This window comes from Sorangium sp. So ce367 (assembly GCF_051520455.1).
In the GTDB taxonomy this organism is placed as follows: Bacteria; Myxococcota_A; Polyangia; order Polyangiales; family Polyangiaceae; genus Sorangium; species Sorangium cellulosum_B.
The window spans coordinates 1557133-1614803 of record NZ_CP150334.1; the positions used below are offsets into that span (position 1 = coordinate 1557133).

General features: G+C 72.2%; 46 protein-coding genes and 1 tRNA gene (2 of these 47 only partly in view). 23 read left to right on the forward strand and 24 right to left on the reverse strand.

Annotated elements, in window-relative coordinates:
- Window positions 1-543, forward strand: the 3' portion of a protein-coding gene (locus WME97_RS05905; protein WP_437550106.1) for a hypothetical protein. 312 nt of this gene lie to the left of the window's left edge; only the last 543 of its 855 coding nucleotides appear in the window; its start codon lies off the left edge, out of view; its stop codon occupies window positions 541-543.
- 184 nt (window positions 544-727) lie between these two features.
- Here the strand turns inward: WME97_RS05905 and WME97_RS05910 are convergent, their stop codons facing one another.
- The 10 genes from WME97_RS05910 to WME97_RS05955 all read right to left on the reverse strand — a co-directional run bounded on the left by WME97_RS05910 (window position 728) and on the right by WME97_RS05955 (window position 7991).
- The gene (locus WME97_RS05910; RefSeq protein WP_012233706.1) at window positions 728-991 is read right to left on the reverse strand and encodes a NifU family protein; all 264 of its coding nucleotides are present in this window, start codon (window positions 989-991) and stop codon (window positions 728-730) included.
- 135 nt (window positions 992-1126) lie between these two features.
- Window positions 1127-1963 (reverse strand): hypothetical protein, encoded by an 837-nt coding sequence (locus tag WME97_RS05915; protein WP_437550108.1) that lies wholly within the window; start codon window positions 1961-1963, stop codon window positions 1127-1129.
- 98 nt (window positions 1964-2061) lie between these two features.
- Complete coding sequence (locus tag WME97_RS05920) at window positions 2062-3381, reverse strand: hypothetical protein (protein ID WP_437550110.1); 1320 nt, start codon at window positions 3379-3381, stop codon at window positions 2062-2064.
- Window positions 3378-4160: a hypothetical protein gene (locus WME97_RS05925; protein WP_437550112.1), complete on the reverse strand. Its 783-nt coding sequence runs from the start codon at window positions 4158-4160 to the stop codon at window positions 3378-3380. The genes WME97_RS05920 and WME97_RS05925 overlap by 4 nt, the downstream gene beginning before the upstream one ends.
- Before the next feature lie 91 nt (window positions 4161-4251).
- Window positions 4252-4734: a serine/threonine protein kinase gene (locus WME97_RS05930; protein WP_437550114.1), complete on the reverse strand. Its 483-nt coding sequence runs from the start codon at window positions 4732-4734 to the stop codon at window positions 4252-4254.
- Window positions 4735-4748: 14 nt separating this feature from the next.
- Window positions 4749-5657, reverse strand: a complete 909-nt coding sequence (locus WME97_RS05935; protein ID WP_437550116.1) for a DUF4349 domain-containing protein — start codon at window positions 5655-5657, stop codon at window positions 4749-4751.
- Window positions 5658-5741: 84 nt separating this feature from the next.
- Window positions 5742-6293 carry a CDP-alcohol phosphatidyltransferase family protein gene (locus WME97_RS05940; RefSeq protein ID WP_437550118.1) on the reverse strand — a complete coding sequence of 184 codons (552 nt, stop codon included), beginning with the start codon at window positions 6291-6293 and terminating at the stop codon, window positions 5742-5744.
- A 157-nt stretch (window positions 6294-6450) separates the two neighbouring features.
- Window positions 6451-6885 (reverse strand): universal stress protein, encoded by a 435-nt coding sequence (locus WME97_RS05945; RefSeq protein ID WP_437550120.1) that lies wholly within the window; start codon window positions 6883-6885, stop codon window positions 6451-6453.
- A 292-nt stretch (window positions 6886-7177) separates the two neighbouring features.
- Entirely contained in the window at window positions 7178-7627 is a 450-nt protein-coding gene (locus WME97_RS05950; RefSeq protein WP_437550122.1) for a hypothetical protein, read from the reverse strand.
- A 7-nt stretch (window positions 7628-7634) separates the two neighbouring features.
- Window positions 7635-7991 (reverse strand): DUF4398 domain-containing protein, encoded by a 357-nt coding sequence (locus WME97_RS05955; RefSeq protein WP_437550124.1) that lies wholly within the window; start codon window positions 7989-7991, stop codon window positions 7635-7637.
- A gap of 818 nt (window positions 7992-8809) precedes the next feature.
- Between WME97_RS05955 and WME97_RS05960 the strand changes: the two genes are divergently transcribed.
- The 5 genes from WME97_RS05960 (at window position 8810) to WME97_RS05980 (ending at window position 15918) form a co-directional block, all read left to right on the forward strand.
- On the forward strand, window positions 8810-9691 hold the full coding sequence (locus tag WME97_RS05960) for a hypothetical protein (RefSeq protein ID WP_437550126.1): 882 nt from the start codon (window positions 8810-8812) through the stop codon (window positions 9689-9691).
- Between the two features lie 209 nt (window positions 9692-9900).
- Window positions 9901-11694 (forward strand): serine/threonine protein kinase, encoded by a 1794-nt coding sequence (locus WME97_RS05965; RefSeq protein WP_437550128.1) that lies wholly within the window; start codon window positions 9901-9903, stop codon window positions 11692-11694.
- A 111-nt stretch (window positions 11695-11805) separates the two neighbouring features.
- Complete coding sequence (locus tag WME97_RS05970) at window positions 11806-12798, forward strand: DUF362 domain-containing protein (RefSeq protein ID WP_437550130.1); 993 nt, start codon at window positions 11806-11808, stop codon at window positions 12796-12798.
- Between the two features lie 5 nt (window positions 12799-12803).
- Window positions 12804-14720: a 4Fe-4S binding protein gene (locus WME97_RS05975; protein WP_437550132.1), complete on the forward strand. Its 1917-nt coding sequence runs from the start codon at window positions 12804-12806 to the stop codon at window positions 14718-14720.
- 49 nt (window positions 14721-14769) lie between these two features.
- On the forward strand, window positions 14770-15918 hold the full coding sequence (locus WME97_RS05980) for a hypothetical protein (RefSeq protein WP_437550134.1): 1149 nt from the start codon (window positions 14770-14772) through the stop codon (window positions 15916-15918).
- Between the two features lie 55 nt (window positions 15919-15973).
- On the opposite strand, the gene WME97_RS05985 is transcribed toward WME97_RS05980, so the two are convergent.
- Window positions 15974-17611, reverse strand: a complete 1638-nt coding sequence (locus tag WME97_RS05985) for an ABC transporter permease (RefSeq protein WP_437550136.1) — start codon at window positions 17609-17611, stop codon at window positions 15974-15976.
- Between the two features lie 207 nt (window positions 17612-17818).
- On the opposite strand from WME97_RS05985, the gene WME97_RS05990 reads away from it, so the two are divergent.
- The 4 genes from WME97_RS05990 (at window position 17819) to WME97_RS06005 (ending at window position 23275) form a co-directional block, all read left to right on the forward strand.
- On the forward strand, window positions 17819-19717 hold the full coding sequence (locus WME97_RS05990; RefSeq protein WP_437550138.1) for a protein kinase domain-containing protein: 1899 nt from the start codon (window positions 17819-17821) through the stop codon (window positions 19715-19717).
- A gap of 52 nt (window positions 19718-19769) precedes the next feature.
- The gene (locus tag WME97_RS05995) at window positions 19770-21152 is read left to right on the forward strand and encodes a CCA tRNA nucleotidyltransferase (RefSeq protein WP_437550139.1); all 1383 of its coding nucleotides are present in this window, start codon (window positions 19770-19772) and stop codon (window positions 21150-21152) included.
- Between the two features lie 358 nt (window positions 21153-21510).
- Window positions 21511-22896, forward strand: coding sequence for a hypothetical protein (locus WME97_RS06000; protein ID WP_437550141.1), 1386 nt, complete (start codon window positions 21511-21513; stop codon window positions 22894-22896).
- A 130-nt stretch (window positions 22897-23026) separates the two neighbouring features.
- Window positions 23027-23275, forward strand: coding sequence for a hypothetical protein (locus WME97_RS06005; RefSeq protein ID WP_437550143.1), 249 nt, complete (start codon window positions 23027-23029; stop codon window positions 23273-23275).
- Here WME97_RS06005 and WME97_RS06010 read toward each other — a convergent pair.
- The 4 genes from WME97_RS06010 to WME97_RS06025 form a co-directional block, all read right to left on the reverse strand.
- Window positions 23266-24543 (reverse strand): guanine deaminase, encoded by a 1278-nt coding sequence (locus tag WME97_RS06010; protein ID WP_437550145.1) that lies wholly within the window; start codon window positions 24541-24543, stop codon window positions 23266-23268. The two genes, WME97_RS06005 and WME97_RS06010, sit on opposite strands and share 10 nt — an antisense overlap.
- Window positions 24540-25148: an SH3 domain-containing protein gene (locus WME97_RS06015; RefSeq protein WP_437550147.1), complete on the reverse strand. Its 609-nt coding sequence runs from the start codon at window positions 25146-25148 to the stop codon at window positions 24540-24542. Before WME97_RS06015 ends, WME97_RS06010 begins: the two co-directional genes overlap by 4 nt.
- A gap of 100 nt (window positions 25149-25248) precedes the next feature.
- Complete coding sequence (locus tag WME97_RS06020; RefSeq protein WP_437550149.1) at window positions 25249-26340, reverse strand: formylglycine-generating enzyme family protein; 1092 nt, start codon at window positions 26338-26340, stop codon at window positions 25249-25251.
- Window positions 26341-26358: 18 nt separating this feature from the next.
- Complete coding sequence (locus tag WME97_RS06025; protein ID WP_437550151.1) at window positions 26359-28812, reverse strand: sulfatase-like hydrolase/transferase; 2454 nt, start codon at window positions 28810-28812, stop codon at window positions 26359-26361.
- 309 nt (window positions 28813-29121) lie between these two features.
- On the opposite strand from WME97_RS06025, the gene WME97_RS06030 reads away from it, so the two are divergent.
- Window positions 29122-29709: a Uma2 family endonuclease gene (locus WME97_RS06030; protein ID WP_437550153.1), complete on the forward strand. Its 588-nt coding sequence runs from the start codon at window positions 29122-29124 to the stop codon at window positions 29707-29709.
- A 72-nt stretch (window positions 29710-29781) separates the two neighbouring features.
- On the opposite strand, the gene WME97_RS06035 is transcribed toward WME97_RS06030, so the two are convergent.
- Complete coding sequence (locus WME97_RS06035; protein ID WP_437550154.1) at window positions 29782-30990, reverse strand: FAD-dependent monooxygenase; 1209 nt, start codon at window positions 30988-30990, stop codon at window positions 29782-29784.
- Window positions 30991-31347: 357 nt separating this feature from the next.
- Here WME97_RS06035 and WME97_RS06040 point away from each other — a divergent pair, with 357 nt between their 5' ends.
- Together WME97_RS06040 and WME97_RS06045 are read left to right on the forward strand one after the other, a co-directional pair.
- Window positions 31348-33375, forward strand: coding sequence for a redoxin domain-containing protein (locus WME97_RS06040; RefSeq protein WP_437550156.1), 2028 nt, complete (start codon window positions 31348-31350; stop codon window positions 33373-33375).
- Complete coding sequence (locus tag WME97_RS06045; protein WP_437550158.1) at window positions 33372-34268, forward strand: hypothetical protein; 897 nt, start codon at window positions 33372-33374, stop codon at window positions 34266-34268. The genes WME97_RS06040 and WME97_RS06045 overlap by 4 nt, the downstream gene beginning before the upstream one ends.
- Window positions 34269-34289: 21 nt before the next feature.
- Here the strand turns inward: WME97_RS06045 and tsaA are convergent, their stop codons facing one another.
- Window positions 34290-34712 carry a tRNA (N6-threonylcarbamoyladenosine(37)-N6)-methyltransferase TrmO gene (tsaA, locus tag WME97_RS06050; protein WP_437550160.1) on the reverse strand — a complete coding sequence of 141 codons (423 nt, stop codon included), beginning with the start codon at window positions 34710-34712 and terminating at the stop codon, window positions 34290-34292.
- 213 nt (window positions 34713-34925) lie between these two features.
- Between tsaA and WME97_RS06055 the strand changes: the two genes are divergently transcribed.
- The 6 genes from WME97_RS06055 (at window position 34926) to trpA (ending at window position 40161) form a co-directional block, all read left to right on the forward strand.
- Window positions 34926-35150, forward strand: a complete 225-nt coding sequence (locus WME97_RS06055) for a hypothetical protein (RefSeq protein WP_437550162.1) — start codon at window positions 34926-34928, stop codon at window positions 35148-35150.
- A 105-nt stretch (window positions 35151-35255) separates the two neighbouring features.
- Window positions 35256-35411, forward strand: coding sequence for a hypothetical protein (locus WME97_RS06060; protein ID WP_437550163.1), 156 nt, complete (start codon window positions 35256-35258; stop codon window positions 35409-35411).
- 167 nt (window positions 35412-35578) lie between these two features.
- Window positions 35579-36622 carry an anthranilate phosphoribosyltransferase gene (gene trpD, locus WME97_RS06065; RefSeq protein WP_437555326.1) on the forward strand — a complete coding sequence of 348 codons (1044 nt, stop codon included), beginning with the start codon at window positions 35579-35581 and terminating at the stop codon, window positions 36620-36622.
- Window positions 36615-38090, forward strand: coding sequence for a bifunctional indole-3-glycerol-phosphate synthase TrpC/phosphoribosylanthranilate isomerase TrpF (gene trpCF / locus WME97_RS06070; protein ID WP_437550165.1), 1476 nt, complete (start codon window positions 36615-36617; stop codon window positions 38088-38090). The genes trpD and trpCF overlap by 8 nt, the downstream gene beginning before the upstream one ends.
- Window positions 38091-38146: 56 nt before the next feature.
- Window positions 38147-39340, forward strand: a complete 1194-nt coding sequence (gene trpB / locus WME97_RS06075; RefSeq protein WP_437550167.1) for a tryptophan synthase subunit beta — start codon at window positions 38147-38149, stop codon at window positions 39338-39340.
- Window positions 39337-40161, forward strand: coding sequence for a tryptophan synthase subunit alpha (gene trpA, locus WME97_RS06080; RefSeq protein WP_437550169.1), 825 nt, complete (start codon window positions 39337-39339; stop codon window positions 40159-40161). Before trpB ends, trpA begins: the two co-directional genes overlap by 4 nt.
- Before the next feature lie 106 nt (window positions 40162-40267).
- Here trpA and WME97_RS06085 read toward each other — a convergent pair whose 3' ends face one another.
- A complete protein-coding gene (locus WME97_RS06085) occupies window positions 40268-41260 on the reverse strand; it encodes a hypothetical protein (protein WP_437550171.1) in 993 nt (330 codons plus the stop codon).
- Window positions 41261-41326: 66 nt separating this feature from the next.
- Window positions 41327-44764, reverse strand: coding sequence for a POTRA domain-containing protein (locus WME97_RS06090; protein ID WP_437550172.1), 3438 nt, complete (start codon window positions 44762-44764; stop codon window positions 41327-41329).
- Between the two features lie 182 nt (window positions 44765-44946).
- Here WME97_RS06090 and WME97_RS06095 point away from each other — a divergent pair, with 182 nt between their 5' ends.
- On the forward strand, window positions 44947-45750 hold the full coding sequence (locus WME97_RS06095) for a phosphate/phosphite/phosphonate ABC transporter substrate-binding protein (protein ID WP_437550174.1): 804 nt from the start codon (window positions 44947-44949) through the stop codon (window positions 45748-45750).
- A 57-nt stretch (window positions 45751-45807) separates the two neighbouring features.
- Here WME97_RS06095 and WME97_RS06100 read toward each other — a convergent pair whose 3' ends face one another.
- The 3 genes from WME97_RS06100 to WME97_RS06110 all read right to left on the reverse strand — a co-directional run bounded on the left by WME97_RS06100 (window position 45808) and on the right by WME97_RS06110 (window position 54026).
- On the reverse strand, window positions 45808-50298 hold the full coding sequence (locus WME97_RS06100) for a translocation/assembly module TamB domain-containing protein (RefSeq protein WP_437550176.1): 4491 nt from the start codon (window positions 50296-50298) through the stop codon (window positions 45808-45810).
- Window positions 50299-50451: 153 nt separating this feature from the next.
- Window positions 50452-52125, reverse strand: coding sequence for an energy-dependent translational throttle protein EttA (gene ettA, locus WME97_RS06105; protein WP_437550177.1), 1674 nt, complete (start codon window positions 52123-52125; stop codon window positions 50452-50454).
- A 323-nt stretch (window positions 52126-52448) separates the two neighbouring features.
- Window positions 52449-54026, reverse strand: a complete 1578-nt coding sequence (locus WME97_RS06110; RefSeq protein WP_437550179.1) for a lipopolysaccharide biosynthesis protein — start codon at window positions 54024-54026, stop codon at window positions 52449-52451.
- Window positions 54027-54173: 147 nt separating this feature from the next.
- Here WME97_RS06110 and WME97_RS06115 point away from each other — a divergent pair.
- Both WME97_RS06115 and WME97_RS06120 read left to right on the forward strand, forming a co-directional pair.
- A tRNA-Asn gene (locus WME97_RS06115) sits at window positions 54174-54249 on the forward strand.
- 462 nt (window positions 54250-54711) lie between these two features.
- Entirely contained in the window at window positions 54712-55842 is a 1131-nt protein-coding gene (locus WME97_RS06120) for a PDDEXK nuclease domain-containing protein (protein ID WP_437555328.1), read from the forward strand.
- Between the two features lie 93 nt (window positions 55843-55935).
- Here the strand turns inward: WME97_RS06120 and WME97_RS06125 are convergent, their stop codons facing one another.
- Window positions 55936-56628, reverse strand: a complete 693-nt coding sequence (locus tag WME97_RS06125; protein ID WP_437550181.1) for an O-methyltransferase — start codon at window positions 56626-56628, stop codon at window positions 55936-55938.
- Between the two features lie 317 nt (window positions 56629-56945).
- Here WME97_RS06125 and WME97_RS06130 point away from each other — a divergent pair, with 317 nt between their 5' ends.
- A complete protein-coding gene (locus WME97_RS06130) occupies window positions 56946-57305 on the forward strand; it encodes a LysR substrate-binding domain-containing protein (protein ID WP_437550183.1) in 360 nt (119 codons plus the stop codon).
- A 45-nt stretch (window positions 57306-57350) separates the two neighbouring features.
- On the opposite strand, the gene WME97_RS06135 is transcribed toward WME97_RS06130, so the two are convergent.
- Window positions 57351-57671: the 3' portion of a DUF421 domain-containing protein gene (locus WME97_RS06135; RefSeq protein WP_437550184.1), read on the reverse strand. It continues 174 nt past the right edge of the window; the window shows 321 of its 495 coding nt (coding positions 175-495); its start codon lies beyond the right edge, outside the window — the gene reads right to left on this strand; the stop codon is at window positions 57351-57353.

Here is a 57671-nt window from a genome sequence, read left to right on the forward strand (position 1 = left end):
GAGGAGAAGAGCGCGTTCCGCCGCAGCCGCATCGACTTCGGCGGGTTGCCGACCGGCATCGACGCGACGCCGCTCAAGGGCGAGTACACCTACCTCAACAAGGAATCGATGATGACGCTGACCCGCGAGAGCGGGAAGCGGTACTTCTTCTTCATCCAGGACAAGCTCTGGAAGATCATCGACGAGCACCCGCTGGGCGAGAAGGCCGCCCGGGGGAAGGACTATGCGTCCGCCGTGGTCAAGCTCGCGACGGCGTTCGGGGTGCCTGGCCGCGTGACGCCCCCTGCTCCGGACAAGGGCCGCTATGTCAACGAGGTCGACTGGAAGGACGCGGCCACGCACTTCCGTGCGATCGAGCGGAACGACTCCGAGATCGCGTTCGCCTACGAGGACCTGGTCACGCTGGGCAGCCTCGATTCGCTCCGCCCCAACAAACCGGTCGACGCGAACGCCATCGACCCCGCCGTCGCCTCTGCCGTCCGCAAGGAAGAGCCCCCTCCCGGCCCGCCCCCCTCCGCCGACAAGCCCGGGAAGAAGAAGTAGCCCTTCTCCCACCGCGTCCCGGTAGCCCAGCCGAGGCGGCCCCTCCCCGTCCCGGTAGCCCAGCTGAGGCGGCCACCCGCACAGGAGACGGGTCCAGATCGGCGTTTTCGGCGCGCAAGCGCACTCCAGTGCGCTGAGCACCGAAAACGTCGAGATGGGCCCGTCTCCGCAGCGGGCGGCTGCCTCACGCTAGCGAGGCGCCGTCGGGGACACGCATGCCGTTCGTCACGATGACCCGCGCGGACGGCGCGACGGCGAGCACCGCTGGCTCGATCACCGCGCGCGCGGTGAGCATGGCCCCGGGGCAGCCCGAGCACGCGCCGGCGAGGTGGAGCGTCAGGTGATCGGGCTCGACGGCCACGATGTAGAGCTCACCGCCGTCGGCTCGGACGAGCGGCGCGATCACCTCGCGGCAAACCTTGAGAAGCTGATCGATGGAAGCCGGCATGGGGGTGAGCTCGGCAGCGCGAGCCAGTCGCCACAGCCTAGCACGGTAGCGCTCGATAAGGAGATCTCCCCAGGCCCGCCGCCCGCCGTCACAGCACCCGGGCCGTAGCCAGGGGGACCGCCCCGGAGAGCGCGCTCAGAGCGTCGAGACGAGCGCGGCGACGCCGGCGTCCGCGGCGAGCTCCGGAACGCGCTGCCCCGCAGCGCCGAAGGTGCGGCCGGCGATCTCCACCGTGCCGCTCCAGGGGCCCGAGGCCGTCTTCGCCGGCAGGTCCAGCTTCTCGAGCGCCTCGGTGTTGACGTCGGGCGTCACCGGTCCGCCGTACGCCTTCGCGCCCTTCCACGCGAAGACGTAGAGCAGCGGCGTCGACTTCAGCCCGTCCCGCTTGGCGATCTCGGCGATGTCGCGCTTGGCCGCCTCCTGCAGCCGGTACGCGTAGGCGCGGAACGACCAGCCCGTGACGAAGAGGCCCTGGAGCTCGCCGCCGCTCCGTGTGACCGGGTGCACGGCGACCCACTGGAGATCAGGGCCGTTCCTGACCCCGCGCATCTCCTGCATCTCCCCGAACGCCTCGACGACGCCGCTGCCCGGGGTCAGCACCTTCCTGAGCTCGGGGAATGAGGCCAGGACGGACCTGTTGGCGAGCATGTCCGGATCGGCCTCGCTGCGCAGCACCGTGCCGCTCGGATCGGCGAAAGAGAAGAAGGTGCTCTTCGCGAACCCGAGCTCCTTCACCGAGGCGCGCGCTCCCGCGATCGCCTTCTGGAGCCCGAGCAGGTTCGCGCCCGGGTCGGTGTCCACCAGCGCCGCGAGCTTCTGCGAGCCCGCGGGGAGGCCCGTCCGCACCTGGCCAACGTCCTCCGCGACGACCGGCGCGAGCTTGGCGCAGAGCTCCGCCGCATGCTTCTGGGAGGTCTTGCCGTCCTCCTGACACGCGCTCCCGAGGGCGGCGGCCAGCGCACAGGCGAGCACGGCAGGCTTGCTTTCGCTTCGGGCGAAGGTGGAAGAGCGCATCATCGAGAACGACTCTCCGAGGCGAGCGGAGTTCCGACGGCCGGGACCATCACGCCTCACAGGGTTTCCGGGGTTACAAAAATGATCTCGACCCGGGCGTTGCGGGCGCGCTCGCTGCCCCCCGGATCGACGACCGGGGACGCGGATCCCGCGAGGAACGGCGCGATGGACGGGCCCGCGGGCGCCCCCGCGGCGGTCGCACCTTGCGCAGGACCGAGGGCGCGGACGACGGCATCGGCCCGTGCCGCCCACGCGGGCTCTTCGCTGGCGCGGATCTCCCGGTCCGTGTGCACGACCACGGCCACGGGAAAGGAGGGGTGCGCCGTGGCGACCAGCGCGAGGTCGCGGAGGCGCGCCTCGCCGGCCTTCGTGAGGGCGTTGCCGGCAAAGAGCCCGCGGAGCGTGACCACGATGCCGCGATCGTCGCGGACGGGCGACCAGGTCCCTGCGGCCGAGAGCTCTGCGAGGAGCCCGTCACCAGCGCCAGGCGCGCGGGTCACCGGCGTGGCGGCGCGGCGCGCGGCCGTCAGCGCGGCGAGGCAGCCCGCCCGGGCGCGGGAAGCCTGATCGATGGGCGCCGGGATGGCGCGGGTGGAGCCGCTCGCCTCGGCGAGCTCCGCGTCGAGCTTCTTGATCGCGGCGGTCGCCCCCTCGAGCTGCGTCGCGAGCTCGGCGCTGCCGGGCTGCGCACCGGCGGGGCTTGCGGCCGTGGGCTGCGGCTGCGCGCCGACCGGGCTTGCGGCCGCGGGCTGCGCGCCGGCGGGGCTTGCGGCCGTGGGCTGGGGCCCGGTGGGGCTGGCGCCTGCGGGCTGCGAGCTGTCCTGCGGCGCCGGTGCGATCAGGAGGCGCGCCGCGCCGCACAGCAAGCGGGCCTGGAGCGCGAGCGAGCGCGCGGCGGCGAGGCGCGCCTTCTCGCGATCCGCATCGGCCTTGCCCGATGGGACCACGGGCTGCGCGTCCCGGGCGACCTTGGTCCGCATGTCGAGCGCGTCGACCTCGGCCGCGACGCGCGACTGCTCGGCCTCGAGACCCGCGAGCGACGCCTCGCCCGCGGAGCGCTGCGCCTTCGCCTCGGTCCCGGCCGCCTCGGCCCGAGCAACCCGCGACAGCGCGTGCGCGTGCGCGTGCGCCGCGATGGCCTGCTCGCCCAGGATCTGCGCCCCGGATCGATCTTCGCTCTCGAGCGCGGCGAGCGCGTCGCCGCGCAGCTTCTCCGCCCGCGCGAACGCGCCCGGCGCGTGCCGCTTCGACTCGGCGGCGACCGCCCCCGCGCGGACGTGATCGAGCTCATCGAGCACCGCTGGCCGTGGGATCGGCGCGCACGCGCCGAGGAGCACCCCCGCGACGGCGACCCCTGCGAGGCGACGCGCGCTCAAGGCGTGCCCTCCTGACCCACCGGAGCCGTCGCCTTGCCGGCGCCGCCCTTGGGCCCGGCGCCTGGCGCCGCGGTGGGCGCTTGTTCGGCCCCTCGCGCCCCCCGCGTCGCCTCCTTGGGCGCCGCCCCTCTCTTGCCGGCTTCTATCCGCTGCGCCTCGACGTTCGCCGCTGCCCTGGTCGCCTCGCGCGCCTCGGCCTCGATCCGCTCGAGCTCCGCCGCGGCGCGGCCTCGCCGCGCCTGCGTCTCTTCGAGCAGCGCGCGCGCCCGCTCGAGCTTCGTCTCGACCTCGCGCGCGCGCTTCGCGGCCTCCACGGCCGCCGCCTCCGCCGCGGCGGCGCGCAGCAGCGTCCTCGCCGCCTCCGCCCACTCGAGGGCCACCGCGTCGAGCCGCCGCGCGTTCGTCGCGTCGCCCGCCGCGCGCGCGCCGTGCGCGCGGCGGAGCGCGCGCTTCGCGTGCGCCATCGGCTCGGCCACGACCTTCGCGGCGCTCGGCGAAGGCCCGCTCGCCGCCGCCCCGACAGCGGTCTGCTCGCCGCCGGCGGCCTTCTCGCCGGCGACGGCTGCGGGCGGGGGCGCGACGCGGCCCTCGATCTCGCGGAGGATCTGCGTCGCCTTGGCGCCGTCGCCGGGGGGCGGCGCGGGCAACGTGGCGAGCGGCTTCTCTCCTCCGCCGTGCGCCAGGGCGTCGGCGCTGCCGAGCGTGGCCGCGAGGGCGAGGAGCAGCGCCTGGCTCGACCGGCGCTGCCGCGCGTCACAGGGAAGGGGGCGGGAACGCACGTCCGCCAGGTAGCAAACAGGGCTTCCGCGAGCAAGCGCAGCGGCGCAGCGGCTGTAGGGGCGCGCGCGCGGCCGACGCGGGCGGCGCGCGTCACTCCGGGAGGAAGTTGCGGATGGCCCAGTCGATCTGCTGCTGGTGCCGCTCGACCAGCGCCTTCGCGCCGCCCGCCTCGTGGAGGAAGACACGATCGTCGTTGACGAAGACGGTGAGGTAATAAAGGTGCGCTTCCTTCCCCTCGTCGTGCCCGAAGCGCAGCTGAACGCCCGGCAGGCCGTTCCGGGCCTTCACGTCGGCCTTGCCGAGCAGCGCGTAGCCGCCGCCCTCGCGCAGCCGCTTCTCGATCACGCGGGACCAGAAGGCGAGGTCGCCCTTCGGATCGTTCTCGAACGCGCGGATCCCGATCACCAGCCCCTCGGCGGTGGTCGCGCGGTACTCGTCCTCGCCATAGCGGTCTTCGAGATCGACGAACCCCGGCGGGGTCGCGGGGGTGAAGGGCCGGCCGCAGGCGAGCAGCGCCGCCGCGCCGGTGAGCGTGGCGACGAGGGCGAAGGCGTGGCGAAGGGAGTGGTTCATCGGAGGCGCCCGGTTCACAGGTTGAGGAGCCGCGAGAGGCCGAGCTCGTTGAGCCAGTCGATGGGGAGCCGCGGTCCCGACGGGGCGAGGGTCTCCGTCGAGCGCGGCTGGAAGGACACGGTGAGGGTCGAGAACGCGATCCGATCGCGCAGGAACTTGAGCCGTCCCTCGAGGCGCTCGAGCTCGCTGGACACGCGCGCGAGCTCGCGCTCCAGCTGGATCGACTCCTCGACCTTCGCGGCCTTCTCGAGCAGCTTCTCCAGGCGATCCCGGACCGCCCGCGCGTTCCGGATGCGGATCGCGAGGTCGAAGAACTCCTCGGTGACGTCCTGGGCGACGACGTTGCGCTGGAGGATGTCGCCGAGCTCCGCCAGGCGCTTCAGCGCCTCGTCGAACCGGGCGGCGGGGACGCGGATCGTGATCGTCCGATCGTCGCGGCGGGCGAGGAAGCCGCCGAGATCCCGCGCGAGCGCCTCGACCTTGCCGAGCGACGCGCCCACCTCGAACACCGCCATCCCGATCTCCGCCGTGTAGACGAGGAGGGGCGCGCGCGCCGCGCTCACCTCGCCGGCGGCCTGGGGCGCGGCCTGCGGTGCGGCGCCGGAGGAGGTCGGCGCTGGCTGCGGCGTGGCGGCGGTCGGCGCCGGTCTCGCCGTCGGGGGCTGAGCGCCGCCGCCGGGGGCCGGCGGCGGCGCAGCCTTGGCGAAATCCGCCGCCACCGACACCTCGGCATCGTACGACTCCTCGCGCACCGACTCGCCGGCCGTCTGCATGACTCGAGGAGGCATCCCTGCCATCGGGGCCGGCGCCGCGCCGTACGCCGGCGAGCTGGAGGCGTCGCGCGCGGCCGACGGGGCGGAGCTGCAGGCGGCAGGGCCGGCGAGCGAGGCAAGGAGAGCCCAGACGGGCAGCGTTCTTCGCATGGTTCCTCGGAGCATGGAGCCGGTGGCAGGCGCTCAACGCGCCGCCTGGGCCGACCTTACACCAGGAGCGCCCCCAGGCGGCACCTACGCCGCTCCGGGCACGCGGCGGAGCTGGCGCGCCCAGTACGAGACGCCCGCGGCCGCGCCCGCGATCGCCGACGCGGCGAGCATCGCGGGCAGCGCCGAGGGGAGCGCGATCGCGGTGAAGACCGCCGCGAACTGCACCACCGTCGCGAGCTTGCCAGGGATGTTGGCGCTCGCCGTCGACAGGCGCGCGCCCTGGAAGCGGCGGCTCACCGCGATCCAGAGCGCGAGCGGCAGCTCGAGGAGCTCGCGGGCCAGCAGCGCCGGGATGCCCCAGAGGGGGAGCGCGCCGCTCTCGAGGAGCGTGCCCACCACCGCGAGCGCGAACACCTTGTCCGCGATCGGGTCGACGATCGCCCCGGTGGGCGTCACCTGACCGGAGCGGCGGGCCAGCCAGCCGTCCAGCACGTCCGTCAGGCCTGCGCAGCAGAGGACGGCGAGGGCGAGCGCAGGCCGCGTGGCGACGATCGGGAACAGGGCCGCCAGCGGCAGCCGGGCCAGGCTCACGAGGTTCGGCGGAAGCGCGAGATCGCGCGGACACAGGGGCGACATGCGAGGAACTCCACGCGTCGCATGCGACGCAGAAGCCGGGGCCCTGACCCACGTCGAGCGCGGCCGAGCCCGCCCTAACCCAGTCGAGCGCGGCCCTGCCCGCCGCGCCCCGGCCGGCAGCCGCGCTGGCCCGCCCACCGCGAGGCGCCGCGGAGGATCAGCTGGCCACGCGCACCGTGAGCACGGGGACGTTGCTCTTCCGGATCACCTGCTCGGCGACGCTCCCGAGGAAGAGGTGCGTGAGCCCCCGGCGGCCGTGCGTGCCCATGACGATCATCGCCGCCCCCTGCTCGTCGGCGGCGGCGAGGATCTCGGTCGCAGGGTCGCCCTCGCGCAGCGCCGTCGAAAGTCCCCCTGTCTGCGCCGAGAGATGCTGGACCGCGCGCGACGCGGCGGCGCTCACCTCGGCGTGGAACCCGGGCATCAGCGCCGGCTCGAGCCCGGGGTACGTGTAGACCGGGAGCTGGTAGACGTGCAGCAGCACGACCTGGTGCCCGAGCCTCGCGCCGAGATCCTTCGCGAGCTCGATCGCCTTCATCGAGGCCGCCTCGAAGTCGACGGGCACCAGTATCACGTTCGCGCCTTCCTTCATCGCGCTCTCCTCGCACGCGGGACCGGGTGTCCCGTCGAACTTCGAACTTCGACCGACGCTGACCTCCGGGACGCCTTCGATGCCGGCGGAGGCGCGTCGCGCGCATCTTGGATCCAAAAATCGGCCACTCCCAGGAGAAACTGCTCGATGGAAGCCGCGCCGACGCCCTGGGCGGTACGCGGCGCGCGGGGGCGCTCGGGCCGATCCGCACGGATCCCGGCGGCAAATCAGGCGTCGCGCGGGCGCGCGGCGGTGAGCGCGACGCCGCGGCAGCGCAGGAGCGCTGCCGCGATCACCTGGCGGACTGCTGGGGCCGCGTGCGCGCGCCGTCGAGCGCGACGCCGCGACCGACATCGTCGGCAGGGTCGGGCGCCGCGGGCTCAGGCTCGCCGCCGGGGCGCGCGCGCGGCGCCGCGGCGCGCTGGCTCTGCCGCGCGCGCTCGAGCGCGCTCTGGTTCGCGCGCACGAGCGAGGAGAGCAGCGAGCACTGCGCCCTCCGCCGCGCGACGTAGGCCGCGTCGCGCGCGATCGTCGAGCGCGGGCGCTCGCGCTCCACGCGCTCGGCGATCGCGAGCGCCTCCTCCGCCTGCCTCAGCTCGGCGACCGCGAGCGGCGAGAGCGGGTTGTCCTGCGCCTGCACGACGGCGGCGCGCGCCGTCAGCAGCTCGGGCGGCGGCGCGGCCGCGCGCGTCGCGCAGCCCGCGAGCGCGAGCGCCATGGCGAGCGGGGCTCCGGCGCGCACGCGGGCCTTACTCCTTCCCCTCGGCGAGCGCGCTCGCCTGGTCCAGCGTGCGGCCCGCGGCGTCGCGCAGGCCCGCTTCCCTCACGACGAGCGCGGCGAGCTCCGCGTCGACCTCGGCCCGCCGCAGCAGCCAGCGCGCGCCCTCCACGTCGCCCACCGAGATCCGCCGCCGCGCCCGCGCGAGCTCGCTCCTCGCCAGCGCGAGGTGCATGGCCGCGCGCCGGTCGGCGCTCGCGCCCTCCCGCTCGGCCGCGCGGATCGCCGCCCGGGAGCGGGCGAGCTCGGGCGGCGACGCCGGCGGCCTGAACGCGGCGCATCCGGCGAGCTCCAGACAGGCGATCACGAGCGCGGTTCTGGCGAGCATTTGCGTGGATTCCCGATCTCGCGGCGCCGGTGGCACCGTCGCTCCCGGCGGCGCGCCTGGGATCGCGCTGTGCATCGGGCAGGCCAGCCTGGCCGGCGCGATCCGTGCGCGCGGGCTGCTCGCTGCCCGCGGACGAGCCGGGCCGATCTGGCCCATGACCCCGAGCGCCGTGCTCCTCGCCGATGGCAGGGTCCTGGTCGTCCGCTGCTGGTCCCCATTGCGCAATGGATTGCGCTGTTGCGCATCCGATGACGGCGCCTGAGCTTCCGCATGCGACCTCTTGTCGCGAGCGACGCCCCGGGATCGACAGCCCTCGTTGCAATGATCCACAAGGACCATCCGAGCGAGCCGGCTGCGATGGCCATGCGGCCGTTCGTCGAGCTGCGCCAGGGACATGGAAATGATGGGCAGGGACAGGGAACAGGCCGACTGGGACAAGCGGCAGCGTCGATCCCGAGCGGCGGTGTTCTCGCCAGGGACACGGAGAGCGTCGCCAGGGACACGGAGAGCATCGACAGGGACACGGAGATAGCTGCCAGGGACACGTCCTGAAGCGCCAGGGACACCCCGGAGGGTCTTCGCGTGTCCCTGGCGCCGTGTCGTCCAGGCACGGGACGTGGATCCCTGTCGCCCTGCCGCGAAGCTTCCGCATCTCGCGCGCTTCATGACCCGCTCTCGGCGGCTCGTGGTGCGAGAGGGCGGGAGTCTCGGGCTCAGGTCCTTGTGGAGGGGAGTCCGAGCCAGGGCTCTCCGGAATGGATGCCCGGGATTGCGGCTCCGGACGGGGGGTCCGGCGCCGCAACCCAGGGGAGGTCGAGATGGCGAAGAAGACGAGCGATATCGAGCGGTGGTCGGACGTCGTCCAGCAGATGAGCGCCGGCAATCTCCCGGCGATCACGGTGCCCTTGCACGTGCTCTTCGGGGAGGCGGTCGACGTGGCGAGGTTCTGCGACAAGCACTGGAAGACACAGGTCGACGCCCAGAAGCGGGTGACCCGCCTGGGCCTCGAGTCGGCGGTCCCGAAGGACGGCAAGAAGGGGGACGCCGCGCGCCTCGGGCCGAGGACGGCAGAAGAGATCCTCTCGCTGCAGCGCGCCACGCAGGAGGCACAGACGCGGTATCTCCTGACCGTCGAGAAGAACGAGAGCCCCCGCGAGCGCGGGAAGTTCCTGCTGGGGGAGATCTCGGCGACGCTGCGCTTCTATTTCGACGACGGCGTGGACGACGCGAAGGACGAGATGCTGGCCCGCATCGACGCGGCGCACGCGGAGGATCCCGACACGGCCGACGCCCTGGCGAGCGCGCTGGACGACTACGCGCTGCTCGGGGAGAAGCACCGCGACGCTCTCGACGGGCTCGGTGGCTTCGACGCGGCCCACCTCGACGAGGCGCGCGCCGTGGCGGCCGAGCTGCGGAGCCGGCCGGCGCAGGCGGAGGCGATCTCCAGGCAGGCGCAGGACGCGCTGCTGCTCCGCAACAAGCTGGCGACGCTGCTCGTCGAGCGCATGGGCCTCGTCCGGAACGCGGCGCGCTTCGTGTTCCGTGGCCAGCCCGAGATCGTGCGCGAGGTGACGAGCGCGTACGAGCGCCGCAAGCGCGCGGCGGCCCGGCGGGCCAAGGCGACGGCGGCCCCCTCGCCGGCAACGCCAGCGCCGGCGGCGCCTTCGCCAGCGGCGCCGGCGATGCCGCTGGAGGGCTGAGCGGCAGGCGAGGGGCTCGCCTCGCCGCGGCAAGCGATCCAGAGCGCGAGGCCGGGGCACAATCCACACACCGGCGGCGCAACGGCGCGAACGGATGAGCCCCCCGGCGCCTCCGCCAGCCCCCCTCGAATAAACGCCCCGCGCCGGCCGTCTTCTGTCCGCCGGCTTCTTTCTCAGCGCTCGCTGCTTCCGCTACTCTGGCAATCGCTGTGCCGCCCGTCGACCCCAACCTCCGCACCACGATCGTCCACGCGTTCGCCGTCACGGTGGCGGATCCGTCCAGCCTGGTGCGCACCACGTCGCGCGGCGGGAGCGACGACCCCGCGAGGAGCAGCAGCCGCGGCCCCTCGATCCTCCCCGAGGTCGGCCAGATCGTCGGCGGGCTCTACCGCCTGGGGCGCCTGCTTGGGCAGGGCATGTTCGGCAAGGTGTACGTCGCCCAGCGGATCGACGTCCCCGAGCACCAGGTCGCCCTCAAGCTCATGCCCCGCTCGCTGTACGCGATGCGGAACGTCGAGCGAGAGCTCGTCATGCTCGCGACCGTCGGGCACCCGCACGTCGTCCAGCTGAAGGACCACGGCATGAACGCCGACTACGTGTGGCTCACCATGCCGGTCTACGAGGGCGAGACCCTCGCCCAGCGCCTCGAGCGCAGCCCCCTCGCCCTGCGCGAGGCGCACGACATCTTCCTCGCCGTCGCGCGCGGGCTCGAGGCGCTCCACGCCGCCGGGCTCCGGCACCAGGACGTCAAGCCCGACAACATCTTCCTCGCCAGGTTCGCCGGCCGCGTCCACCCCATCCTGCTCGACCTGGGCGTGGCCGCGGAGCGAGAGGCCTCCTTCTGCGCCGGCACCGCGCTCTACGCCTCGCCCGAGCAGCTCCGGGCGCTGAACGGGTTCCCCGGCGCCGTGCCGCTCTCCGAGAAGATGGACACGTACGGGCTCGCCACGACCCTGCTCTACTCGCTCGTGAACCCCAGGGACTTCCCGGGCGAGTCCGCGCAGAGCCGCACCGAGCTCGCCGAGTCGCACGACGTCCGCGCCGACAAGCCGCTCGCCGACAACGCGCTGCCAGACCTCACCGGGCGCCCGCGCGAGATGTTCCAGGCCGCGCTCAGGCGATGGCTCGCGATCGATCCGAACGAGCGCCCGACGATGACCCAGCTCGCCGAGGAGCTCGACGTGCTGCTCGAGCCGGAGCGCGAGGCGGAGCGCGAGGCGGAGCGGCTGCGGATCAAGCAGAAGACGTCCTACCTGCGCGCGCGGATCGCGGCCGGCGCGCTGACCCTCGTGGGCTGCGCGGTCGTGCTGCTCGGCTTCTCGAAGCGCGAGACCCTGCGGCTCGCGAACGAGCTCGAGCAGGCCCGCCAGCGGGGCGCCGAGTCGTTCGACAAGCTCGACACCTGCGTCGCCAGCCACCAGATCGCCCAGTCCGAGGCGATCGCGTGCCGCGGCGCCCGCGATCAGGATCGCGCGGATTTCAACGCGACGCTGGCCACCCTCCAGAAGAGCGGCTCCACGTCGGAGGCCGAGCACGCCCGCGAGATCCAGGTGCTGCACGCGACCCAGGCCGCGCGCCTCAAGACCTGCGAGGACAGCGCAGCGGCCGCGCAGAAGGCGACCATGGACGAGCGCGCGCGGCTCGCCGAGGTCGAGACGGCGCGCGCCGCCGTCACCGCCGAGCGCGACGAGGCCAGGGCGCTCGCCGACCAGCGCTCCGCTGAGCTCGCCAACGCGGCGCAGCAGCGGGCCGCGTGCGACGCGGAGCGCGCCAGCTGTTTTGCAGAGCGCGATCGCCTGAAGGCCGACCCGTACGAGCCGGACGAGCCCGCCACCCCGCCGCCCTCGCCGCCTGCGCACGCGCCGCCCGCCGCGAGCGGCGCGCCGCCGCAGGCGCCGCAGGCGCCGCAGCCGGCGAGCACGGGGGCTTCCCCCGCCGCAGGCGCTCCGGCGACGCCAGCGGCCCCGGCGACCCCGGCGACGTCCACTGCGGCTCCTCCTTGAGCGCCGTTGCTGGAAGCGCCGGGAGGCGGCGCACGTCGGTTCCGCCAGGCCACCTCTGCTTGTGGCGACCGCCCGGGGAGGCTATCCGTAGGTCCAGGGAAGGCGAGGGCCATGGGTGACATTTCTCGACGTGAAATGCTGCGTCGGCTGAGCGCGGCGGGCCTCGTCCTCGGGGGCGCGGGCGGGCTCGCGGCGGCCCGGTGGGATCGCGGCGGCAGCGCCGCCATCGCCGCCGAGCGCCAGCAGACGCGGGACTACCGGCTCCGCGACGCGCCCGCAGGGGTGCCGGAGCTCGTCGTCGCCCGCGCCGGCGCCGAGGCGCTCGCCGCGGGCGCCCCGGACCCGGCCGCCCTGGTCCGGAAGGCGGTCGACGCGCTCGGCGGGATGCGCCGCTTCATCTCGCGCGGCGACGTCGTGGTCGTGAAGCCGAACATCGGCTGGGATCGCACGCCGATCCACGCGGCCAACACGAACCCCAAGGTCGTGGCCGAGGTGGTGCGCCTCGCCTACGACGCCGGCGCCAAGACCGTCATCGTGACGGACGCCTCGTGCAACGAGCCGAACCGCTGCTTCCAGCGCTCCGGCATCTGGAAGGCCGCCTACGACGTCGGCGGGGAGGTCGTCATCCCCGCGGCGCACCGCTTCCGCGGCATGCGCCTGAAGGGCGAGGTGCTCGACGACTGGCCCGTCTATACGCCGCTCGTCAACGCGGACAAGGTCATCAACGTCCCCATCGCGAAGCACCACAACCTGTCCAAGTACACCGGCGCGATGAAGAACTGGTACGGGGCGCTCGGCGGCCGGCGCAACCGCCTCCACCAGAACATCGACGTGTCGATCGCCGATCTCGCGACGTTCATCCAGCCCACGCTCACCATCGTGGACGCCGTCCGCGTCCTCATGCGCAACGGGCCGCAGGGCGGGAACGTCGCCGACGCGAAGGACATGCACACCGTGATCGCGACGACCGACCAGGTCGCCGCCGACGCGTACGGCTGCCAGCTCATCGGCCGCAAGCCGGAGGAGATCCCGTACCTGAAGATGGGCCACGAGCGTGGCCTGGGCACGATGCACTGGCAGAACCTGCGGCTCGCCGAGGTGTAGTACTCATGGCAAACCTCGATCCGACGCCGGCCGCGCCGGCGCACCGTGAACCGGCGGCAGGAGCCGTCGTGGAGCCCGCGAAGGCGAGCGCGGCGCCGCCCTCCGCGCCGAGCGCGACGCCGCCTGCCGCCTCCGCGAAGGAGGCCCCCTGGGGCGCGCTGTTGCGCACGTTGCGCAAGGCCGGCGCGATCGTCCGGCCCGCCCCGAAGCGCCGGTCCGGCTCGGGGCTGCCGGCGCGCAAGGTGATCCAGGTGCTCGTCTGGGTGCGCCGCGCCGTGCAGGCCGGCTGCCTCGGGCTGTTCCTCTACTTCCTGTTCCAGACGGGCTTCCGCGGCTCGTTCGCCTCCGCCGAGGCGCGCGTGCGCCTGCCGCTCCCCGTCGAGGGCTTCCTCCTCGCCGACCCGTTCGTCGGCGCGATGACCCTGCTCTCGACGCACACCGTCTACCGCGGCCTGCTCTGGTCGCTCGGGATCCTCGCGCTGACGCTCGTCTTCGGGCGCGTCTTCTGCGGCTGGATCTGCCCCTTCGGCACCCTCCACCATTTCTTCGGGTGGATCTTCCCGTCGCGCTACGGCAAGGGCGGCAAGCGCGTCGAGGCGAACAAGACGTACACGCGGCAGCGGGTGAAGTACTACCTGATGTACGCCTTCCTCGCGGCGAGCGCGACCGGCAGCGTGATCGGCGGGCTGTTCGATCCGATCTGCGTGGCGGTCCGGGCCATCGGCCTCGCCGTCATCCCGGCCGCGCAGTACGTCGCCGCCGTGGTGACCGGCTCCGCGGCCACGACCGGGAGCCGGCCGGTGCAGCTCGCCGCGGATCACGCGCAGGATTTCCTGGCCGCGAGCGTGTGGCAGACGAAGCAGTTCTACTTCCACCACACGTGGTTCGTCGGGATCCTGTTCGTCGCGATCCTCTTCATGAACCGGTTCATCCCGCGGTTCTGGTGCCGCGTGCTCTGCCCGCTCGGCGCGTTCCTCGGCGTGTTCGCGCGCTTCGCGCTCTTCGGGATGCAGAAGGATCACGCGAAGTGCACCGACTGCAACCTGTGCCTCGTGCACTGCCAGGGCGCCGACTCGCCCCAGGGCGGGGTGAAGTGGCGGCAGGACGAGTGCCACATGTGCCTCAACTGCGAGAGCGCCTGCCCCGAGGACGTCATCAAGTTCCGCTTCCTGCCGAACCGGAAGAGCGCCCTCGTGACGCCCGACACGGGCCGCCGCACCGCCCTCGCGACCGCCGCCGCCGGCGCGGTGATCATCCCGACGGCGCGCATCGCCGACGTGCTCGACGCGAACTACGACCACCGCGTGATCCGGCCGCCGGGCTCGGTCGAGGAGCGCGAGTTCCTGGAGCGCTGCATCCGGTGCGCGGAGTGCATGAAGGTCTGCCCCAACAACGCGATCCACCCCGCGTTCTTCGAGGCGGGCATCGAGGGGCTCTGGACGCCGATCGTCATCCCGCGCATCGGGTACTGCGAGCACTCCTGCGTCCTCTGCGGCGACGTCTGCCCGACCGGCGCGATCCAGAAGATCACCGAGGAGCAGAAGATGGGCATCGGCCAGAAGCCGATCTCGATCGGCACCGCGTTCTACGATCAAGGGCGCTGCCTGCCGTGGTCGATGAGCGTGCCGTGCATCGTCTGCGAGGAGTTCTGCCCGACGTCGCCCAAGGCGATCTGGGTCGAGGAGGTCGACATCCCGAAGCGCGAGCCGGTGGCGGCCGAGCACGGCAAGGAGCCGCCGATGAAGATGGTCCACGTGCAGCGTCCGCACGTCGATCCGTCGCTGTGCATCGGCTGCGGCGCGTGCGAGAAGGTGTGTCCGGTGCAGGACAAGCCCGCGGTCTACGTGACCAGCGTCGGCGAGACCCGCTCGAAGACGAACGTCATCCTTCTCGAGGACACGGACTACAACAAGGCGTCTTGACCGCGCACGCCGGCTCCGCGCGGCGGGACCACGACAGGAGGCAGCTCGGGTGCGCACGCTTCGCTTCTACGGAACCTTCTCGCTCGCCGCGCAGCTGGCGCTCGCGGCGCTCGCCGGCTGCGGCGAGCGGTTCACGGCGGCCGGCGCGAGCGCCACGTCCACGTCATCGAGCGGCGGCGAGGGCGGCGCCGGCGGCGACGGGGGCGGGGGCAGCGGGGGAGGCGGGGGCTCGGCCTCGTCGTCCGCCGCGTCGGGCGGGGGCGGCGAGGGCGGCTGCGGCGCGTGCAAGGGCGGGGAGTTCTGCACGGCCAGCGAGACGTGCGTCTCCTGCGCGGCCCGCGGCGGCGTGCTGTCGTTCGGCGCGCTCTCGGAGGTCGAGGTGGCGGGGGCGATGCCCGCGTTCCCGCGCGTGCGCGCGGAGACCGGAGAGGGCGAGGCGACGCTCCGGCTCGTCTACACGGCGAAGTTCGGATCAGACGACACGAAGATCGCCACGGCCACCGGGCGGCCCTGGACGGCCGGCGAGGTCGTCTCCAGCTTCCTCGTCGACGCCGAAGGCCAGGAGTCGGGCCCGCTCCTCCTGCCCCTGGACGCGCCCTCGCCGCATGACGGCTTCCCTGCGGGCTCGCTGCTCTTCGACCGCCTCCCCCCCGCGCCGGGCAGCCTCCCGCTGCTGCACGTCGCGGATGGGCTGGGCGCGACCCAGGCGGACACGCTCCCCGCGCTCAACCCGGACGGGGGGAGCCGCTCGGTGGCGGTCGCCCACGGGCAGCGGCCCTCCTACCGGTACTGGTTCATGAACACGCACCAGGACGGCGGCGGGAACACGAGCCGGCTCGTCACGAAGCGCGCAGAGGACGCGGAGGTGCAGGTGCTCGACATCCACCTGCCAGGCGACTGCCCCGCGCAGGGAGACGACCTCGCCCCGTGGGTGACGCCCGACGGCCGCCTGCTCTTCTTCCAGGCGCCCTACAGCGCGCGCGGCGAGTGCGAGGAGGCGTCGGTGCTGCGGAGCTTCTACGTGGCGCTCGGGGACGACGGGCTGCCCGTGGACGATCAGCCGGCGAGGATGCTGCTGCCCAACCTGGACCCGAGCGTCGCCGTCATGACGCCGTCGCTGTCCCCGGACGAGTGCACGCTCTACCTGGCGTCCGACAAAAACGGGCAGCAGAAGCTCTACGCCGCCTCTCGGCGGTAGGCCGCGCGGCGAGCATGCCCACCTCGGGCCTGCAGCCGCGCGGGGAGGCAGGGGCTCACTGCGCGCGGAAGCCCTCGGCGGGGCGGAGGCGCGCGGCGTAGAGGCTGGGCACGATCGTGGCGGCGAGGCAGATGAGGATGGCGATGCAGCCCGTGATGATGAACTCCTGCGGGCGCGCCTGGACGGGGAGGCGGGAGATGAAATAGACCTTCGGGTCGAGCGGGAAGCCGTACACCAGGAGCCCCTTGCACACCGCCACGCCGAGCAAGAGGCCCAGCGTGGTGCCCGCGACGCCGATGATCCCGCCCTGGTAGAGGAAGATGCGCAGGACGGCGCCGTCCGTCGCGCCCATCGCCTTGAGGACCGCGATCTCCTTCTTCTTGTCGAGCACAACCATGATGAGCGTCGCGATCACCGTGAACGCGGCGACCACGATGATGAGCGCCAGCACCGCGCTCATGCCGATCTGCTGGATGCGCAGCGCCGTGAAGAGCCCGTGGTTCAGCTCCTCCCAGTCCATCGTGTAATAGAGCCCGCTGCCGAGGAGCTTGCTGATCTCGCGCGCGATGCCGCTCGCGCTGTCGATGTCGTCGACCTTCATCTCGACGCCGGTCACCGTGTCGCCCTGGTCGTAGAACGCCTGCGTCTCGTAGAGATCGGCGTACGCCAGCTTGGTGTCGTACTGCTCGAAGCCGGCCTCGAAGATCGCGATGACCCGGAATCGCTTGGCGACCGGCGGCTTGATGGCGCCGTTCGCGAACGAGAAGCCGATCGTGGGCGAGGTGACAGTGACGCACTGGCCGAGGTCGAGCGACAGGTTCTTCGCCAGCGCGGCGCCGATCACGATGCCCGGCATCCTGGCGATCTGCTCCTTGTCGGCGCAGGGGTCCGGATCGACCTCGGGCGGCAGCTCGTCGTCGTCCGGGAGAACGCTGCCATAGCCGCCCTGCGGCTCGATCGCGCCCCGCGGGGCGCCCTCGTCGAGCGCGACCTCCGCCTCCTCGGCCCCGGCGCCGGGCGCGCCTTCCGCCTCGGCCGCGCGCGCCGTCGGGGGCGCGAGCGCGGCGTCGCGCGCGGCCGCGGCGCGCTCGTCCTCGAGGATCCGGGCCTCGTAGGCCTTCAGCAGATCGATCTCGGCGCCCGCGTCCGGCGCGAGCGCGCCCCGCGCGCCAGCGTCCGGCTCCAGGAGGGGGACCTCGGGCAACGACGGCACGGCGCGCTCGGCGGGCTTCGAGCCAGGGCGCCGCAGCCCGGCGAGATCGCCGCCCGGGAGGATGTGACGGGGCAGGTCGAGCACGGCCGTGGAGGCGCCCTCGGCCCCCACGCCGAGGCTCCTGGCCGGGTCGACCCCCTTGACCAGGACGCCGGTCGCCGTCGCGTCGCCGTGCGTCAGCATCATGGGGTTGATGCTGAACGGCGCGACGCCGACGACGCCGGGAACCTTGGAGACCTGCTCCATGATCGAGCGGTACTCACGGAAGTCCGTCGAGTACTTGATCACCAGGACGTGCGCGTTGACGCCCAGGACCTTCTCGCGGAACTCCGCCTGAAAGCCCCCGGTCACGCTCATCACGGTCGCGAGCGCCGCGACCCCGAGCGCGACCCCGAGGATCGCGAACGTGGTGCCGACCGAGATGAACGCCCGCTTCTTGGAGCCGAGATATCGCAGCGCGACCTCGATAGGGTAGCTCATCGCGGTGCCCTCCTAGCAGAACGCGGCGCGCGCGGCACGCTGGGCCGCCATCGTCGGCGGTGGGCCGACACGCCGTCGACGCGCGCTCGCCGCGCCCTTTCGCGCGCGGGGTCCGCATGATCTCGCTTCCCGGACCGAACGCCTGCTAGAATCCAACCCTGTCGCAGCTGCCGGCATGTGGCGTGCACTTCTGCCCGCGAGCCTTTCATGAGCGCCACCAAAAACGAGCACCACACCGCGCGCAGCAGGGTCTTCAACGCCGAGGAAGGCGCGCTCGAGGAGCCGCCCCCGTCACGCCCCAAGAGCGCGGCGGGCGGTCCCCGCTCGTCCGGTGTCGCGGCCGCGTTCGCGCCGTCTTCCATCGAGCCGAGCAGCGCCGACGACGACGTGCCGGTGGAGGTCGAGCTCCGCCCTTCGTCGAGGCCCTCCAGGGCAGGGTGGGTCGAGGGGCCCGCGAGCGAGGTGCCGCCGAGCTTCCGGGCGCCGCCGCCGCTGCGCCAGATGGCCCCGCGGTTCGGGCGGCAGAGCGATCCCGACAATGACGAGATCAGCGGGCGAACGAGCCCGGTGCCGATCAGCGAGGGGGAGCCTTCCCTGGAGATCCCGCCGCCGGACGAGGTCGAGCCGCGCGAGCGGCGGCCGCCGGGCGCCAAGGATCCTTACATCGGGACGACCTTCGATCACCGGTACAAGATCGAGCGGCTGCTCGGCGAGGGCGGGATGGGGTTCGTCTACCTCGCCCGCCACAAGGTCATCGACAAGCGCGTCGCGGTGAAGGTGCTCCGCGCGGAGCTCGCCAGGGACCGCGAGATCTTCGAGCGCTTCGTGCAGGAGGCCCGCTCCGCGTCGAGCATCGGCAACCCGCACATCGTGGACATCTCCGATTTCGGCGACCTGCCGGACGGCTCCACGTACTTCGTCATGGAGTACCTGGAAGGCGTGAGCCTGGCGCAGCTCATCGACTCGCCGAACGAGCTGCCGATGGATCGCATCTGTCACATCGCGCTGCAGCTGTCCGCGGGGCTCGCCGCCGCGCACGACGCCGGCATCATCCACCGCGATCTCAAGCCGGACAACGTCTTCGTGGTCGCCCGCGGCAGCGATCCGAACTTCGTGAAGATCCTCGACTTCGGGATCGCGAAGGTGTCGACGAGCACGACGACCAAGCTGACGCGCGCCGGCGCGGTGTTCGGGACGCCGCACTACATGTCCCCGGAGCAGGCCGCGGGGGCGCCCATCGATCACCGGACCGACATCTACTCGCTCGGCGTGATGCTCTACGAGCTCGTGAGCCGCCAGCTCCCGTTCAACGCCGACAACTTCATGGGGATCCTGACGCAGCACATGTACAAGGCGCCGGTCCCCATCCGCGCGCTCGTCGGCGGCCCCGACTGCCCGCCCGGGCTCGAGGCGGTGATCCTGAAGTGCCTCTCCAAGAAGCCGGAGTCGCGCTACCAGACCATGAGCGATCTCCACGCCGACCTCGAGCAGGTGAGGTGCGGGGGCGTGCCGGGCGCGGTTGCGGAGATGATGGCGCGCTCGGGCGGCTTCAACGTGCCGCACGATTACTTCAAGACCTCGAAGGTGATCGTCCCCGCGACGCCGCCGTCGCCCCCGCGCTCGCCCTGGCCCCGCTACGTGTGGGTCGCCGGGGCGGCGGCCGCGGTGGGGATCGTGACGGCGATCTTCGTGATCGGCGCGAGCGGGTCGGCCAGGGACAACGCCCAGAAGGCGCAGAAGCCGCCGGTCGAGGCGCCCGCCAAGCCGGCGCCCCCCGAGCCGCCGCCGGTCCAGAAGACGGTGGTGGCGCTGGCCGCGGTGCCGGAGACGGCGGTCGGCTACCGCAACGGCGTGGAGCTGAAGCTGCCGGCGAGCATCGACGTGGAGCAGGGGCAGACGGTCACGATCGACATCCGGGCCGAGGGGTACCAGCCCAGCACGGTGGTGCTCGACGGCACCGAGCCGAGCAAGCTCGTGAAGCTCGAGGCCGACGAGAAGAGCGGTCCGAAGGCGAGGCCCGGGACGGGACGGCCGCCGGCGGTGCCGACGACCCGGACCCCCAAGAACCCGGATGTCCGGGACCCCTGGGCTCACCCGAAGAAGTGAGCGTGCGCTCGGCGGGGGCCCTGCTCGCCGTGCCCCGTGATAAGCCGCAGGCGTGACCCGGATCGATCACCTCATCGAGGCCGTCCCCGAGGACGTGCTCGGCATCTGTCGCCGCCTCCGCGAGCGCGGCAAGCGCGGCTGGATCGTGGGCGGCTGCGTGCGCGACCTGCTCCGCGGGCAGGACGCCAAGGACTGGGACGTCGCGACCGACGCGCGGCCGGAGGAGGTCGTGGCCGCGTTCCGGAAGGTGATCCCGACCGGGATCCAGCACGGGACGGTGACCGTCCTCGTGCGCGGCGTGCCGTACGAGGTCACGACCCTGCGCGGCGACGGGACCTACAGCGACGGCAGGCGGCCGGACCGGGTCGAGTTCGTGGACGACATCACCGCCGATCTCGCGCGGCGGGACTTCACCATGAACGCCATCGCGATCGATCCGGTGGACGGGCACCTCATCGATCCGTTCGGCGGGAGGAGCGATCTCGAGGCGAAGGTCATCCGAGCGGTCGGGGATCCGGGCGAGCGGTTCGCCGAGGACGGGCTGCGGGTGCTGCGCGCGGCGCGCTTCGCCGCGACGCTGGAGGGCACGCTGGACCCCGAGACCGAGCGCGCGATGGGCACCGCGCGGTCGCACCAGACGTTCCGCTGCGTGAGCGCGGAGCGGGTGCGCGACGAGTGGCTGAAGGCGATGCGCGCGCGCCGCCCGAGCGTGGCGTTCGAGATCATGCGCCGGACGGAGCTGCTGGCGATCACCTGTCCGGAGATGATCGAGTCGGTCGGGTGCGAGCAGAACCGATGGCACGCCTACGACGTGTGGGGGCACGCGATGGCCTGCCTCGACGCGTGCAAGCCCGAGCCGATCCTCCGCGTGGCGGCGCTGATGCACGACATCGGGAAGCCGAGGACGCGCGAGTTCTCCGACAAGACGAAGGACTACACGTTCTACGAGCACGAGCGGGTCGGGGCCGAGATGGCCGACCCGATCCTCACGCGGCTCCGCTTCTCGAACGACGAGCGGGCGCGGATCGTGGCGCTCATCCGACACCACCTGATCTGCTACGACGACACCTGGACGGACGCAGCGGTGCGCCGCTGGCTCCGCCGGGTGACCCCGGCGCTGGCGCCGGATCTCTACGAGATCGGCTTCGCCGACGCGCTCGGCAAGGGGCGCGAGGCGACCGAGGACATCGCCACGATCGGGCGGCTCCGGGAGCGCGTGGACGCGCTGCTCGCCGCGGGCGCGGCGCTCTCGGCCAAGGATCTCGCCGTGAACGGCAATCGATTGATGAAGGAGCTCGGCATTCCGCCGAGCCGGCTCGTCGGCGAGCTCCTGGAGCGCCTCGTCGAGCTCGTCACCGAAGAGCCCGAGGCGAACACGCCCGAGCGCCTGCTCGCGGCGGCGCGCGAACTCGTCGCCTCGAAGAGCGCAGTCTAGCCCCTCCCCATCGCAAAGTTGCGACTCCCGCCGCCGAGCGGCCGAGGGGAGCCGTCAGGATGGCTGTGCGCCGCGCTCGCTGTGTGTACCCGAGGGTGGTCTCGCCGGGCTGCCCTGGGGCCGCCGCGTCGTGCGGCGCTCCGGTTCACCCGCCCTCGGCCATGTCCTCGCTCCTTTGGTGAGCCTGTCCCAGAGGGCGAGTCGACCGGTCGTGGACAAGGTACCTGGACCGACAACGGTGGTCGGTTGTCTACCTCATGTCGGTCTGGATTATTTCATGACGATCGCGTCCACTGGGACGTGAGTCTGGTAACCTCGGTCGCTGCGCATTGTCGCGTTCCCCAATTTGGAGGTCATTTTGAAGCTCTCGACGAAGACGCTTGTTGGGCTGGTTGGTCTGGGTTTGCTTGCGGCGGCGGCAGCCATCGGTGGGTGCTCCGGCGGGGGTGGTGAGGCGAACCCCGGCAACAGCGGCTCTGGAAGCGGCAGCGGCGGCAGCGGCAGCAGCGGCGAGACGTCCGGGAGCGGGCTCGGGGACGGCGGTGAGTTCGATGTCGACGCAGGGGCCGGGGACAAGGACGCGTCGCTCAACGGCGATACGGCGTGCGTCGCGACCCGATTGCAGGCCGATTACGAGCAGCGCCCGGCCGACATCATCTTCATCATCGACAACTCGGAGAGCATGAAGGACGAGATCAACAGCGTCCAGCGGAACATCAACCAGAACTTCGCCTCGATCATCGCGGCGAGCAAGATCGATTTCCGCGTCATCATGCTATCGAGGCACGGCAGCTCGGACCTGGAGCAATCGGTCTGCATCGAGGCGCCGCTCGGCAGCGGGAGCTGTTCGCCGGTCCCGTCGATCCCGAACACCAATCCACCGCACTTCTACCAGTACAACCTGGATATCAGCAGCCTCGACTCGCTCTGCATGGCGATCGACACGCTGAAGGGCGCGATCCAGCCCAGGGGAGAGACCGCGTCACCCGGGTGGTCGCAGTGGCTGCGGGAGGACTCGCTCAAGGTGTTCGTCGAGATCACCGATGACGGCGTCGACTGCACGACGAAGTCGCTCGGCGCGAGCAAGACGGCCGTCGACGAGGGGGCTGACATCAAACTTTACGACCTCGACGACGATCTGCCCGAGAACGAGAACGTCGCCGGCGGCACCCTCTCGGCAGAGACCTTCGACGCCGCCCTCATGGCGGTCGCGCCGGAGTTCTTCGGCTCGAAGGACGCGCGCAACTACAAGTTCTTCAGCTTCGTGGGCATCAAGGAGAACGACCCAATCACCGCCCCCTGGCCGCCGGAGGCGCCAGCCACCTGGGAGCAGTGCCGGCCAGACTCGGTCGATCCCGGGACGACCTATCAGGTCCTCAGCGTCATGACCGGCGGGCTGAGGTACCCGATCCAGCAGCACGCCACCTATGATGCGGTGTTCCAGGCCATCGCAGACAGCGTGATCTCGGGCGCCAAGCTGTCGTGCGAGATCGAGGTGCCCAAGGCGCCGGATGGACACTCGATCGACCTGAAGACGGTGCAGATCGAGTTCACGCCGAGCGACGGCGGGCAGAAGAAGACCTTCTCCCAGGTGAAGAGCCTCGAGGAGTGCGCCGGGGCGACCTCGTCCTTCTACATCGAGGAGGGGCAGATCAAGCTGTGCGAGGACACGTGCGCCATGGCGGCGCAGGACAACACCGCGGGCATGGAGCTGCTCTACGGCTGTTCGGTCAACCCGAACTGAGCGAGGAGGCGCTCCCGGGCGCGACACCCCGGGAGCGCCGCCATTGCGGGGCGTCCGGCCGAACGAGCCCTCTCTTTGGAGGGATCGCGGGAGCCAGGCGCCCGCACCTGCTACCCTGCGCGAGAGGCAGATGCGGGTCGATGTGGCGTGCCGTGCCGGCCACGGCGGGAGCGAAGAGCCCGAGACGGTCACCCTGGGGGAGCGCCGCGTGCGGGTGACGGAGATCCTCGACCGGTGGCCCGGGGGCGATCACCACTACTTCAAGGTGCGCGGGGACGACGGCGCACGGTACATCCTGCGGCGAGACTTCGAGATCCTCGTCTGGGAGCTCGAGGTCTATGAGGCCGCCGAGGACGAGAGGGGGAGCGGTCAGGGGTAGACTGGCCGGCCGCGCACGAACGCGCGCTGGACGGTCGCGACGGTCGCGTCGGACGCGAAGACGAGGTGGTTCAGCGTCTCGGCCTCGCCGAGCACGTGCTCGGGGAAACGCACGGCGATGAAGTCCGCCTCCTTGCCGACGTCGAGGCTGCCGACGACGCGGCCCAGGCCGATGGCGTCGGCGGTGCCCTGCGTGGCCATGACGAAGAGATCCGCCGGGGTCAGGCGGTCGCCGAGGCAGAGGGCGTTGTCGAAGGCGCTCGACATGCTGCGGCGCATGTCGAAGCTGCGGCCAGCGCCGACGTCGCTGCCCAGCCCGACCAGGACCCCGCGCGCGCGCGGGTCGGAGAGGCGCATGCGGCCGCTGCCCAGGAAGAAGTTCGAGTCGGGGCAGTGGACGACCGAGGAGCCCGTCTCCGCGAGGCGGTCCCACTCGCGCGGCGAGAGGTGAATCGCATGCGCGAGCAGGGCGCGCCCGGTGAGCAGGCCGACGCGGTCGTAGACGTCGACGTAGTCGCGCGCCCAGGGGTGCGCGCGCAAGGTGGCCTCGCCCTCGGCCGGGTTCTCGGCGACGTGCGTTTGCACGAGGAGGCCGTGATCGCGGGCGAGCCGCGCGGCCGCCTCCATCAAGGGACGGGAGCAGCTCGGGGCGAAGCGGGGGGTGATCGCGAACTCGAGGAGGCCGCCGCCCTCGCCGTGCCAGCGCTGCACGAGATCGCGGGCGGCGGGGATGGCCTCGTCGCGAGGGACGCGGAGCGCCTCCGGGCAGCTCTGGTCCATGAGCGTGAGGCCGGCGATGCCGCGCAAGCCGGCGGCCAGCAGGGCGCGGAACAGCCGGTCGGTCGCGCCGGCGCACGAGCTGGAGAAGACGACGCAGGTGGTCGTGCCCGACGCGAGCAGCCGGTTTGTGAACTCGCCCGCGACGAGCGTGGCATAGGCCTCGTCGCGGAAGCGGGCCTCCTCGGGGAAGACCGACCGATCGAGCCAGTCGAGCAGCGGGCCGCTGGCGCTGCCGATGATGCGCGTCTGCGGGAAATGGACGTGCGCGTCGATGAAGCCCGGCATCAACACCGCAGGCCGCAGGTCCAGCACCGGCCCGCGGAACGCGCCCGGGGCGAACGGCGCTGCCTGGGCGATCCGACCGTCGCCGCCGACCACGAGCAGCGCGTCGTCGATGAATCGGACCTGAGCGCCGTCCGGCGACGCGGGGATCGGGGTGAGCAGACGAGCGCGGTAGGCGCGCGGCGAGCCCGGCGAGCGCGCGCTCATCGGATGGCGATCTCGCTCCGGCGGGCCCAGCCCATGAGCAGCTCGCCCCCGCCGTTCTTCATGACGAGGGCCCACGCGCCCGACTCGCGCACGATCATCACGATCTCGCCCGCGGCGATGGCGCCGACCCGGGTGCCGTCCGCCCGCGGCTCGTCGAGCAGCGTGATGCCGCGCGAGGCGATGCCCGCCTGGAGGCGCGCAGGCCCGCCCGGGTCCTCCTCGTCGTCGAAGGCAGGGCCGTCGTCGTGAGGGGATGGCCCCTCGTCGGAGCCTGGATCGTCGTCGAACGGGAAACGAGGGTGGACCTGTGCGCGCCGGTCCGCCGGGGAACGCCCGTCGAGGAGGTGCGCGAAGCGGCCAGCGCTCTGCGCCGGCGAGCGATCGCCGGCGACCGCCCGGAACACGACGGGCGCCGTCGGGAGCAGCACGACGGCGGTGGCGGTGAGGAGCACGAGCCCGGTCAGCCGATCGAGCTGGCGCGCGCGCGGCGGGGCTGGCGCGGCGCCCGGCGGCTCCGCCCGCGCAGCGAGGCGCGTGCCGGCGTGCTCGGCGCGCACGTCGCGGGGGCCAAGCGAGGCGCCCTGTCCGGCGGGGGGGTGGTCCATCAGCGCAGAGGATACGCGCTGCGGCGAGCGCGGTCGACTGCGCGGCGGCGTGAGCTCCGATGACGCGCGCCGCGCGCTTGTCTGCACGCCTGCGAGCGCGTCAGCGGAGCTCGCGCGGCAGCGGGGCGGCGGCAGGATCGCCGGAGACGGCGCGCTCCGCGGGGACGCCGATCGTGGCGCCGTGGTCCGCGCAGCAGCGGAAGCCCTGCTGGTAGAACATGTGGTTCTCGTCGTGCGAGCGGGTCGAGGGGCGGCAGCGCGTGCGGACAGGACCCCAGTAGCCACCCTTCAGGATGGAGGGGCGCTCGCCCTCACGGACGGAACGGGTCCACTCATCGATGTTGCCGGTCATGTCGTAGACGCCGAAGGGGCTCCGGCAGCGGGGCTGGACGCCCGACGCCATGCCCTGCCAGAGCCGGTCCATCTCGGCCATGGCCGCGGGGCCGCCCCGGGGGCGCAGCGCGGTCTCGATGTACGGGCGCCAACCCTGATCGACGACGCACGCTTCAGGCTCGCGGACGTAACCGTAGGGGTAGGGGCGCGCCTCCTCGCCCTCGCAGGCGAAGGTCCACTCGGCCTCGTCGCAGAGGCGCTTGCCCTCCTCGGCGCAGAGCTCGTTCGCCTCGTAGAACGAGACGAGGATGAACGGATAGACGCCCTTCTGGTTGGGGTACTCGTAGCGATCCATGCAGAAGTGCATCGGCTTGGTGTCGAGATCCTTCGACATCGAGAGCCACTTCTCGCGATCGAACTCCGCGCACCGCTCGGGGTAGTCCCTGCTGATCCAGTGCTTGCAGGTGGTCCGCTGCATCTCGTCGATGGATCGCAGGTCGCCCTGGGCCTTCGGGGCGGGGTCGAGCTTCATGAGGCCGGAGACCTCGACCATGCCCGTCGGGCAGGTGCCGCGGGTGCCCTCGATCTGGTCGGTGGCCTCGCGCGACTCGGCGGGCGACGAGGCGATCTGCCAGTGACGATCGCGCACGAGGCGCCACTCGAACCGGAGGCGCCGCGGCAGCGAGCCGGTGATGGCGCCCGCGCCGAGCGTGAGCGGCACGGACGGCGCCTGCGCGAGCCGCACGACGAGCAGCGCGAGCGAGGCGAGGCCCAGCGCGAAGCCGACGGCGACGGCGGCGCGCAGCGCCCTCGCGCGGGGGGGCGCGGGCTTCCGCGTCGAAGGGGCGAGTCGGTGCATGATCCCTCGCAGTAAACTCTACTGCGAGGGAGACTCGAAGGCAGACAACTTTTCGCGGAGCCGCCCGAGGTCGGCCTCGAAGCGCCGCTCGCCGGACAGGTCGCGGGTCTCCCGGGGATCGCTCCCGAGATCGAACAGGAGCAGCCGGTCGCGCTTCTTCCGCTCGATCACGAGGAGCTTGAGCTGCCCGTCGACGACCGCGGCGCGGCGGGCGGTGCGCGCGAACACCGGCCCTCGGGGAGCGCGCTCGGCGCCGGTGGCGATCGCGGCCAGGGAGGCGCCTTCGACGGCCGTCGCCTCCGCGCCGCCGACGTCGAGGACGGTGGGCGCGATGTCGACCGTGCTCACGGGATGCGGGTAACGGCCCGGCGCGGCGCCGGGGAGGGCGATGACGAGGGGGACGCGGATCGCCTCCTCGTAGAGCTCGACGCCGTGCCCCACGGGGCCGTGCTCGCCGAGCCCCTCGCCCTGCGAGCCGTGGACGATGACCGCCGTGCGGCCGGCGCGGGGGCCCCTCGCCACGGCGTCGAGCAGGGCGCCGAGCTGCCGGTCGACGTAGGCGATCTCGCCGTCGTAGGCGGCGGTCCTGCCGGCGCCGAAGCGGATGCCGGGGTGGGCGACGTAGCGCTCGTGGGCGTCGAAGAGGTGGAGCCAGAGGAAGATCGGCTGGGTGCGCTGGGCAACCCCCTCGAGGAGCGCGATGGCCTTCTCGACCGCGAGGTGGCCTGTCGCCTCGCGCTCCGGGTGGGCGTCGCCGTAGACGGTCTCGAAGCGGTCGAACCCTTGATCGAAGCCGCGCTCCTGGCTGATCCACGTGAACGAGCTGACCGCGGCGGTGAGGTAGCCGGCGCGCTTCATGCGCTCCGCGAGGGTGTCGTTCTCGGGCAGCAGCGTGGGCCACTCGCGGCGGTCGCGCGCCGCTCGGTTGAGGCGGCGGCCGGTGACGAGCGGCGAGATGGCCCGCTGCGTCTCGCTCGAGGCGGCGTAGGCGCGCTCGAACAGCACGCCGCGGGCCGCGAGCTCGGCGAGCCGCGGGCTGGTGTCGCGGCCATAGCCGTAGGCCGACGTGTGGTCGGCGCGGACCGTGTCGAGCGTGACGAGGAGGACGTCGGGGCGCGTCGGCGCGGCGGCGGGCGCGGGCGTGGTCCCGGCGGGGGAGATGGTCTTCGTCAGGACGGCCGGGATGACCGCGCTGCCCTCGTCGCGCGCGGCGGGCGTGGAGGCGGCGCGCACGGGCGCGGCCGTCGTGGCGCCGACAGGAGCGGCCGGCGGAGCGCCGGCAGCGGCGGCAGGCGGGGCGCCGGAAGCGGCGGCAGGCGGGGCGCCGGCGGCCGCGGTCGTCAGCGCGCCGGCAGGCGAGCCCGCGACGGCCCTGGCGGGCAGGGAGGCGGCGCCCTCGTGGGCCCCGTCGCTGCAGTCCTGATCGATGCCGTCGCCCGGCGTTTCCGGTGCGCCGTGATACCGGGTGGGATCGCCCTCGTCGCAGTCGAGGCCGCCGAAGTGCGAGCCCATCCCGTCGCCGTCGCGGTCGGTCCACTGCTCGAGCGCGCTGAAGAGCGTGGCCGCGAGCCCGCCGCCGGCGCGCACGGCCTGGCCGAGCGGGGGGAACGACTCGATCCGGGCGGTCGCGGTCATGAGGACCAGGGCGGCGAGGGGGACGCCCGCGACGCCGGCGATGCGGCCGACGGCCGCGCTGAGGTCGACGCTCGAGACGAGCGCGGTCGCCACGAGCGCGATGGCGCCGTCGACGATGGCGGCGCGCACGGCGGCCCCGGCGTCGCCGGTCGTGCTGGCCGCGTGGGCGGCGAGCGGAGCGAAGGCGGCGACGAGGGGCACGACGCCGATGGCCGTGCCGGCGACGGCGAGGAGCCACGGCTTCACGCCGCGGGCGGCGAGGCGATCGCCGAGCGCGACGAGGCGCTGGGTGACGAGCGCCGCTGCCACGACGCCGGCGAGGCCGAGGACGCCGAAGGTCGCGCCGGCGAGGCCTCGGTGGTGCGTCGTCGCCTTGAGGAGGGCGGCGAGCGCGGCGAGCACCGGGAAGGCGACGCCGATCCAGAGCGCGACGCGGAGGACGGCGAGCCGCTCGCCGCCCGTGCCGACGATGCCGCGGAAGCCGCGGCCGGCCGCGCGCGAGAGGATGAGCGCGAGCGTGACGAGCGGGAGCAGGACGGCGGTCCCGACGAGGAGCCCGTCGAGGAAGGACGCGCCGGCGCGGGCGGTGCGGAGCGCGGTCGGCACGGCGGAGAGCGAGGCGACGCCGAGGCCGAGCACGCAGGCCTCGCCGAGGCGGGTCGTCCAGGCGCTGCGGCGCGGCGGGGGAGGGGCGGCCGACCGCCCCGGCGGGGGGACGGACCGCCCCGGCGGCGCGCTCTGCCGGGCGGGCGGGCCGCTCGGCGATCGCGGCGGGACGCTGTCATGAGAGCCGGCGGCGCTCGGCGGCGGCGGGGGACCTGGTTCGGCGGTGATCATGGGCACACAGGGGGGGAGGGCCGCGTGGGCGCCTCGCGAGGGCCTGTCGCGCCTGGCCGCGAGGTCGTGCGCCCTGGAGAACGGGGCCTACCATCGGTGTACCGGGCCGCAAAGTATCCTGCGGGAGCGGACGAGCCGGGGGCGCCGGCGACCGGCAACCCGTAAGCGACGCGCTCGGAGTCGAGGCTGCGCCACGCGAAGCCGGCAAGAAGCCGGCAAGACGGCTGCACGGATGCGCCGGGGGCCCGCGCGGCGTCTGGTACGTGCCCGCTGGCGGGCTCCGCTCGGGTACGGCACGATGGTGGCGCCGTGTCGCTCCCCGCGCGCAAGCTCGCCACGATCGCGGACCTGCTGGCCGTCCCCGAGGCGCAGCGCTTCCACGAGATCATCGACGGCGAGCTCGTCCCGAAGGCGATGCCTTCGCCGAAGCACGGCGGCGCCCAGGCATCGCTCGCCGGGATCGTGTTCCGCCCCTACAACCGGCGGCCCGGCGGTCGTTGGCCAGGAGGGTGGTGGTTCGCCACCGAGGTCGAGGTGCAGCTCGAGGAGCACGAGGTCTACCGTCCCGACGTGGCGGGCTGGCGGCGTGAGCGCCTCCCCGAGTTGCCCGAGAAGACGCCGATCGTCGTGCGGCCCGACTGGGTTTGCGAGGTGCTAAGCCCCTCGAACACGCGCAATGACCTCGTGAAGAAGATGCGCACCTACCACCGGTGCAAGGTGCCGCATTACTGGATCGTGGATCCGATGAACGAAGTGCTCTCCGTGCATCGCTGGATGGATGACGGGTATCTGAACGTGCTCACGGCAGAGCGGGGCGAGCGCGTCAAGGCAGAGCCGTTCGACGCGATCACGTGGTCCGTCGGGGCGCTCTTCGGAGACGATCCTGACGAGGAGTAGAGCGGCGTCTCGCCAAGACGGGGCAGCGCGCCGTCGCGCAGGAGCGCCCTCGACGGCGCGTCCCCGGGCTCGTCAGGCCTGAGGCCGCGCCGACGGGGCGCCCGGACGCCCGCTCATCGGCAGTCCGCTGGACCAGCCCCTCGCCATGCCCTGCACCATGGCCTCGTAGTCGGTCGCCTTGCTCCTGCGATCCCTCGCCTCGCAGAGCGCAGGATCGGTCGCGAACAGCGAGCGCGCGAGGTCGCGGGCGCCCGCGTTGATCGCGGCGTTCTTGGCGTGGCGGCGCTTCGTGAAGGCGGTGAACGCCTCCTCGAGGGAGGCCGCGCTGCCCAGGCAGTCGGCCAGGTGCCACGCGTCTTCGAGGGCCTGACTGGCGCCTTGGCCCGACGTGGGCAGCGCCGCGTGCGCGGCGTCGCCGATCAGCAAGACGTTGCCTCGATGCCACGTGTCGATGGGATCGTGATCGTGGACGTAGATCTTGTTCATGCGCTCGATGGGCGTCTCCTCTATCAATCGCGGTATCGGGCTCGGCCACCCGCGGAAGAGGGCGCGGAGCTCGGCCCGGTGATCTGCTGGCTCCTTGCCGCGAGCTTCAGGGCAGGCCGCGGCGCCGGCCCAGTACGCCTTCGATCGAGATACGGGCACGACGCCGAAGCGCACGCCGACACCCCAGCAGTCCATCACCTCGATCTGCGATTCCGAGAACACCGCGCGATCGCTCTCGAACGTGCCAAGCCAGTTGACGAAGCCCTGATATCTCGGGCGATTGTCGCCGTGCACGAACGCCCTCGCGACCGATCGCATCCGCCCGTCCGCTCCGAGGATCACGTCCGCAGCGACGGTCGCTCCGTTCGCGAAGTGAACGCTCGCCGAGCCGGTGGCCGAGGGCTCGATGCGATCGGCGGCGTGCCCGTACCGCACGTGGACACCCAGCTCGGTGACGCGCGACAGCAGCGCCGCCTGGAGCTCTCTCCTCAGCACCGAGAGGCTCGGGGACCCCATGAGCTGGTCCAGCTTCCGGATGTCCAGCGCGCCGAGCTCCTCCCCGGTCCACGAGACCCTCCGCATCCGGGTCGGGCGCCCCGCCAGCCTGGCGACCGAGTCCAGGAGCCCGAGCTCCTGGAGCACGAAGGAGGCGTTTGGCCAGCAGACGATCCCCGCGCCGATGTCCGTCGGCGCGGCGTGTCGCTCGAAGACCTCGACCTCGAACCCCCGTCCGGCGAGGGCGATCGCCGCGCTCAACCCGGCGATCCCGCCTCCAAGAACCGCACTCCTCAACATGAACCTTCCCGTGCTCTCTCGTGGCCTCCCTGCGACCACGACCCTACCGGGCGTTCCCTACCACATGCCCCGCGCGCCGCACGCGGCGCCGTTCCGAGGCCTGCGTCCTCGGTGACGCGTCATGTTCGGTCGCCCAGGCCTCGAGCCGCGGAGGGGGCCCCATCCGAGTCGCCGCCTCCGACCTGGACCCCACCTGGTCCGGGCGGCGCAACGGCGGACACCGTCGGAGATGTGCGCCGGCGCCGCCGCGACCCCGGTTCTCCTTGCTCTGGCCCCCCCGGCGACTTGTATCGTCGCAAAGACGCTGCCCTTGCTTCATCAGCCGCCCTGTCCTTCATCCCCTCCAAGGAGCTCTTCATGACGCTGCTGCGACGTCGCGCTTCCGCCTCGGCGCTGATCTTGCTCGCCTTGTCCGCCTGCGGAGACGACGATGCGGTGAGCGAGACCGGGCTGTCGTGCGGTCCAGGCACGAAGGCCGCCGACGGCGTGTGTGTGCCTTCGGCGACGAGCCCCGGTGTCGTCTGTGGCGAGGGCACCGAGGACGTCGACGGCGCGTGCGTGCCTTCGGCGACGAGCCCCGGTGTCGTCTGCGGCGAGGGCACCGAGGACGTCGGCGGGGAATGCGTCCCGACCGCGCTCCAGCCCGGGCATTTTCTGAGCCCGCTTGTGCAGCTCCAGAGCTTGCACGAAGTCGGGAGCCACACGGATGAGGTCCGCGTCCGCGACGATGACTTGCTCCTCAATTGCAGCTACACATTCAACGTCATCGATGCGGAGGACCCCGCCGACATGGAGGTGCTCGCGGGGGGGCTCAAGCACACAATCCCCGGCGATACCCGCACGCCCGGCTGCAAGCACCTCGCGTGGGACGATGATCTCGTCTTCACCACGCACCTCGGCAACATCCGGAACCCGGCGTTCCTGAGCGGCTGGGACATCAGCGATCCCGAGGCCCCGGTGCAGCTCCCTGTCCTGCAGGAGGTGGGGATCAGCTACGAGGGAGTCGACGTCGCGAACCACAACATCTTCGTGGGGCTGCACGGAGATGGCCTCGGCGTCTACCGCTACGACAGCGCGGTCGGGTTCACGCGGGTCGGCAGCCTGGGTGGATTCACGAATGCGTGGGGGGTCGCGGCGCGCGACAACCATGTCTTCGTCGCCGACGGCGTGGACGGGCTCGTCACGGTCGACGCGACGGATCCGACGGCGCCGGTGGAGCTCGGGCGCGTGGCGACCGGCGGCCAGGCGAAGGGCGTCGTCGTGGACGGCGACTTCGCGTATGTGGCGGCGGGCTCTGCGGGCGTCGCCGTCGTCGACATCTCCGACCTCGCGCGCCCGGTCGTTGTCGGGCGCGCCGAGATGCCCGGGACCCCGCTCCGCCTGGCCTACTCCGAGCGCCGCCTCTTCGTCGCCGCGTGGAACGACGTGCGCGTGTACGACGTGTCCACGCCCGCCGCCCCGACCTTCATCGCGGCCGTGCGCATCCCGAGGGCGTTCGAGTACGAGGATCCCGATCGCGAGCTCCCCACGATGCGCACCTTCGGCGTCGCCGCCCGGGGGCAGGACGTGTTCATCGGCACCTGGGAGAACCCGTATTCCTACCGCCTCGAGCCGGACCGCCTCGCCCCCAACATCCGTCTCCCGGAATCCGCCGCGCGGATCGATTTCGGCCCCGTCGCGGCCGGGGACAGGAAGACGCTCCCGCTCGAGGTCACGAACCAGGGGACGGCGCCGCTCACGCTGGTGGACAACTGGGTCAGCGGCTCCGCGTTCAGCGTCGAGCCGCGCCAGGCCCGGATCGCGCCCGGCGAGAAGATCGAGCTCAACGTGACCTACCTCGCCTCGGCGACGGACCAGGAGATCGGCTATCTCCACATCACCTCGGACGACCCTGCGGCCCCGGTGCGGAAGACCTACCTCGTCGGCAACGCGCCCGGCGTGAGCGTCGGGGCGCCCCTGCCCGCGACGACGGGCACGATGCTGGACGGCACGACATGGACCTCGGAGGAGTCGGCGGGGGGCGTGCTTCTGCTCACCTACTTTGCCACCTTCTGTCCGGTCTGCGCCAACCACCTGCCGGACACCGAGGAGCGGTTCTGGCTGAAGTACAAGGACCAAGGCCTGCAGATCGTCGCCCTCAACCCGAGGGAGCCGGTCGATCAGATCGGCCAGGTGCAGGCGTATTGCGACAACATCAAGGTCAGCTTCCCGGTCGGGCTCGAGGAGACCGCGAGCACCTACGCCGCCGTGACGTCCAATTTCCCCGGCCCCAATCCGTTTCCGGTCGACGTGATCGTCGGGAAGGACGGCATCGTCCGGTATGTCACGCATGAGTACGATCCGGATGCGATGACGGCGGTCATCGAGCAGGCGCTGGCCGAATGATGAGGCGCGCCCTGCTCCTGATGGTCGTGCTGATCGCGTCCGGTTGCGACGGAGGCGGCGGCTCGACCAGCGGGGCGGGGGACGCCCGCGGCGGCGCAGCGACGGGCGGCGGCGCCGGAGGCGGCGGCAGCGCAGCGGTCAGCGGTGGTGGCGGAGCCGGCGGCGGCGCGGCGACGGGCGGCTCCGGCGCAGGCGGCGCGCCGGCGGGTCCAGGCGTGACCGGCGTGCTCGCGGACGAGGCGGGACAGCCCATCGGCGGAGCCACCGTGCTGTTTTGCAACACCGCGGTCTGCTACTCGGACCGATCGAGGGCGGATGGTCGCTTCACCTTCCTCTGCGACGCGGAGCCGCCTGTCGACTTCGTTGTGAAGTCGATGGAGGACGCGGGGACGACGCCGCGCCGGGGAACGACCCTGTTCCCGCTGCGCTTCACCGACGCGGTCACCGTCGATGCGGGATCGCTCTTCGTGCCGCACCTGCCCGCGGGCGCCGTCCTTGGTCCGAACAGCGACGATCCGCAGGTCGTGGAGGTCGGCGATGGCCTCCAGCTCACCGTGAGCCGCGCCGCGCTCGCGACGCCGCTCGGCGAGGCCCTCCACGACATCGCGGCCCGGAGGATCCCGCCCGAGCGCGTGCCACCGCTCCCCGATCTCGGCGGGGAGGAGATCGTGGCGGTCTACGCGCTCTACCCGTTCGCGACGACCAGCGACTCGCCCATCGGGGTCCAGGCCCCCTCGGACCTGGCGCCAGGGACGCCCGTGAGGCTCCGGACGATGAGCGAGTACGACGGCAAGCTCTCGGCGCCGGCCGAAGGGGAGGCCGACGGCGCGGTCGTCAAGACGGCGCCGCTCTCCGGGATCGACGAGCTCACCTGGATCGTGATCTCCAGGTAGCGATCATCGCAGCGCTGTTCCTCACGTCAGGACCGGCTTGATGTCGACGACCGGTGTGCCGTCGATGGCCTCGATGGGCCCGATGCGCAGGCGGTCGCCGTCGATGGCACGGACAAAGGCCGGATGAAGACCGAGAGGGTTCGGTCTGTCCGGAGATCGCGTCGCGAAGACGCCCGTGAGCGGATTGCGCGCGTCGGATCGCGGGTGGACTCGGAGGACGTCGCGACGCGCCTGGTGAAACCACGTGATGACGATGATCTCGTCGCCGACGGCGAGGCCGTGCAGCGCTTCCGCCGCCCACGGGTACACCTCGAGCCAGGCATCCGGCGCTCCCTCCGAGCCTTGCCTGGGCGCCTCGCTGCGCTCCTTGAGCAAGGACCGGATCACGCCGACCGGGCGCAGCTGAGCGTCATCCAACGCCGCCTCGAACGCCATCGTGCTCATGGAGGGGAAGGGAACGCCAGACGATGCACGGGTGTCAACGGCGAATCGTCACGCGCGCTCAGTTCACCCTCAGTTCACCCTCAGTTGGCCCTCTGTTGACCCTGGTTAGCCGATGACCGATGACCGAGGCTCCTTGCGCGACGCAAGCTGTCGCTGGACGATGTCTTCTATGCGGTATTCCACATCGGTTGTCGCGTCTGCTACATGACGGGTGTGATGCGGCGCCGGCACGAGCTCGCTGAGATCTTCGATGGCGTGCCCTCTGTCTTCGGAGCGTACCGAGGCGCCGAAGAGAACCGGTATCCCGCGCCGGCCTTCAGCCCGCTGTCCACCGTCGCGACGCCGGCGCTGGCCGCCTGCGAGGGCACGAAGACCCTCCTGCGGAGGCGTCGCCGGCGGATCGCGGTGGAGAGCGCGGAGGCCTCGGAGGTTCGCTGATCCGAGGAAGCTCGGGCCACGGCGGCTGAAGCGGCGGCTCAGCGGCGGCTCGAGGCGCGCGGAACCCGCTTGACGCTCGTCGCGCCCGCAAGCTATGTTCCCCGCATGCCCCGCGCGCTCCCCGCGTCCTGCGCTCGCCGCCGCTCCGAGGCCTTCGTCCTCGGCGGCGCGTCGTGCTCGGCCGCCGAGGTGGGTTCGTGCGTGGCAGGGCTGCGCTGGTGGCGCTGGTGCTCTACCAAGGCGGGCCCTTACCACGGGTAACGCGCCTCCCTGCGGGGAGGACGACCTGAAGGAAAGAAGAAGAGGGCCCGCCGAACAACGGTGGGCCTTTTCGCTTTTGTCCGCTATGCAGGGCGCCGCGGCGCGACGCCAGAGTCCCGAGGATCCGTGTCTGCCGGAACAGCCGTGAACATGAGGAGAGAACCATGATGCATGCAGTCATCGATGCGCTCTGCGCCGGCGTCGACCTCTCCGCGGAGCAGACCGAGGCGCTGTTCCGCGATGTGGTCGCAGGGGCGCTGACCGAGATCGAGCTCTCCGCGCTGCTCGTCGCGCTCAAGGCGAAGGGCGAGACCCCCGCCGAGATCGCGGGCGCGGCGCGCGCGCTCAGGGGGGCGTCGGCGCCGTTCGCGCGGCCGGCTTATGTCTATGCCGACTGCTGCGGCACCGGCGGAGACGGGCAGTCCACCGTGAACGTGTCGACGGCCGTCGCCTTCGTCGCGGCCGAAGCAGGCCTGCCGGTCGCCAAGCACGGCAACCGCTCGGTCTCCTCCCAGTGCGGCTCCGCCGACGCGCTCGAGGCGCTCGGCGCCCGGCTCGACCCGCCGGCCGAGGTCTCGCGCCGCGCCCTCGATGAGGTCGGCTTCTGCTTCCTCTTCGCGCCGCAGTACCACGCCGGGCTCCGCCACGCGATGCCCGTGCGCCGCGCCCTCAAGGTGCGCACGATCATGAACCTGCTCGGCCCCCTCGTGAACCCGAGCGCGCCGCCGATCCAGGTGATGGGCATCTACGATCCGGAGCTCGTCACCCACGCCGCGCGCACGCTCGGCATGCTCGGGTGCCAGGCCGCGCTCGTCGTCCACGGCGGGGGGCTCGACGAGGTCGCCCTGCACGCCCCGACGCGCGCGGCCCGGCTCCGCGATGGGATCGTCGAGGAGCTCTTGATCGACCCGGCGGACGCGGGGGTCTCGCCGGCGCCGATCGAGGCGCTCCGGGGCGCCGGCCCGGCGGCGAACGCGGCGTGGCTTCGCGATCTGCTCGCCGGGCGCGGCGCGCCCGCGCACCGCGACGCCGTCGCGATCAACGCCGGCGCGCTGCTCTGGGTCGCCGGGCGCGCCGAGGGGCTGCGGGAGGGGACGGCCCTGGCGCTCGACGCGCTGGGCTCCGGGCGCGCGGCGGAGCGCCTCACGCGCTTCGTGGCGCTGAGCCGGGATGGGGCCCAGGAAGCGCGGAAGGAGGCGAAACATGGCTGAGCAGGGCAATGTGCTCGCGCGCATCGTGGAGCGGAAGCGGGCGGACGTGGCGGAGCGCGAGCGGCGGACCCCGCTCGCCAGCCTTCGGGCGAGCGCGCCGCCCACCTCGCGGAGCCTCCGGCGCGCGCTCTCCGCGCCGGGCGCGCGGTTCGTCCTGGAGTGCAAGAAGGCCTCTCCGTCCGAGGGCCTCATCCGGCCGGATTTCGACCCGCACGCCGTCGCCGCCGCGTACTACGGCGTCGCCGACGCGGTGAGCGTGCTGACCGACGAGCCCTTCTTCCAGGGCAGCTTCGAGATCCTCCAGGCCGTGCGCGCGGTCGTGGACGTCCCGATCCTCTGCAAGGATTTCGTCGTTTCGCCCTACCAGGTGATCGAGGCGCGGGCGAACGGCGCGGACGCGATCCTGCTCATGCTGTCGGTGCTGGACGACGCGACCGCGCTCCTCTGCCTGGGCGCCGCCCAGGCGCTCGGCATGGACTGCCTCGTCGAGGTCCACGACGAGGCGGAGCTCGAGCGGGCGCTCGCGCTGCCCGCGCCCGTGATCGGCATCAACAACCGCGATCTCAAGACGCTCAAGGTCGATCTCGCCGTCTCGGAGCGGCTCGCCCCGCGCGTGCCGCGCGATCGGATCGTCATCGCGGAGTCGGGCGTCGAGTCGCGCGCCCACGTGGAGCGGCTCGCGCCCTCGGTGGACGGGTTCCTCGTCGGCACGTCGCTCATGCGCAGCCCCGACATCGCGGACGCCGCGCGCGCGCTGGTGACCGGCCGGGTGAAGATCTGCGGCCTGACCCGGCCCGGGGACGCGCGCGAGGCGGAGCGGCTCGGGGCCCGCTTCGGCGGCCTCGTCTTCGCCGAGACCTCGCCGCGGCGGGTGACGCGCGAGCAGGCCGAGATCGTGGCCGCCACGGCCGCGGGGCTGCCCTTCGTCGGCGTTTTCCTCAATCAATCCGTGGACTTCGTCGCGGATACGGCGCGGGCGATCGGGCTGCGCGCCGTGCAGCTCCACGGCGACGAGGACGCCGCGTTCATCGAGGCGCTGCGGCGCGCGCTCCCCGAGGGGTGCGAGGTCTGGAAGGCGGTCCCGATGGCGCCGTCCGGGGAGGCCGCGGGCGCGGCCGGCGGGGCGGGCGGCGACGGCGCGGGCGCGGAGGTCGAGCGCAGCGCCGATCGGCTGGTCTTCGACACGCGCACGGCGGAGGCGCGGGGAGGCACGGGGCGGACGTTCGCCTGGAGCGCGATCGACGGCCACCCGGCGCGCGCGCGGAGCCTGCTCGCGGGCGGGCTGAACCCGGACAACATCGCCGCGGCGCGCCGGGTCGGGACGTGGGGGCTCGACGTCGCGTCGGGCGTCGAGCGCGCGCCCGGCGAGAAGTGCGCCGACCTGCTCGTGCGCCTGTTCGACAGCGCGCGCGGCCCGTCGCGCCACGACAATGACCCCGGGGCCCCGGCGGACCGCGCCTCCCCCTGACGGCAGCTCTCACGACGCACAACGCACAACGCACCACCGACGATCGAGGCAATTACATGCAGCAAAGCGGCCGCTTCGGCGCCTTTGGCGGCGCCTATGTCCCGGAGATCCTCGTGCCCGCGCTCGAGCAGCTCGAGCGCGCGTACCTGGAGGCGCGCGGCGATCCGTCGTTCGCGGCGGAGTTCGACGCCTTGCTGACGACCTACGCGGGGCGACCGACGCCGCTCACCCTGTGCCGCAACCTGACCGGCGATCCGCGCGTGAAGCTGTACCTCAAGCGCGAGGACCTGCTCCACGGCGGCGCGCACAAGACGAACCAGGCGCTCGGCCAGGGGCTGCTCGCGCGGCGCATGGGCAAGCGGCGGCTCATCGCCGAGACCGGGGCCGGCCAGCACGGCGTCGCGACCGCCATGATCGGGGCCCTGCTCGGCATGCCCACGCGCATCTACATGGGCGCGAAGGACGTCGAGCGGCAGCGGCTCAACGTCTTCCGGATGCGCCTCATGGGGGCCGAGGTGGTGCCCGTGACCTCGGGCTCGCAGACGCTGAAGGACGCCCTCAACGAGGCGCTGCGCTACTGGACCGAGAGCTACGAGGACACGCATTACCTGATCGGGACGGTCGCCGGGCCTCACCCGTTCCCCACGATCGTGCGCGATTTCCAGTGGGTGATCGGCCGCGAGGCGCGCGCCCAGATCCTGGAGGCCGAGGGGCGCTTGCCCGACGCGGTGGTCGCGTGCGTGGGCGGCGGCAGCAACGCCATGGGGATCTTCTCCGAGTTCATCCCGGACAAGGACGTGGCGCTCGTCGGCGTGGAGCCCGCCGGCCACGGCCTGTCGACCGCCATGCACGGGGCGACGCTGCTCAAGGGCCGCCCGGGGGTGCTGCACGGGTCGGAGACCTACATCCTCCAGGACGAGCACGGGCAGGTCGCCGAGACGCATTCGGTCTCGGCGGGGCTCGACTACCCCGGCGTCGGGCCGGAGCACGCGCACCTCATGACGTCGGGCCGGGCGACGTACGTCGCGGCGACGGACGACGAGGCGCTCGACGCGTTCCAGCGGCTCGCGCGCAGCGAGGGCATCATCCCGGCGTTCGAGTCGGCGCACGCGATCGCGCACGCGCTGAAGATGGTGGCGGAGGCGGCGAAGGCAGGGCGCGAGACGGTGCTCGTCGTGAACCTGTCGGGCCGCGGAGACAAGGACATGGAGCAGGCGCAGAGGCTGCTCGATCCCGGGAGGTCGACATGAGTCGGGAGACGGTGACGACGCGCTACGATCGCGCATTCGAGCGGCTGCGGCAGCGCGGCGAGGGGGCGTTCATCCCCTTCCTGATGCTGGGGGATCCCGACCTCGCCACGAGCGCGCGGCTGCTGCGCGCGGCCGTGGAGGGCGGCGCGGACGCGATCGAGGTCGGGATCCCGTTCTCGGATCCGATCGCGGACGGCCCGACGATCCAGGCCGCCGCCGTGCGGGCGCTCGAGGCCGGCGTGCGGCCGGGCGACTGCATCGAGCTCCTGGCGCGGTTCCGGGCGGAGGCGCCGGAGGTGCCGATCGGCATCCTGACGTACGCGAACCTCGTGAAGCACCGCGATCTGGCGGGCTTCTACGCGTCGGTGGCCGCGGCCGGGGTCGACAGCGTGCTCGTCGCCGACGTGCCGGTGAGGGAGTCGGATCCGTACGTGGCGGCGGCGCGCGCCGTGGGGGTGGCGCCGGTGCTGATCGCGCCGCTGAACGCCTCGGAGGCCACGCTGCAGCAGCTCGCGGAGCGGTGCAGCGCGTACACGTACTGCGTGACGCGCAAGGGCGTGACGGGGGCGGACGAGCAGCTGCGCCTCGGCCACGGGGCGCTCTTCGAGACGCTGCGCCGGTTCGGCGCGCCGCCCGCGATCCTGGGGTTCGGCATCTCGAAGCCCGAGCACGTGCGCGACGCCCTCGCCGCCGGGGCGTTCGGCGTGGTCAGCGGGTCCGCGGTCGTGCAGCGGGTCGCGGCGAACGTCGGTGATCCCGAGGCGGCCGCGCGCGCCGTCGCGAGCTTCGTCCGCGAGATGAAGGCGGCGACGGCGCGCTGAGCGCGCCGGCCGGATGGCGTTCCACCCGCCGAGCCGGTCAGGTTCACGGCGGAGCGCCGTCGCTACCGCGCCATGAGGGGCTCGCCCTTCGGGCGGCGAGCCGAGCTCACCGGCACGTGACGTCGCACAGCCTCTCCGAGAGCGCGATGCAGCCCTCGTCCCACCCGAGCGTGCAGCAGAAGCTGTCTCCGTCCTCTCCGCACACGGTCTCGACGCAGCTGTTGCAGGTCGCGTCGAGGGGCGCGCCCGTCTCGCAGAGGTCGTGGGCGCACCCGCAGGCCCGCCCGCAGGCGGCGGTGAGGCCGGCGACGCAGTGGGTATCCCAGTTGCTCATGCAGCACGCCGGGTCCTCCGCGCACAGCTCGGTCACGCACGGGTCGCAGCCCATGAGGAGGGGCGCGCCTTCCTCGCAGAGGTCGTGGCTGCACTCGGCCGGCGGGCACACGCCGCAGTCGGTGGCGCACGCCTGGCAGTTTTCCCTGTCGGGCTCGCATGTGCCGTCACCGCAGACCGGCGGGCACACGCCGCAGTCGTCGGCGCACGAGTCGCACGTCTCGCCGGTGTCACACCGCAGATCGCCGCACGCCGACGCCCCGCCCTCTCCGCCGCCGCCGGCGGCGTCGCCGCCGCCCGTCGAAGCGCTGCTCGCCGAGCCGCCGCCGGCGGCGTCGCCTCCGCCCGCCGAGGCGCTGCTCGTCGAAGCGCTGCTCGTCGAGGCGCTGCTCGTCGAGGCGCTGCTCGTCGAGGCGCTGCTCGTCGAGCCGCCTTGCCCGCCCGCTCCACCGCCGCCTGTGGCATCGCCGCCGCCAGCCGAGGCGCTGCTCGTCGAGGCGCCTTGCCCGCCCGCTCCGCCGCCGCCCGCGGCATCGCTGCCACCCACCGATCCGCCGCCAGCCGAGGCGCTGCTCGTCGAGCCGCCTTGCCCGCCCTCTCCGCCGCTGCCCGCCGAGCCGCCGGCCGCACCGTGCCCGCCGGACCCGCCGACGCCGGACGTGCTCGCCGCGCTGCTCGGCGCGGCGCTCTCGTCGTCGCCGCAGCCGGCGATCGTGAGGGTCGATGTCAGGGCGAGCAAAGCACACATGCGGAGTGAACGGTTCATCAGGGGAGCCTCGTTATCATCATGCGTTGGGAGCCGCCTCGCGCGCGTCGCGCGCGAGGCCGCCTGTCAAAAGAGCCCCACGGAGAAGTGGAGTGCACCGTCGATCTCATCCAGCTCGTCGCGCGGATCCAGGTTGAAGCCGTAGTCGAAGGCGAGGGGGCCGATGGGCGTGTTCACCCGCAGGCCGGCGCCGAGCCCGTAACGCAGGAGCCGCGGATCGAGGTTGACGTTCCTCGCCCTGATCCAGAGGTTGCCCGCGTCGAGGAAGAGCCCGAGCTGGAGCAGATCCGTCAGCGGAATGCGCAGCTCGGCGCGCGGGTTCACCATCACCGTCCCGCCGCGCGGGATATCGTCGGTCGACACCTCGGCGTTCCCGCCCAGCGCCTTTCTCGCCTCCTCGAGCCCGTCCTCAGGATACAGCGACTCGGCCAGATGGGAACGGAGCGAGTCGACGCCGCCGAGGAAGAACAGGCGATCCGGGTACGTCCCGCTCTCGGCCACGAGCGGCTGAATATACCCTCCGGACAGGCTCAGGGCGAGGGTGAGCCGCGACCGCGGCGCGAGGGGGATATAGCCCGACACGCGGCCCGTGAATCGCAGGAAGTGGCTCTCGGGGAAGCTCGATTGGGCCCGGACCGAGGCGAAGGCGTCGAAGGCGTCGACGTGCTCGACGCCGCCGGAGAGGAGGAAGCCCCGGGTCGCGGCGAAGGGGGTGTCCCGCGTGTCCCAGGACGCGTCGATCCGCTGCGCCAGGGCGATCGTCTCGCCCTCGGGCATGCGCAGCTGGTCGAGGATATCCCGCTTGTCGGTGCCGACGGCGCCCGGGAAGAATCCGACTTTGTTCAGCTCGGTCGACAGGGCGAGCTGCGTCGTCACGGCGCGCCGCGGGCGGTAAGTGAGCGCGGGGATGATCGCCGTCTTCGTGACGCCGAAATCCAGCTGGTTGTCGCGCACGTGGATGCCCGCGAGCGACATGCTGACGAGCGGGCCGAGGCCGATGTCCGGGAGCGCGACCGAGACCGCGACGCGGCGCTCCAGCTGGTCATCGACCTGGAGCTCCTCGTAGTGGCGGCTCGCCGCCTTGTCCACGATCATGAACTCGAACAGGTAGCTGAGCTGGACGCCCATCGTGAGGCCGATGGCGAGGCCGGCGATGTTGCGGTGTCCGTACTCGAAGGCGAGGCGCGCGCCCTCGCCGGTCGAGAACCCGATCTGCGGGTTGAGGTACTGCGGCAGCTGCTCGACCACGTGGATGACGACCCGCTTGTTCTTCTGCGGGACGTCGGGATCCTCGAGCGAGATCGACACGCTGGAGAAGGGGCCGAGCGTGGCGATGCGCTCCTCGCTCAGGCGGGCCTGCGACTGGCGGAACGGCGCGCCCTCGCGGAGCAGCACGCGGCGGAGGATCAGCTGCTCATCGGTCCGGACGGCGCCCTTGACGACGATGCCGGTGACGAACACCCGATCTCGCTCCGAGACGATGAACCGCGCGCGGGCGCGCGTGCGGTCGGGCGAGGGCTCGATGGCCGTGCGGACCTCGGCGAACGCGTAGCCCAGGTCGCGATACGCATCCATGATGCGCAGCCGCGCGGCGTCGAGCGCGAGCGTCGAGAGGGGCTGTCCGACCTTCAGATCGGCGAGGTCGCTGAGCCAGCGCTCGCTGAACGGCCGCTCGTCGGCGCAGAAGGCGCGGTCGCGCTCGCTCAGGCCGGCCTGGCGGCAGAAGCCCTTGTTCCCCTCGAAGGCGAGATCGTAGAGCTGGGTCTGCGGGCCGGGATGGACCGGAATGCGGAGCGTCACCTCGGGGGAGCACGCGATGTGCCGGGCGGCGTCGGGGCGGCACGTGAGGGCGGCGGGGACGGGCGGCTCGGGGAGGGGGATGCCTTGCGCGTCGGTGAGGCACTGGGCCGTGACGCGCTCGGCGACCGGCTCGGGGACGCAGGCGCCCGGCGGGGAGCGGCGCGAGCAGGTGGCGCGGAGCACGGAGACCGGGCCGACGACGGCGTTCAGGTAGCCCTTGCTGAAGTAGAGATCGCGAAGGTGCTTGAGGGCGCGCTCGTAGGTCTCCTGCGCGTACGTCATCGAGGGGATGAGCTCGACCGGCCTGGCCCGGCCGCCGGCGCCGCGGGTCGGGCCGAAGAGGTCCGAGATGCCTCGCGGGTCGGGCATCGAGAAGGCGTCGGCGCCGGGCAGGTCCTCCTCGAGGAAGCTCTCGATCTCGCGGCCGAGGTCGTCGGGGCTGAGATCGCCCGTGAGGCAGGGGAAGACGCGCTTCGTGACGCGCACCTGGTCGTGCTCGCGGACGGTGAAGGTCAGGTAACGGACCGGATCGTCGGGCTTGCCGCCCAGCGAGGGGGTGATCTCGGCGTCGAGGAAGCCGCGCTCGACGTAGAACGCGCGGAGCCGATCGGTGAGATCGTTCGTCCTGGTCTCGGTCGTCTCGCCGAGGTCGAGCGCCGCCTCGAGGGCGTCGTCGTCGAAGGCGCGGTTGCCGTCGAAGACGGGGACGATGCGCGCGCCGGGCTCGAGGTAGACGTAGAGGTAGTTGTGCGGGCCGACCGCGAGCACGCGGTGGGAGACCTCGGCGTCGTGAAAGCCGCTGCGGCGGAGCAGCTCGGCCATCTCGCGGTCGGCCTCGGCGAGGGCGGGCTCGTCGACGCGGGCGCCGACGCCGAGGCCGTAGCTCTGCTTGAGCGAGCCGAGCTCCCGGTCCGCGCGCGGCGCCACGACGAAGACGCGCTCGGAGACAACACGTGGAGCGCCGGCCTCGATGTCGAGGGCGAGGACGACCTGGGAGGGCTCGTCGGTGTCGACGGCGCGGACCGTGACGGCGGCCGCGGGGTAGCCGTGAAGCGCGTAGAACGCGCGGATGCGGGGGCTGATCTCGGCCAGCGTGGCCGCGGTGATCTCGCCGCCCTCGGCGATGCCGGCGGCCTCGAGGGTGTCCTGCCGGTCGAGCGCGCCGCCGCTGATCTGGACGGTGGCGATGCTCCGGCGGGGGACGACGAAGATGCGGAGCGCGGCGCCGTCCGGCACGAGGTACGCCTCGGCCGACGCGCGGGCGAAGTTGCCCGAGGCGAGCAGCTCGCGCATGGCGCGGCGCGCGGCGTCGGGGCTGAGCGGCTCGCCGAGGTCGACGCTCGTGACCGGCGACACGATCTGCCATCGGTCGCCCTGCGCGGTGACATCGATGCGGACGATCGGCTTGCCGACGAGCTCTCCCAGGGCCAGCGGCTGGCCGAGCGAAGGCACGTCGGTGGCCTGGGTGCCGGTCTCGCCCGCGGGCACGGCCCGTGCCGGAGGGGTGACAGCGTCGACAGGGTCGAGGCTGGCCTGACCGGGGTTGGGGCTGGACTGACCGGGGTTGGGGCTGGACTGACCGGGGTTGGGGCTGGCTTGAGCCGGACGTGCCGGGGTCGGGTCGGCGTGCGCCGGGACGGCGATCGCGCCGAGCGGCAAAAAGCCGAGCAGAAAGGGAATGAGGGTGGAACGGAAGCGAGCCATCAGGCGCGGAGCGCCGGGGGACGAAACGGAAATGAACCGGCGCCGGCGTACACGACGGACGCAGCGTAGCCCGGTTGGGCGCTGGATGGGCAAGAGGCCGCCCGCGTGGCCCCGATGTGCGAGACGCGGGGCTCTCGGCGGGCAGAGCTCGTGCTAGCGTCGGCGCCCGTGCGAGGCACCGGATGAAGGACCTGGCGATGCTCGTCGGCGCCGTGGCGCATGACGCCAAGGTGGTGACGTTGTGGGAGAGCCTGCGCGAGCACTTCCGCGAACATGGAATCCTGATTGATTTCGCGCTGTTCTCTACGTACGAGCGCCAGGTCGAGTCGCTGATCCGCGGGCACATCGACGTCGCCTGGAACAGCGCCGTCGCGCACGTGCGGGTGAAGCGGCAGACCGAGGGCCGGTCCCGCTCGCTCGCGATGCGCGAGATCGATCGCGACTTCCACAGCAAGCTGCTCGTCCGCCGCGACGCCGCCGTCGGGGCGCTCAGCGATCTGGAGGGCAAGGCGCTCGCCGTCGGGAGCGTCGACTCGGCGCACGCGCGCATCCTGCCGCTCCACTTCCTCCGGCAGGCGGGCGTGGCCGTGGAGAAGATCCAGCTCATGCCGTTCGAGGTGGACGTCGGCAAGCACGGGGACACCGCGACGAGCGAGGTCCAGGCGCTCGCGGCGCTGCACGAGGGCAAGGCGCAGGCGGCGGCGGTCGGGGACGCCGTGTGGCTCGCCGAGCAGGCGAACGGCCACATCGACCTCCGCCGGGTCGACGTCCTCTGGACCACGCCGGCCTACGATTTCGCGATGTTCGACGCGCTGCCGGCGCTGCCCGAGGCGAAGGCCGAGGCGTTCCAGCGCGCGCTGCTCGGCATGACGTGGAAGAACCCGAAGCACCGGCGCATCTTCGAGCTCATGGGCCACAGGCAGTGGGTCTCGGGCCGCGACGACCGGTACGGCGCCCTCGACGCGGCGCTCGCCGCGGCCACCTGACGGCCGCGGCTCGAGCGCCACGCGAGCGTCCTTCGAGCGCCATCCGCGGCTCGAACGTCACTCGAACTCGAGCCGCCACCTCAGGTCGGCGCCCACGTTGCCGAGCGGCGAGCTCGAGGCGTCGCTCGAGTTGTCGTACGACCCCTGGAGGCTCATCCGGTCGCTGAGCTTCACCTCGACGCCCGCGCGCACCTGGCTGCCCTGCGAGAGCCCCGTCGTCACGTTGGCGCGCACCGCGTCCGTGATGCGCTTGCCGATCGTCACCGTCGGCTCCGGGGCGCCGTTCTTGGACGAGTAGCCGGTGCCGAAGCGGAACTCGTCGATGAGGGGGACCATCGTCTTCACCGCCTTGTCGGCGCCCGTCAGCGACGAGAGCGCCTCGAGGCCCATGGTCTCGCCGAGCGACGACACGACGCCCTGGTTGAGCTCGGCGCGCGTCATGCCGAGCGTCAGCAGCAGGACGATGTCCTCCTGGCTGAGCGGCGGATCGCTCGTCAGGTTGAGCTGGAGGTTGTCGGCGTCGCCCTGGGCGTGCAGCTTGATGCGCCAGAGCCCGCTGGAGTTCGCGCTGCTCCCCGCGGCCGCGGCCGTCGGCGCCGTGGGCTCCGCGCCCGACGTCGCGTCCGCCGCGGCGGCGGTGCTCGTCGACGTGTAGCGGCGGTACTCGCTCTCGGCGCGCACGTCGACCTTGGGCGCGATGCGGAACGGATCGTCGAAGCGGACGTAGCCGTCCCGGACCTCGAACTCGGTGCTGCGCAGCATGAGCTTCGAGTCGGGCAGGATGCGCAGCGTGCCGCGCGCGCCGAAGCGCTGGTTCGTGCCCGAGAGCGCGAGCCCGGGCTGCGAGACCTCGAGCCGCATGTCGGCCAGATCGTTCGAGAAGCGGAGCGGGTTCGGCGAGGCGACGGTGACGTCGAACCGGACCACGTCGGCGGCGGGGTCGTAGGTCTGCACCGTCGTCCGCTGGCGCCCCGTGAGATCGCCGAGGTCCATGCTCATCAGGATGGGGCGCGTGTAGCTGAACGACGTGAGCGTGATCTTCCCCTCGACCCGCGGCAGGTTCTTCTCCCCCGACGCGTCGTCCTCGACGCCGGGCCGGAAGCTCGCCGTCAGGTTGGCGTTCGCGGTGAGGTTCACCCCGTCGGCGACCGGCAGCTTCACGCCGTTCGCGACGATGGATGCCTGCGCCGTGCCGAGGGTCAGGCCGCGCACCGGCATGTGCCCCACCGCGGTCACCGTGCCCGTGCCGACCCGCGCGCTCGCCTTCGTGAGGCGCACCTGGTCGCCGCCGATCGCGAACTCCACGTCGATGTCGTCGAGCGAGACCGGCAGGCCGACCACGTCGAGCTCGCCCTCCTTGAGCGTCGCCGAGCCCGTGTAGCGCAGCCCCTGGAGCGGCCCGGCCACCTGGACCTCGGCCTGCACGGTGCCCCGCGCGTGCCGGATCTGCGGGATGTCGGCGCTGAGCCGCGAGAGGCTCGTCGGGCTCACCCGGATCGCCACGTCGAGGTCCGGCGCCGTGAACACCCGCTTGACCTCGCCGGACGCCGTGAACGCGGCGGACAGGCGCGAGGCGGTGTGCGCCTCGAGGTGGAGCTCCGGCACCTTCAGCGTGTTGCCCGCGAGGCGGATCGGGCCGCTCGGGCGCGTGAGGTGGACCCCCTGGCCCTCCCGATCGAGCTTGAGCGCGTCGACCGTGAGCGTGAGCGCGGACTGCCGGAAATCCGTGAGGGGGAGCCGCTCGATGTCGAGCGACCCGGTCATCGTGCCCTTCGGCGCCGCCGCGAGCGCGGCGCCCGGGATCAGGTTCGCGAGCGTGCCCAGGTCGAGCGCGTCCATGCGCACGTCCCCGTCCACGATCTTGCGCCGCTGGCGCGTGACGCGGAGCCCCTTCAGCGCGACCTGCCCGCCGAACAGCGAGCCGTTCGCGACGAAGGAGCCGTCGGGGAGGTCGCGCTCGTACTCCGCCGGATCGAACGGCGCGCCCTGGGGGTTGCCGCAGATCGGCGTCCTGCCGATGATCTTCGGCGGCCTGTCGTTCGGCAGGATCGTGAGCTCGACCCGCGAGGGCGGCAGGCTCGCGTGCGCGCGGCGGATGCCGACGCGCGAGACGTGCACGTCCGCGAAGCCGGCGAGCCTGCTCACGGTGCCGCCCAGGCTGGCGACGACCGACACCGAGCCGTCGAACTGCGAGGCCGCCGCCCCGAGCCCGTCGATCCGCGAGAGCGGGAGGCCGCTCGCGATGACGCTCCCCTTCAGCGCGCCGCCGTGCGCGACGGAGGCGCTCGCCAGCACGGAGCCCGTGCCCTTGCGCAGCGACGCCGAGCGGACGTCGAGCAGCATGCCGTCGGCGCCGGCGGCCTGGTCGTCCCAGATCATGTCGAGGTCGACCTCGCCCTCGTCGAAGCGCTCGTCGAGCAGCTCGACGCCGGTGAGCCGCATGCCCGCGTTCACGGCGAGGTAGCCGCCGCCGCAGCGGTCCTCGGGGCCGCCGAGCGCGAAGTGGGCGCGGGCCGTCCCGCTCGCGGTCGCCTTGTAGTCGGCGAACCGCGGATCCTTGTCGAGGCGGAGCACCTCGAGCAGGTCGCGCGCGGCGAGGTGCGGCGCCTCGCGCGTGTCGACGGTCGCGTCCACGACGACGATCCCCGCCGAGCTGTCGAGCGGGCGGCCCTTGGGCAGGTTGCCGGCCGGGTCGAAATCGACCTTGATCGACGGGACCCGGACGCGGCTCGCCCCGTGCCGGACCCGCGCGTTCTCGAGCGTCAGGGCGAGCGGCTCGAACGCGACCGGCGAGGGCTCGAGGTCGCCGATGGGGAAGCCGCCGAACACGAACTTCTCGATGCCGACCTCGCCTGTGAGCTTCGGGTGCTCGTACGAGCCGTGCATCGCGGCCTTCAGCGTGGCGACGCCGGCGAGCTCGAGCGCCGCGAGCGGCGAGACCTCCGCGAGGTCCACGCGCGAGCCCGGGTGGACCTCGACCCCGAGCTGGTCGTTGAAGCCGAGCGAGACGGTGGTCCTGAGGTGCGAGCTCGGCGTGTCGATCGAGAAGCCCGAGAGCACGACGGCGTTGGGGCGCACCTGGAACGAGCCGCGGACCGTGGCCTCCTTGACGCCCGTCAGGCGCTTGCGGGCAGGGTCCTTCGTCGGGTGATCGAAGATCTCGAAGCCGTGGGTCTGCACGGCGAGCGGGCCCTCGAGGGAGAGCGGGGACAGCGTGCCGCCGAAGCGATCGAACCTCCCCTCGCGCAGCGTCCACGCGACGTGCGCCTGCGGGTGGACGGCGAGGTCGCGGAGCAGGCCGGGCAGCTCGACGTTGGCGAGGTCGATCGGCCCGGCCTGGAGCGGCACGCCCTTCTCGAACGGCTTGATCTCCGCGCTCGAGATCTTCAGCGAGCCGTCGGCCCAGGCGACGTCGGCGTCGGAGAGCTGCACGGCGTCCGGGGTCGTCGAGACCTTGCCCGCGAGGCGCGTGACGAAGACCCTGCCGTCGAGGCCCGGCCGGTCGAGCAGGAGCGTGCCCTTGAGGCGGGGGAGCGCCAGGCCGAGCGGCGCGGACGCCGCGTCGTACTCCGCGTCGACGTCGAGCGAGACCGAGCCGGACGCGGGCGGCAGGGCCAGGAAGCGGTGCACGATCGGCACGGGGAGGCGCGCCCGCACGCGGCCCTCGATCCGGTGGGGCATGCCGCCGCCGAGGCCGACGGCGCGGAGGGCGCCGAGCTCGAGCTCCACCCGGCGCCAGTCGCCGTCCTGGAGCGCGCAGGGCGGCGCGGTGCCGGGATCCGGGTCGAAGTCGGCGGCGCCCTCGAGGATCAGCCGGCGGACGAGCGCGCGGCCCGGCTCGACGCGGACGCGCGTGTCGAAGCGGCAGACGACGTCCTCGTCGACGCTGTCCTCCTCGGCCTCATGGCCGGGCGCGGGGTGCGTGTGGACGACCGAGACGAGGCCGGAGCGCATCGCGATCTCGAACGCGTCCGACGGCTCGGCGGAGACGTCGACGTCGACCTCGGTGGCCTGGACGCGGATATTGTCGATCGTCAGGTCGACCCGCGCGTCGGTGATGGCCACCGAGGAGAGCGGCGCGCGGTCGAGGCCGCCCCCGCCGCCCTTGCCGGTGCTCGGGAGGGTGAGGTTGCGGAGCTCCCCGTCCTTCAGCACCGCGCGGACGCGGGGGCCGATGATCTCGACGTCCCCGGCGTCGATGTGCCCCGCGAGCAGCGAGAACAGGCGCGGGCGGATGGCCACGCGCTCGAGCTCGAGGAACGGCGCGCCGCCGTCCGAGGAGTCGACGACGAGCCGGTTCAGGCCGACCATGAGGGGCCAGGCCTGGACGCGCACGTCGTAGCGGGCCGTGATGCCGAGCTCGCGCTGGAGCAGCGCCGCCGTCTCGCGCGCCGCCCAGGCCCGCACCGTCTCGGTGCGCACGAGGAAGCCGAGCGCGAGCGGGATCGCGCCGATCAGCGCGAACAAGACGCACAAAACGCGCACGGCGAGGCGCCCCCAGTCCCTGCGGGCGCTCGGCGGGGAGCCCTTTCTCCTCGTGCCGTGCATCGGGCGCAGCTTAGCTGAAGAGCGGTCGGACGCTTACGTGGGCGGGGTGATCCTGTGCCAGGAAAATACCGGTGCGTGCGCGTCGCACCCGACCGGAAACGTGCTCCAGGGTGGAACGCCGCGGGGGCGCCGTGCGAGGCGCGCCGGGCCGGGTCAGCCCGCGGTGAGCTTGCGGTAGCGGAGCTTGCGGGGCTCGGCGGCGTCGGCGCCGAGGCGGCGCTTCAGGTCGGCCTCGTAGTCGGCGTAGTTGCCCTCGAACCAGACGACCTTGCTGTCGCCCTCGAAGGCGAGGATGTGGGTCGCGATCCGGTCGAGGAACCAGCGATCGTGGCTGATGACCACGGCGCAGCCGGCGAAGTTGAGCAGCGCCTCCTCGAGCGAGCGGAGCGTGTCGACGTCGAGGTCGTTGGTGGGCTCGTCGAGCAGGAGGACGTTGCCGCCGCGGCGGAGCAGCTTGGCGAGGTGGAGGCGGTTGCGCTCGCCGCCGGAGAGATCGCGGACCTTCTTCTGCTGGTCGCTGCCGGCGAAGTTGAAGCTGGCGACGTACGCGCGCGAGTTGACCTCGCGCTTGCCGACGAGGAGGCGATCCTCGCCGCCGGAGATCTCCTGCCAGACGTTGTTGTTCGGGTTGAGCGCGTCGCGCGACTGGTCGACGTACGCGAGCTCCACGGTCTCGCCGAGCTTGAGCGCGCCGCCGTCGGGCTTCTCGAGGCCCATGATCATGCGGAAGAGCGTGGTCTTGCCGGCGCCGTTCGGCCCGATGATGCCGACGATGCCGCCGCGCGGGAGCGAGAAGCTGAGGTCGTCGATGAGGACGCGGTCGCCGAAGCCCTTGCGGAGGTGTTCGGCCTCGACGACCACGTTCCCGAGCCGCTGGCCGGCGGGGATGTGGATCTCGTTCTCCTCGACCTTCTTCGACTTGTCCTCGGCGAGCAGCGTCTCGTAGGCGGCGAGGCGGGCCTTGCTCTTGGCCTGGCGGGCGCGCGGGGCCAGGCGCACCCACTCGAGCTCGCGCTCCAGGGTGCGCTTGCGAGCGCTCTCCTGCTTCTGCTCGAGCTCGAGGCGCTTCTTCTTCTGCTCGAGCCAGCCTGTGTAGTTGCCCTCGTAGGGGATGCCGGCGCCGCGGTCGAGCTCGAGGATCCAGCCGGCGACGTTGTCGAGGAAGTACCGGTCGTGGGTGACCGCGACGACGGTGCCGGGGTAGTCGTGGAGGAAGCGCTCGAGCCACGCGACGCTCTCGGCGTCGAGGTGGTTGGTCGGCTCGTCGAGCAGCAGGATGTCCGGCTTCTCGAGGAGGAGCCGGCAGAGGGCGACGCGGCGGCGCTCGCCGCCGGAGAGCTTGGTGACGTCGGCGTCGGGCGGCGGCAGCCGGAGGGCGTCCATGGCGCGCTCGACGACGCGGTCGATCTCCCAGCCGTTCGCGGCCTCGATCTTGTCCTGGAGCGCGGCGTACTCCTCGAGGAGCGCCTCCATGTCGGGGGGCGACTCGCCGAGCTTCGCGCCGATCTCCTCGAAGCGCTGGACGAGGGAGCGGACGTCGTGGACCGCCATCTCGACGTGCTCCTGCACGGTCTTGCCGGCCTCGAGCTGCGGCTCCTGGGCGAGGTAGCCGATGCGGATGCCGTCGGCGGGCTTCGCCTCGCCGAGGTACTCCTTGTCGACGCCCGCCATGATGCGCAGCAGGGTGCTCTTGCCGGCGCCGTTCGAGCCGAGGACGCCGATCTTCGCGCCCGGGTAGAAGGAGAGCCACAGGCCCTTCAGCACCTCCTTGTTCGGGGGGTGCACCTTCCGGACATCCTGCATCGTGAAGATGAATTGAGGGGCCACGTCTTCGCCTGCCTGTGCGTGCCCGGCGCGCCGTGGGGCCCCGCTCGGCCTTCGAGCGGGCGCGGCGCTGGCCGGGCTGGGGGGAGAGGCCGTATGCGAGATCGCCGGCTGACGGTCAAGAGGGCGCGGAAGCGGCTGTAGGCGGGCGCGCAGGGCGCGCGTCAGGACGGACGCGGGCGTCGTATGTACGAAGGGGGATTTCAACGCAAAGGCGCAAAGACGCAAAAAAGAACAGATTTCATGCAGGTTTGCGCCTTTGCGCCTTTGCGCCTTTGCGTTGAAATCTCTCTCCGGCTCCCTGGCCGGACTCCTGACGGGCGCAGCTAGGCGCGCCGTGCGCCGCGCCCGAACGCCTGCTTGAGGGCGGCGAGGTCCTCGCGGCCGACCTCGCGCGTGGCGACGAGGACTGCGAGGTACACGAGGCCGACAAGGATCGCCTCGCCGAGCACGGCGATCTTGCCGAGCCACGGGAGCTGCGCGCCCACGGCGATCCCGGCGAGCAGCGCGGCGCCGACGCGGAGCGCCGTCCGGGCGGGGACGAAGCCGCCGGCGGCGCGGTGGAGCAGGACGCCGCCGGCGACCGCGGCGGTGGCCAGCGCGAGCGAGGTGGCGACGGCGGAGCGCACGAGCATGTCGGGGCCGAACGCGGCGCGCGGGACGGCGATCGAGCAGCCGGTGGCGACGAGGAGGACGGTGGTGGCGGTGAGGGCGGCGGCGATGCGCTCCCGGTGCAGGCTGGTGAGCGCGGCCGAGGCAACGCCGAGGACGGCGAACGCGCCCATGCCGAGGGAGAGGACGCGGAGCGTGTCGCCGCCGCGGCTCCAGATCTCGACAGGGAAGGCGAAGCGCAGGACATGCGGGGCGAGGCCCGAGATCGGGGCGCAGAGGAGCCCGGTGAGCAGGAACGAGAGGCGGACGCCCGTCATGGCGTAGCGGCGGACCGCGGCGCGGTCGTGCTCGGCGTGCGCGCGGGCGAGCATCGGGAAGAGGATGAACGTGACCGAGAGGAGCAGCTGGTACGGCAGGAACGCGAAGAGCTGCGCGCCGCGGTAGACGCCGATGAGGTCGTCGGCGGCCTTGGCGCCGAGCGCGAGCCCGCTCGTGGCCTGCCCGAGGAAGCGGCGGAGGAGGAAAAAGTCGGTCTGGAGCAGGAGGTTCAGGAACGTCTGCGAGACGGCGAGCGGCAGGAGAAAGGCGGCGTGCTCGCGGATCGAGGGGCCGGCGCTGCCGCGGCGGCCGAGGCCGGTCCTGGTGAGCGCGAGCGGGACGATGACGGCGGCCGCGGCGACGAAGCCGGCGATCGCGCCGAGGACGCCGCTCTGGCCGGCGCGGAGGAAGAGCAAGGCGAAGGCGGCGATGCTCGCGGTGCGGAGCGCGCCATAGCCGACATCGAAGGCGGCCTGCGTGACGAAGCGCCGCTGGCCGTTGAGCGCGCCGACGAGCGGGGCGTAGAGGCCGTAAAGGAGCACGACGGCGGCGGCGAGCCGCAGCGGGCCCGCGACGTGCGGGGCCTCGGAGAAGTCGGCGATGGCGCCGGCGAGGAGCGCGAAGCCGGCGGAGACGACCACGGCGAGGAGGGCGTGCAGGGCGAGCGTGCGGCGGAAGGCGGCCGCGACGTCCTCTTCCGCGACGCTGGAGACGGCGCGCGAGACGCCCTGGATGCCGGTCGCGACGATGACGTTGTTGACGACGCCGACGCCCGCGAGGACGACGGAGACCGCGCCGTAGCCGTCGGTGCCGAGCAGCCGCGGGAGGATGAGCTGCTGGACGAAGCCGAAGAGGATGAAGGAGACCTTGGCGCCGGCGATGGCGAGTCCGCCGCGGCCGGCGGAGCGGGCGGCGGCGGCGGGGGCCGGGGCGTCCGGCGGCTGCGGCGGGAAGGGCACGGCGGCGCGCTGCACGGCGGCGTTGTCGCAGAAGCTCGCCGGGCGGGCAATCTCGCGCGGAGCGGCCGAGCACACCGGGGCGTCACGTAAACTTCAGCGGCGGTGCGGATTCGCTTGACGGGAAGGCCTCGCCGACTATCCTCGCGCCCGTCTCCAACGCATTCCAGCTTAGCTCAGTTGGTAGAGCAGGCGGCTGTTAACCGCCGGGTCGCTGGTTCGAGTCCAGCAGCTGGAGCCATTCACACGGGATCGCTGAGACGCGACCTCGTTCTTTTTGAACCGGCCTCGGAGAGTGATCTCCGGGGCTGGTTCGTTTCTGGTCCACGCTTCCGCGATCATCGGCGCTCGGCGGGCGCGACGCGCGCGTGGGTAGCGTTCGAGCAGAGAGCGCGCCGCGAGCGTGAAGGCGCGCGCGACGAGGGCGTTCTGCACGGCGCTCGCGCTCTCTCTTCTGTCCTCTGGAAGAGAGAAGCCGAGAGCGTTCAACAGCGGAGGGACTTCGGGCGAGGCGGTGCCGCTGACGCTTGACTGGCCAGCGCATCGGCGCTCTCCGTCGAGCCCGCGAAGAGGTAGAGCGCGCGTGTGCAGCCCGCGCACGGAACGGCGCGGCCGACGCATGCGTCCCCTCGCGCGACGCGGTTCGCCCCGCCAGATTCGCTTGCGAAATCGCAAGGCTCGCCGGAACCTCTGGCCTCTCCGCATGACGAAGAAGCCATCCCCGAAGAAGCGCATCGCACGCACGAAGCCTGCCGCCCACAAGGCGACGACGCTCGTCGCGCCTCGCGCAAGGCGGGCGGTCGCCGAGGGTGGAGAAACGCGCTTCGACGATGTCGTCGCGCTCATCGAGGCTGCCCGTGGCCGCGCGTACCAGGCGGTGAACGCCGAGCTGGTCTCGCTCTACTGGCAGCTTGGCGAGTACATCAGCCGGAAGATCGCGAGCGCCGAGTGGGGCGACGGCGTGGTCGAAGAGCTCGCGGCGTCCCTCGCTCGGCGCTTCCCTGGCCTCCGTGGCTTCACGCGGCCGAACCTGTTTCGGATGCGCCAGTTCTACGAGGCGTACCTGGCGAACCGAAAAGTCTCGGCGCTGCTGAGACTTTTGCCGTGGACGCACCACCTCATCATCCTCGGGCAGGCCAAGCCTGCGGCTGCTCGTGAGTTCTACATCCTCGCGGCCATCAAGGAGCGCTGGTCATCCCGAGAGCTGGAACGCCAGATTCGCTCCGGCGCCGTGCTGCGTGACGCGGAGGCTGCTAAGAAAGTCTCACCAGCGCTGAGACAAAGTCACCGAGGCGCGCTCGACGAGTTGAAGAACGCCTACAATCTCGAGTTCCTCGCGCTTCCCGACGGACACTCGGAGGCCGATCTCCACGGCGCCCTGCTCCGGCATCTTGGCCGCTTCCTCACTGAGCTGGGGCGCGACTTCTGCTTCGTCGGCTCAGAGTACCCGGTGCAAGTGGGCAACCAAGATTTCACGATCGACCTCCTCTTCTTTCACCGTGGCCTGCAGTGCCTCGTGGCTCTCGAGCTGAAGACCGAGAAGTTCAAGCCTGCCGACCTGGGTCAGCTCTCGTTCTACGTCGAGGCGCTCGACCGCGACGTGAAGAAGCCGCACGAGCGCCCTTCCATCGGCGTGTTGCTCTGCGCCACGAAGGACGACGAGGTCGTCGAGTACGCGCTTGCTCGCACGACGTCGCCCACGCTCGTAGCGGAGTACCAGACGCTCCTCCCACCGAAGGAACTGCTCCGCGAGAAGCTCCATGAGCTGTACGCGGAGCTCACGCCGAGAGAACCGGGCCGTGCCCGCGCATCGCATCTGCGGAGACGCTCATGAGCGGCACGACGCCACACGAATGTCGTGTCGGCCCACGACGCCAGTGGAAGCGAAAATGCTCGGCCGGGGGCAGCGTGCCTCGAGCCAGCGTGCTCAGCTCGTCTTGATCGTGAGTTCGTTGCCGCGTCCCGCGTCGAACGGGAGCGGCTGGGAGAGGTAGCCGTTCTGTGGGTTGCGCACGTAGTCGATATAGCCCGAGGCCTGCTCGAACGCGTTCTCGCCGATGATGATCGCGCCAGGCTTCAGATGCGGCTCGAGCAGCTTGAGAACGTCCAGATAAAGGGTGAAGGCGCCGTCGAGCAACACCATGTCGATATCGCCGCCGACACCCGACTTCAGGGTCTCTCGAGCATCACCGACCCGGAGTTCGACGATACCGGACAGCCCGGCAGCGGCGACGTTCGCCCGCGCCCGCTCGACTTTGCTGGGCACAAGGTCGGTCCCGATCAAGCGGCCGCCGCCCATATCGCGCAGCGCGGTCGCCAGATAGATCGTGGAGATCCCCATCGAGGAGCCGAACTCCACGATGCAATTGGCCTTGCATGCGCGAGCACACATGTAAAGGAAACGTCCAAAATCCGGGGAGACGTTGAGGAAATTCTCCGCGAATCCGCGATACGTGCTTTTCAGATCGCTGGCTTCGTCCTTGAGGAGCTGGGTGATCATCTCTTCCCTCGTGGCCGCCTCGCTCGCTGCGCTGGCGGCCAGCGGCGCGTCGGCCGCCTCCGCTTCCCGATGAAGACGCTTGAGGACCTCTGCGATCTGGCCGTTGCTGATCGAATTCATCTCTGTAATCCCTTTCCTTCTGAATGAACGGCCCTGCGCGCGGCGCCTGGTCGTTGACTCGGTGACTGGGGCCTCTCGGGTGAGGAGTGTTGCGCTGCGTCGATGAGCAGGCGCGTCGACGCCCGCTCATCATCGAGTTGTCCAAGAATGGCCTCAGTCGAGCCCGTCTTTGCCCGGTGCCCAATCTGCTCGCGTCCGGATCTGACGGCTCAAGAGGCCGGGACGGCGCCTGCCAGGCGATTCCTTGCGACCTTCATGACCATGGGTGATGGCTACCGTTTGACAACCGAGTCGTCCAGGACGATATTGGGCTCGATTTGAGACCTGCTGAGCATCGATGGAGGCCGAGAGGCCAGCCCTGGGATCGGACCCTGAACGTGGCTTCGGAGATCTTCGACGGAGAAGCCCTGTTGACGCTCGTGGCGAGCGGCTTCGGATTGACCTTCGGCGCGGAGCCCGCGGCGCCCTTCCTCGCGGTCGGCACCGCGATCTGGAAGCCGGTCAGCGATCTCGGTCTGGAGATGCGCAACATCGCGATGTGGCGGCCCGACGCGCAGTCTGTCCTGCTCCGACCGCTCGTCGACCTGGTACGTGAATTCGGCGCCGCGCTTCGCGATCGGGAGATGGGACCGCGCAGACAGGAGAGCGAGCGCCAGCGGCGACCGCGACGCCGCTAGAGACAACGGGCCAAACGCCTCGAGGACATGGGTCGATGACCCGACTCACTGCTCGCCGCCCTGCGTACCCTGCTTCTTGACCACGCTGATCTCCCCGTCCGCCTCGAGGCAGGCAGAGCGCACCGTGGTGATGTCCGTGATCCCTTGCCTGCGAAGGGCCGCCTGCAGCTCCTCCTCGGTGACCATCTCCCGGCGCATGTTCTCCCACTGCGGGCGGCCGTCTCGGACGAGGGTCGTCTGCGTGTCGCGCAGGCAACGCCGGAAGAAGGGGACGCGGAACTCCAGGATATCGAGCACGTAGCCCCAGGCGACGATGAGCGCGATCATGAGCAAGGCGTCCGCGGGCGAGCTCGAGCCGCCCATGAT

Coding starts and splice junctions, on each gene's coding strand:
- WME97_RS05910 (WP_012233706.1), bottom strand. CDS start 991: ATGCCGGCTTCCATCGATCAGCTTCTCAAGGTTTGCCGCGAGGTGATC.
- WME97_RS05930 (WP_437550114.1), bottom strand. CDS start 4,734: ATGAACCACTCCCTTCGCCACGCCTTCGCCCTCGTCGCCACGCTCACC.
- WME97_RS05935 (WP_437550116.1), bottom strand. CDS start 5,657: ATGCGAAGAACGCTGCCCGTCTGGGCTCTCCTTGCCTCGCTCGCCGGC.
- WME97_RS05940 (WP_437550118.1), bottom strand. CDS start 6,293: ATGTCGCCCCTGTGTCCGCGCGATCTCGCGCTTCCGCCGAACCTCGTG.
- WME97_RS05945 (WP_437550120.1), bottom strand. CDS start 6,885: ATGAAGGAAGGCGCGAACGTGATACTGGTGCCCGTCGACTTCGAGGCG.
- WME97_RS05955 (WP_437550124.1), bottom strand. CDS start 7,991: ATGCTCGCCAGAACCGCGCTCGTGATCGCCTGTCTGGAGCTCGCCGGA.
- WME97_RS05960 (WP_437550126.1), top strand. CDS start 8,810: ATGGCGAAGAAGACGAGCGATATCGAGCGGTGGTCGGACGTCGTCCAG.
- WME97_RS05970 (WP_437550130.1), top strand. CDS start 11,806: ATGGGTGACATTTCTCGACGTGAAATGCTGCGTCGGCTGAGCGCGGCG.
- WME97_RS05975 (WP_437550132.1), top strand. CDS start 12,804: ATGGCAAACCTCGATCCGACGCCGGCCGCGCCGGCGCACCGTGAACCG.
- WME97_RS05985 (WP_437550136.1), bottom strand. CDS start 17,611: ATGAGCTACCCTATCGAGGTCGCGCTGCGATATCTCGGCTCCAAGAAG.
- WME97_RS05990 (WP_437550138.1), top strand. CDS start 17,819: ATGAGCGCCACCAAAAACGAGCACCACACCGCGCGCAGCAGGGTCTTC.
- WME97_RS06005 (WP_437550143.1), top strand. CDS start 23,027: ATGCGGGTCGATGTGGCGTGCCGTGCCGGCCACGGCGGGAGCGAAGAG.
- WME97_RS06010 (WP_437550145.1), bottom strand. CDS start 24,543: ATGAGCGCGCGCTCGCCGGGCTCGCCGCGCGCCTACCGCGCTCGTCTG.
- WME97_RS06015 (WP_437550147.1), bottom strand. CDS start 25,148: ATGGACCACCCCCCCGCCGGACAGGGCGCCTCGCTTGGCCCCCGCGAC.
- WME97_RS06020 (WP_437550149.1), bottom strand. CDS start 26,340: ATGCACCGACTCGCCCCTTCGACGCGGAAGCCCGCGCCCCCCCGCGCG.
- WME97_RS06025 (WP_437550151.1), bottom strand. CDS start 28,812: ATGATCACCGCCGAACCAGGTCCCCCGCCGCCGCCGAGCGCCGCCGGC.
- WME97_RS06035 (WP_437550154.1), bottom strand. CDS start 30,990: ATGTTGAGGAGTGCGGTTCTTGGAGGCGGGATCGCCGGGTTGAGCGCG.
- WME97_RS06040 (WP_437550156.1), top strand. CDS start 31,348: ATGACGCTGCTGCGACGTCGCGCTTCCGCCTCGGCGCTGATCTTGCTC.
- WME97_RS06045 (WP_437550158.1), top strand. CDS start 33,372: ATGATGAGGCGCGCCCTGCTCCTGATGGTCGTGCTGATCGCGTCCGGT.
- tsaA (WP_437550160.1), bottom strand. CDS start 34,712: ATGAGCACGATGGCGTTCGAGGCGGCGTTGGATGACGCTCAGCTGCGC.
- WME97_RS06060 (WP_437550163.1), top strand. CDS start 35,256: ATGCCCCGCGCGCTCCCCGCGTCCTGCGCTCGCCGCCGCTCCGAGGCC.
- trpD (WP_437555326.1), top strand. CDS start 35,579: ATGCATGCAGTCATCGATGCGCTCTGCGCCGGCGTCGACCTCTCCGCG.
- trpCF (WP_437550165.1), top strand. CDS start 36,615: ATGGCTGAGCAGGGCAATGTGCTCGCGCGCATCGTGGAGCGGAAGCGG.
- trpB (WP_437550167.1), top strand. CDS start 38,147: ATGCAGCAAAGCGGCCGCTTCGGCGCCTTTGGCGGCGCCTATGTCCCG.
- trpA (WP_437550169.1), top strand. CDS start 39,337: ATGAGTCGGGAGACGGTGACGACGCGCTACGATCGCGCATTCGAGCGG.
- WME97_RS06085 (WP_437550171.1), bottom strand. CDS start 41,260: ATGAACCGTTCACTCCGCATGTGTGCTTTGCTCGCCCTGACATCGACC.
- WME97_RS06090 (WP_437550172.1), bottom strand. CDS start 44,764: ATGGCTCGCTTCCGTTCCACCCTCATTCCCTTTCTGCTCGGCTTTTTG.
- WME97_RS06095 (WP_437550174.1), top strand. CDS start 44,947: ATGAAGGACCTGGCGATGCTCGTCGGCGCCGTGGCGCATGACGCCAAG.
- WME97_RS06100 (WP_437550176.1), bottom strand. CDS start 50,298: ATGCACGGCACGAGGAGAAAGGGCTCCCCGCCGAGCGCCCGCAGGGAC.
- WME97_RS06120 (WP_437555328.1), top strand. CDS start 54,712: ATGACGAAGAAGCCATCCCCGAAGAAGCGCATCGCACGCACGAAGCCT.
- WME97_RS06125 (WP_437550181.1), bottom strand. CDS start 56,628: ATGAATTCGATCAGCAACGGCCAGATCGCAGAGGTCCTCAAGCGTCTT.